Raw genomic sequence first — 57,671 nt, 5'->3', positions numbered from 1 at the left:
GCGGTGGTAGATGCGCTCCCAATTGTGCTGCCCATCCTCATTGATGTTGAGCAGGAATACATCACCGAAGTAGATATCATTGGAATAGACGGCACCGGTGACCGCAAAGTTGCCCTCAGGGTCTTCCGTTACAGCTATCGGAAAATAGTTATTGGCAAGGGTGTCACTCCAGACTGTACTGCCCTCTGCATCAACCCTGAGCAGTTGAGGCTGCCCTGTACCGGCAATGATAATGCCTTCGTTGCCATTAACAACGGTAATACTGCTTACGGTGTAAAAGGTGTTTTCATCATACGGAAAATCAGTGCGCCAAAGCGTCACCCCGTTGGCATCTATTTTTTGAATGACCCTATTGGAGTACGAGGATCCCAGTGGCTTACTTTGCAACCCCAGGTAAATATTACCATCTTCATCTTCGGCAATGGCTTGCACCTCTTCTTCATTAGGGGATGCGAGGGTAGTGGCCCAAATTTCCTGCCCGGACTTTGTAAGCTTCATCACCATCGCGTCACCCAGGTCATTTTTACCACCCAAAAGTAAATGCTCATCTGCAGTTTGCACCGCGTTTTGCTCGGCGGTGTATACTACGTTGAAGTTGTCCGTATCGGGTAGGGGTACAGAACTGAGTATTTCACCCTCCGTATCGATAAGGTTGATATATCCGGTGGTGACAAAGGAAAAGGTGTTGTCGCTATTCGAGGCGATGAGCAAGCCCTCTTGTCCGGGGTAAGACTTTAACCAGATAGAGTCTCCTTCGGGATTGGTTCTTAGCAGCACGGCATCAAATTCACTGCTCAGGGAGGCCGTCGAGGCAATCAGAAAGCCACCATCCGGATGTTGTGCCAGGTCGTATACGCGGTGAATTTGGCTGGGGAAACGATAAGTTTGCCGCCAGCCCTGAGCGGATAGCTGTAGCGTAAAGAGGCAGAACAGGAAAAAATATAAATGGCGACTTTTCATGAGTTTGGTATTGATTGCACTACAAAAGTGCGGGCTTTCCTTCCGGGCTGCAAAGGGAGAATTTTATTATTGTAGAAATATGAGCTACATTTAGGTATGAATAACTATCAGCTCTACGATCTGCTGGATACTTTATTGACCGGAGAAGTTCGTAAATTCAGGTCATTCATTACCTCAGGGTATGCAACGCAGCGGGCGGAACTACAGCAAATGTTGATATATATTGTAGAAAGGAAAGCTGCAAAAAGGCCCTGGCCGGATCTGAAATTACTGTACAGGCATGCTTTTCCGGATCAGCCTTACGACAATCAGCGCCTCCGGAATGCGATGAGCGATCTGCATGCTTTGCTGGAAGACTTCCTGCTGATGGAGCAGGCACGTGCCAGCGGTACGGCACGTTACCGGCAATTATCCAGGCTTTACCGGGAGCGCCGCCTTGATCGGCATTTTCAGCGGACAATGCGCCGGCAGAATCGTCAGTTGGAAAAACAACCCCTGCGCAATACCGATTATTATCAGGCGCTCCTGGCCTACCGGGTAAGCGAGCTGGAGCATCAGGCGGATAACCGTCGTACTGAGCCCTTGCAGCTGCAGGAAATCGCAGATACATTGGATGTGGATTATCTGGCCCGTAAGTTGCGGCACGCCTGCACCCAACGGTCGCATGAGGCGGTATTTAAAAAGTCCTATGATTATGGGTTGCTGGAGTCCCTCATTGAGCGGATTGAATCAGGGGGCTACCTGGAATACCCGGCTATATCGCTTTATTATCACTGTTTTATGTTTCTGGGCGATGCCGAACAGGAAAAGCACTTTTTGGCGTTTCGGGCGCTGCAGCAACAGCATCAGGAGCAATTTACAACGGAAGAGCAAAAAGACCTGTATATGCTGGCGCTCAATTTTTGTATCCGGCAGATCAATACTGGCAATATCTTTTACGCAGAAGAAAGCTGGCGGCTATACCAGGATGGCCTTTCCCAGCAAGTGCTCCTGGATGGGGGGCGGTTGTCGCGCTTTACGTTTAATAACATCGTAGCAGTGGGCATTCGCCTGGAGTACCTGGATGAGGTGTCCGGCTTTATAGCGCGTTACACGGCTTATTTACCAGCCGCCTATCGGGAATCGGCAAGTCAGTTTAATCAGGCGCGGCTGTATTTTGCCCGGCAGGACTATGATCGTGCCCGCCGAATTTTACTGACAACGGAAATCAGTGATCTGGTCAATGATTTGATTGCCCGTACGCTATTGTTAAAGATCTACTTTGAGCAGGGAGAGTATGACGTATTGGAGACGCACCTTGAACGGCTGAGAGGTTTTGTAAGCCGGCAGGAGTTCAGCCATTATCACCGGGAAAATTACGGGAATATTATCCGGGTTGTACGGCAGCTTATTGCGCTGGCTCCCTATGATGAGACTGGTCGGGTGAAGCTGAGGGAAAGGGTGGAAAAAATGGAGCCACTCACCGAGCGGGAGTGGCTGTTATCCAAAATAGCCGGAGGCTTTAGGCCGTAGCCCCCGGATTTAGAGCGTGTTGGGACTTTTGTAATCGGCCTGTCCCGGTGCACCGGTACACTTTTTTGCTTATACTTCGTCCCGAGAATCCTTCCCGCAAACTGCGGGACAGGCTATCTGGCTAAGGCTAAACTCCGGTTTTCGTGCCTCGTATAACCAAAAAGTTGTCAGTTTTTGACTAGAAGAGAAGGCAAAAGTCCCAACACGTCTTAGTTCTTAACCGATAAGCTCAGCTTTCATGGCAATCTCGGTATCAAGCAATTGGGAAATCGGGCAGTTTTCTTTTGCGCCCTTCGCTAGTTCCTGGAATTTGTCTGCTGAGATGCCAGGCACTTGGCCTTTCAGGGTCAGGTGAATGCTCGTGACGGCAAACCCTTCTCCTTTTTTCTCCAGTTTTACGGCAGCCTGTGTGTGGAGTTCTTTGGGCTCAAACCCAGCCTGCTCCAGCTGAACACCCAGAGCCATATTGAAGCAACCGGCATGAGCGGCGGCAATCAGTTCTTCAGGGTTGGTGCCTTTTTTGCCATCTTCATTTTCGAAGCGGGTTTTGAAAGAATAGGGCTGCTGGTCAAATACGCCGCTTTGCGTGGAAAGGTGGCCGCTGCCTTTGGTACCTGTGCCATTCCAAACTGAAGTTGCTGTCCTTTTCATAAGTGTTTTTTGTTTTTGGAACGGGGGGTAGGCAGCGATGTTCGTTATTTCACCAACAACTTCAGGCTCTTTTGGCCTCCTTCATACTGTAGCTGTAATACGCACAATCCGGAGGGCAGCACCGCTACGGTTAGGGTATGATTACTGACGGGCGGCAGGTGGTGGAAAAGCACCCGCCCGTCCGGCGCGATAGTGATTGTGGTGGGGTCAAGCCCGGCAGCCATTTGCTGCTTCAAAAATCCAGAGGGGAGTTGAGCGCTCTGCAAGACGAAAGGCAACAGGAGCAGGGAGAGGAAAAATATGGAGTGTTTCATAGTAGAGTTGATCCTGCTTGACTCAAGAAACGCATCACTCCTCCAAGACCCAAATCTGGCTATTCTCTTTGAGGGCAATCACGCCCTTTCCCGGCTGCAGGAAAAAGCCAAGGTTGTCCTGCTCAAAACTCCATACATCGGTAAAGACAGTGCCATTGATCTCTACAGACGCCCGTTTCTGTATCAGGTTAGTGATGCTGGTTTCTTCCGGGATCAGCGTACCGTCAAAGCGCTGCTCGATGACCTGTCCGGCCTGAATAGAAGGCGTGCCGGAAGAGTAGGAAGCCTGCAGGGCGTCAAAGAAGTGCTCTGTTTCCCATTCATACAGCCCGGTAAAGACGGCAAGGTCAAGGAGGCGCTCATTGTCTTCAGACACGAAAATGTAACGTAGGTTGTCTGTTAGGTAGTACTCGCAGCTGGAAGGGCTGTTGAAGCGTGCTTCAGTGCAGATAATGTTAACGCAGAGCTGATCTTGTCCGGCTTCCTCACCCCGGGGAGCTGAAAACGACAGGGCCTGACCGTTAGCGTTGACGAAGCGCAGTGTTTCTGTGCCATCATAAGGCAGGAAATTTTGCCCGGCCTGGCTAAGGCCGAGCTGCCCGATCTCTTCGTCAGGGGGGCAGTTGCAGGCCACGGAGGACAACAAAGTCAACAAACTAAATAAAAAAAGGAGCTGAGAAGCATTCATGGTTGAGCATTTACCTATCATAACGCTCCAAACCTGATTTGTGTGTACAGAAAAAGAAAAAAGAGCCATCGGTACAAGATGGCTCTTCTGGATAAGCTAAGAGAGCGTATCAGCCTGCAAAGCAGACAAAATCAAACTGAGAATTATTCTTTTTATTCCATTGAATACGATTCAAAGGAGGGGTGTGTTGTTCGGAAAGGCTTCAGGTTAGGGTTATTAGTGGGGCTCATCTATAGAACAAAACATGCTTTGAAGTACCAAATATAGGGCGCTTTACTGGAAGCTGTAGCTCGCATTGGACAAACGGGCAGAATCATGGAACGAGAGGGCAGAATTGCCTACAAGCGGGTAAGTCGTTGCAGGAAATCTCCTTTTCTGCGTTTGGAAACAGGGACCTGAGATTGGTCTTCCATCGTGACCTGCCCATCGCGGTTATAGCGAAGGATACGGTTGTGGTTGATGAGGTGAGAGCGGTGCACCTGAAAAAAGCCATAGGGTTCCAGCAAACGGACAAACTCACCGATATTGTAAGAACTCACGAGGGTTTGGCCTCCGGAAAGAAAGAGTATGGTCAGTCTGTTTTGCCCTTCGCACCGGATGATATCAGAAGTAGGGACAAACTCAAGCCCCTCTTCGGTAGGTATCCCAATGCGGTTAGAGGAACTGCCGGGCTGCTCGAGGTTGCGGATGAGGGCTTTGTTGCGGTCATTGTCCCGGCGTTCGCGAATGCGCTCAGTGGCATTATGTACGGCCTTGATCAGTAGGCTGTTTTGGATAGGCTTCAGGATATAGCCAATGGCACAAAAGTTGATCGCATCAATAGCAAAGTTATCAAAGCCAGTCACGAAAATGATTTCAAAGTTGAGGTTGTCGAGCCGGCGGAGCAGGTCAAATCCGCTTTCACCAGGCATAGCGATATCCAAAAATACCAGCTCCGGCTTGAGCTCCTGTATAAGCTTTTGGCCTTCCCCGGGGGTGTCCGCCATGCCCAGGAGTTGAATTTCCGGGCAAAACGCTTCGAGCTTGCTTTTAAGGGTCAGCCTTGCGTGGGCTTCATCTTCAACGATAACTGCTTTGATCATGGGTGAATTATTCAATTTCAGGAACGGTGACAACTATGCGGGTCCCTGCAGCAGAACCGTCTGAGTGCTTTAGGTCTGTCACTTCAACTTTGACGTCGTACCCCTCAATAACGCGAAGGACGTTAAGGCGCTCATTCGTGATCTGCATTGCGCGGGAGCGGTAGGCTTTACCTGTTCGCTGCTGAATACCTTTCGCGGCGGCTCTGCCTACTCCATTATCTTCCAACGTACAAATCAAAGTCTGGTTTTGATCCTGGGTAATTGTCAGGTTTAATTTTCCACTTTTCATCTTGTGGAATAAGCCATGGTTGATGGCATTTTCCACGAAAGGCTGTAGCAGCATCGTTGGGATTAGAGTGGTGTAAGGGTTGATATCGGGGGCTACTTCCACCGTTGCCTCAAACCGGTCGGGGAAGCGCATCTGCTCCAGCTCGATATACAGTTTGATGAGGTGGAGCTCTTGGTGTAGGTTGATGTAGCGGTTTTTGGAAGATTCCAGGAATTGCCGCATGAGCATGGCAAATTTAGACAGGTAGTTGTCTGCCTGTTGCTTTTCGTTGGCCGCTATGAAGTACTGAATGGCACTAAGGGAATTGAAAACAAAGTGAGGGTTCATTTGCGCCTGTAGCGCCTGTAGCTCCAGCTCTGCAAACTGCCGGTTGATGGCGTTTTCGCGTTCGGCCTGCTGCCGAAGGCGGTGGAGCCGCCACCGGGTGATGCCCCAGGCTATAATGCCAAGTCCAGCAAACAGTAGTAACCAGGGGAACGACTGCTGCCAAAAGTTGGAGCGTATGGTAACTTCCACGGTATGGGTTTTGCTGCGTTGCTGATTATTGTCTTCAGCCAATACGGTAAAGGTATATTTGCCAGGGGAGAGGTTGGTATACCGGACCTGCCGCCCTGCAGTCAGCATGACCTGCTTGTCAACCCCTTTGAGCTGATAGAAGTAACGGATGTTGCCCAGGCTCTTGAAAGAGATACCCGTAAAGGAGAAAGAAAGCTGGTAAGGCGGCCCCTGAATCACATAGGTGGTATCGGCAGGGTGCTGCGTTCCATCCACCTCAATACCGGAAAAATAGAGTTGTGGGTGACGGAAATTGTAATACTGCTCCTGCTTTTTGATTTTAGCCAGCCCCATAGAACTGCCCACGTAGATCGCGCTGCTGTCGGCCAAGGCAGCCTGGGTTTCCACAGAGGGCAGCCCTTCCCGGGTCCCATACACTTCTGCGAGGTAGGAATCTTCCACGCTGGAAGCCATTCTGATGAGTTTGGCCCCCTTGCTGGTTGCCGCGATGAGGGTGTTGCCATTCAGGTGCAGGCTATTGATGCTCAACCCTTCTGTTCCTTTTACTGTAAACGTTGCGCCATCACGGAGTGCGATCACGCCCCTGCCATCTGTGCCGATCCAAAGGGTGCGGGTGTCCTCATCGTAAACAAGCTCTTGAATATACAGCTCCTGTAGCAGCTCAGGGGTTTCAATGGGCTGGTAGCCGTTTTTTTCGGTATACTGAGCAAGCCCGTCAATGTGGCCGAGCCAGAGGGTCCCTTCGGGCGTGAAAGTACAGGCATAAGTGCGTTTTTCGGTGAGTAGCTCCAGCCGCTTTGGGGTGTCTTCTCCTTCAAAGTGGAGCACGTAAGGGTGGGTCCCACGGGCTACACAGAGCCGTTGAGTAGGGGCGTGCCATGCCAAATCTTTAATGCTCTGCCCCAATGCAAGTTTGGTGCCCGGCGAAGTAAAAAAGTGTTCAATACCGTGGTCTTCTATGGGGAGGTCCCCAAATTGAATGGACTGAACCTGCAACCGCTGCCCATTCAGCTTGATGTACTCCAAAGGCAAAAGAGGGCGGGCTGCCCAAAGGTATTCATCATCCCGAAAGCACAGTGCATTTACATTACGGCTGTCATTGAGTTGTCCATCGAGTTCGGGTAGGAGTAGTTCGAGTTGTTCATTTTGGTGGAGTTGTAGCACGGCCCCTTTTCGGGTGCCGGCCACGATCGTGCCATTTCCTGACCTGGCAAGGTGGGTGATTCCTATATTGTATTGGTCTTCAAAGGTGAATAACTTGGTATTGCGCTGCCGGGCAGTAAGAAAAAACACCCCCTGATCCTTTGAGCATATCCAGTAGTTGCCCTCGCGGTCCCGAAAGGAACGGTGGATATCTCCCTGAGTAGGTAAGTTGAACTTAGGAACGTCAAATAAATAAGTGTCCGATTTGTTATCTTTCGGAAACTTAAACTAATACCATGCCCAAGCTAGTCCAACCCTATGATAAAGATACGGAAGAATATATGATTCTATTCAGTGAAAATCTTTCGGAAAAGGATCGTCGTCACTATGCGGCAGTGGAGGCTAAGAAGCTGGGCCACGGAGGCATTGAATATATTGCTCGTTTATTTGACTTATCCGTTAAAACGGTAGCTCGTGGTTTGGAAGAGTTGTCAAAAAAAAGCTCTTGAAGAACCGTACTCGCCGTATTGGCGGTGGGCGCAAAAAACGTATTGATACAGAGCCGGGCTTGATTAATAAAGTAGAAGGCGTGGTGAAGGACTACATTGGTGGTAGCCCATCAGCGGAAGTAAAATGGACCTATCTGACGATTAGCGAAGTACAGACCGTACTCAAACAAGAACACGATACGCTCGTATCCTGGCCTGTACTTAAGGATATTTTTAAGCAGCTCAAATATGGGCGTCGTAGCTTGTTTAAGCAGGAGGCAATGAAGGATAATCCTAACCGAGATGCTCAATTCAGAAACATTGCTAAGTTTCGTGACTACTATTTGGCTCGTAACTATCCTGTATTAAGCGTAGACACTAAGAAAAAAGAGCTGTTAGGACGTTTTTATCGCCCGGGAGCTTGTTTAGTTCAAGGAGTCAGAACCTGCTATGATCATGATTTCGCCAGTTTTAGCCAGGGAAAAATAGTTCCTCATGGCATCTATGACTTAGGGCGTAATACAGGGCACATCACACTTGGATCATCTAAAGACACTGCCGAGTTTAACGTAGACTGTCTACGCCAATATTGGCGGCAAATTGGCAGTAAACACTATCCAAATAATGCGCCTTTACTTTTGCTCTTAGATGGCGGCGGTTCCAATGGTTGCCGTAATCGATTATTTAAGCAAGAGTTACAAGACTGGGCAGATGAAGAAGGGATAAATATCCGTGTAGCTCACTATCCAGCCTATTGCTCAAAGTACAACCCCATTGAACATCGACTTTTTCCTGGCATCACTAAAGCATGGGCAGGAGTAATGCTTGATACGGTTGAAACAATGAAAGAATTAATTGAAAAAAGAGCGGCCTTGCTCAAATCAAATTTGAAAATAACTGTCGACATCTTGGACCAGACCTACGAAAGTGGTATACAGGTTTTTGACAACTTCCTGGATTTCTGTAATATTAAATTTGACGAGTTTTTACCTGCTCGTAATTATCGCATTATGGCTATGCCCAAATCGGACAGTTATTAAATCGACGTTCCTTAAGGGTATCAACGCCATTCATGTTCTCATCAATGATGAATAAGCCCAGGTTGGTTTGAATTTGGAGCTGACCATGCAGGCGCTGGTATCTAAGGAATTCCGGTTGGCTGCCGAAAATTTGGCTGAGGTTAAAGCTGCCTATGCTATCCGACTGAAGAGAAAGGTAGCCCAGCAGGCTGTCCTGAAAAGGCCAGACTAAAAGGCGGCCGTTCCAGTAGGTACAGCTCTGTCGATACTTGTGGTTTAGCCAGGTCCTGATTTTAGTATCCTCTTTTCCAATCAGGTAATTCTCTTGGAACCCCTCATTTGCGACTCTCGACACCTTAGTATCTTCTTCATGAAAACGGATGAAGGTGTCCCGGGAGCAAGGGTAGTATAAGTAGTCCGGGATGCTTTTTATCTCCTCAGGGACCGGGAGTTGTTGGACACTGCAGCAGCTGTCCGGGATCAGCAAATGTGCTGTCCCTTTTTCGTAAATGGCGATATCTTCCCCATTGGTGATGAACTCGAAGCGCTGAAAGTCGGGTGAGGTACTTTCGTAGTAGGTCTTGACGCTGTCCCCCTCAATAGCCACCAGCTTATTACTAAAAGTGTTGACCCAGATGCGCCCCTGCTGGTCTTCAGCAAGGAACCAGACATCGTTGACGGGCAGCCCGTCTTCCACCGTGAAATTACGAAACTGATACCCGTCAAACCGGCTGACACCATGCTCGGTGTAAAACCAAACAAACCCCCTTTGGTCCTGAAGGCCTCCATATACTGCGTTGGTGGGCAAGCCGTCATTAGCCGTGTATTGCCTGAAGTGATAGGTTTGGCCCTTGCACACCACGGAGAGTAAGAACAAGCTACATAGCAAGCTCAGGGAAACCAATGGCCTGATGCTTTTAGACGTGCTTGTTTTCATGATGATCTGTCATAGCGTTTATGGAGTAACCTCTACGTTACAAGCCACCTCTAATACTTTTACGCACTATGTGGGAGTCGCACAAGTACAGGCAATAGGTCGTCAGGCAGGGCGGTTAAATTAGATAGGCAGGTTCAGTTTATTGGCGAGGTATTTGTGGTAAATGAAAAGGATGAGCACGGCTCCACCCGTAGCGATTAGTAGGTTTTTTAGGAAATTCCCCCCGTCAATGCCGATGAGCCCGCCAATGAAATGCCCGACAAAGGAGCCTACAATGCCAATAATGATGGAAGATATCCAACCGCCCTTCTCATCCTGTGGCGTGATCATTTTGGCCAATGCGCCTGCAATCAGGCCAATAATTAAAGTGTAGATCATAATTGGTAGTTTTTCGTTCTCGTTTATGGTTGCAGACAACGGGTCTGTGATATAAAAATAGGCAAATTACCGCAGCTCTTCTAAAAAATCAGCTTTTGTGTGAATAAGAACGGTGCCGAGCGCTGCTGCTTTCCTGAGCGACGAGCGATTGACTAAGAGGTGCTATGTTTAGATCTCTTAGAGCGTGTTGGGACTTTTGTCTTCTAGTCGAAAACTAACATTTTTTGCTTAGAGCAAACCGATTACTAAGAGCATGTTTGGAGCTCGTTGCTATTGCAAATCAACGAGCTCCAAACATGCTCTAAAGTCCCAACACGCTCTTAAAGAGGGCGGTACTCTAACAAGGCAATGACGGGAAAATGATCGGACAGGAAGTTAGTATTGTATAGGAGGTTATTGGTTTCATGCAACTCCACCGAAAACCCTTGGATAAAGATGTAATCAATGCGGCGGTTGTGGCTGCCACTTGGATTGAACCCATTGAATGTGCCTGACGGCCCAAGCCGGACTTTACCCTGTTCATAGCTATCCTGCAGATCCGTTTGCACGATTCTTTCGTAAGCTATAGAGGAGGGCTCAACATTAAAGTCGCCGCTTAGGATGACCCAATGGCCAGCACTTTTAGCAGCTATAGAGTCCATAATCAGGGCAGCGCTGTTTACACGCGCCTCTTTCCCGACATGGTCGAAGTGGGTATTATAGAAATGTACCTCCCGGCCGTTACGCTTGTCTTTCAAAACAGCGTAGGTACATATCCTTTCCATGGCGGCATCCCAGCCCACAGAAGGCTGATCCGGCGTTTCGGATAACCAGAAGGTGCCACTGTCTAAAACGGTAAACATGTCATCGCGGTAGAAAATAGGAGCGTACTCTCCTTTACTAATGCCATCCTCCCTGCCTACGCCGATGGCTTTGTACTGGCCTAATTGATTTTTCAGGTACTGGAACTGATTATCAAGCACCTCTTGCATACCGACGATGTGCAGGTTTTCCGACTCAATATAGGTCGCCACTGCTGCTTTGCGTTTGTGCCAGTTGTTGGCTCCATCGCCAGCGTGGTCCAATCGGATATTGAAGGAGCAAGCCTTAATCTGATCGTCTGTTATCGCATTATGGGGCGTTGCTGCTTTCTTCAGTTCAAAACCGGACAGCAGCAGAACAAGCAGGAATACAGCTGATGTCTGTAGGAAAAGTCCAGCATTGAGCCTCCTGAATTGAGATCCATTTCTTTTTGGCATGATTAAAAGGTTAATCCATTAAGTATGGCGGGACACCATATTGTTTTGGCATGATCGGTTAGTCTCGGAATAAAAACGGCTGCGTACCCTGGCAAGACCAAAGCGCGCAGCCGTAATTTGGACAAGAAATATGCTTAGTTATCTGTAACAGAAACGTTGCCGATTCTCAGAATAGTCGCATCAAAAGTACCAGGGCCTCCTGCTCTGTATACAAAAGCAATGGCGATTACTTCACCATTAAAAGGAGAAAGGTCAAGGTCCCCTGAATTAGTGAGATCGTCTGCGCCAGGGTCATTGTCATCGATAGCAGTGAATCCAGGCTCAAATCGCTGCCAGGTAGCATTTTCCACACTTACGGAATAGTCCGTAGAGATCAGTACATCATAAGGGCCATCCGGGTATGGGAAGTTATCCGTAGGCGCAAAGCGACGGTCAAGATCAAAATTCAGGATTGGGTTAGTTGCTCCGGTCAGGTTCAGGCGGGGCGTTACCAGCCATACTTCTGAACTCATGTTGTCGCTTGACCCGGCAACAAAGGAATTTACGCTTACTGCATTGAACCCGAAGAAATTCTCATCTACACAGGTCCATACAGAGGAACCCTCACCATTCTGCTGAATCACGGCTTCCGTCCATCCGTCGGGTACAGGTTGCTGTGGGTCTTCCTGGCAGCCGGTAAAGGTTTCCATAAGCGGCAGGTCCGCACCTACATCTACAATTGTAATGATAGATTCAATGGTGATGCCGGTCGTAAGGCCAGGACCAGTGCTGGTCAGCATAAGGTTTGCAGTAAGCTGCCCTTCAATACCCGCCTCAATGGGCGTAAAGGTGAAAGAGGCAGTGCTGGCACCGGACTGTACAGGGATCACCACTGTAGTGCCTGAAATAGCAGGATCAGTGCTGAAAGCTACGCCTGCGTCTGCGCCAGTGATCTCAATCTCAATCTCTGAGTCTTGAGTAGCTGCTGGAGAAATAACCAGCTCCACCTCAATCGGACTGAGGTCACTGGTAGTCAGATTATAAATGTCCTCCGTAAAGTTTACCGTTGAGATGGTGTCATCACCATCGTCATCGCAGCCCATGAAAGTGAGGGCGGAAATAGCAAAAAGACCAAGAATTAAATAATGCCAATTTTTCATAGATGTCTTGATTTTTAAAGATTTTGGTTTTACAAGATCAATATTCGTTTGGAAGCCACTGGCCAGATGCCTTAGCTTCTTTATTATAACGATACTGACTGGCATTTCGTCTACCAGGAGACGAAAATGACTATTTTGAGATTAGTAAAATTTCATGGAATAGCGCCAGCGGTCAGGAGAAATTGAGTTACATTGGCACTTTGCGAAAAGTATTGATATAAAATGAGTCAACTGGTTTTCGTCCGCCTGCTAAGATAGAAAAAAAGCTAAACATAAGTTTATCTTCCTTTCTGGTCTGGATGTGTTTGTGCGAGAAAAAATGTATATTTATTGTTATGCTTCTTTCAATAGAAGTGGAAAATGGAAGATCCCATGAATTTGACCTTGCACGGAGGGCTGGTGCCGGGCATCATTACAAATCAGATACCAATGACAATTTTTAAGATATTTTACCAAAACATAAAAGAAAACACCCTTATGAGGTTGACATCGCTTTTACTCATACTTTTCTCCTGGGGGTATTCTGCGGCGCAATCCATCGCCTGGCAAGCAGATTTAAATGGTCTGACTGGTGGCGAGTTGTTAGCCAATCAGACAGGCGCCGCTACAACTAACCGGGGTGCTTTCGGCTTGGATAATGTCAACCGCAATGCCCGTGAGGTGGAAACAGGCGATGATATGCTGGTTTTTCCAGGTATGATGACCGAGCTGTCGGTGAGCCCGGCCAGCCACTCCTTTCCAGATCAGCAGATTTTGCAGAGCTCAGCCCCACAGGTTTTCGAAATCCAAAATACAGGTGCAGCTCCACTGGCGCTTAGCCCCGACCAGATCTATCTGGAGGCTCAAGGGGCACAGTCGGTCCCCTTTTCTATCATGACGTACAACATCTGGTTTGACTCGCAGAACTGGCCGGCACGCTTCAACTATATGCTGGGTGAAATCCGGGAGGTCGATCCGGATGTGATTTGCCTGCAGGAAGTTATCCAACGGCCCAACCTGCCCAATCAGGCGGCCTCAATGGCGGACTCGCTGGGCTATTTCTACGTATTTACCTCGCGCGACCCGGAAGGCGCGCCGACCCGCTTCGGCAATGCCATCCTCTCACGCTACCCCATTGAGGAAAGTAACGCGGTGGAGCTTTCGCCGCTCAGTGATTTTCGCACCGCCATCCACGCGCAGATCGAGATCGGGGGCAATGTGATCGACATTTACAATACCCACCTGCACAACTCGGCAGTAGGACAGCAGATCCGGGTCGAGCAAATTGAGGCCCTGAAGAGCTTTATCGACCAAACACAGACAGGTGATCTAACCTTTCTTTGCGGTGACTTCAACGCCGATCCCGACTGGGAAGAGATGGAGCTGGTGTATGAGGACTTCATCGACGTTTATCCGCTCTTTCACGAGAACGATCTGGCACCCGAGCATGGTACGCTTAATTTCAATCTGGATCATCAACAGCGGCGTATCGACTACATCTTCTTCAGCAGGGAGAGCGCTGAGCAGCTCCGGCCTTCACAAGCCGGTATTTTGCTGGATCAGCCATCGCCTACCGGCATCTACGGCTCAGACCACTTCGCTGTTGGGGCATCTTTTGATGTGCTTTCTCATGCTGACGAGTTCCTGTTGGAAAACCTGGATGCGGAGGTGGTGCTTCAGCCTGACGAGAGCGTGACAGTGCAAGTGCACTTCGCGCCTGAGACGGTAGGACTAAAAGAGATTTACCTGGTCGTTGATACCCTGAAAACACCGGTCAGTGGCACGGCTTTCGATGCGCGTGTGCTTTCATTCCCCTGGTTCGAGGGTTTTGACGACCTGACTGATGGCAATCTGCCTCAGGGCTGGGCGCGGACCCATCCGAACTGGAGGACTGTCAATACGAGCTCGGCTGGCGGCAGCGCGCCGGAAATGAACTTTTCGAATGAACCCATCACTACGGGCGAGCTGAGGCTGACCACGCCCGGTATTTTTACCAGTGGTCTGGACAGTATGGCTTTCTCCTTCAAACACCGGGTGCTGGACCCTGGTGAGCCTGGTCCCTTTTCTTTGAAGGTAATTGCTATCGCTGACGAAGAGGAGTACCTGATCCAGGAATGGACGGACCCCGCTGATATTGCCGCCAATGAATACGAGACTATCTTATACAAGGCACAGCACGGTATCGGGACAGCGCCCCTGCAATTGGCGTGGGTCTTCGAGGGCAACACCGCAGGCATTACACAGTGGGATATCGACGATATAGGTTTGCGGGCGCTACCGGCGCTGAGCGTGAGCCCTGATTCTGCTGATTTCGGTGCGGTGGTACTGGAAGAGGTTTCCGAGTCCATTTCCTTCACCATTCGCAATATCGGAGGCGATACCCTGCGGGTAAGCCCTCAGGATATTGCCATATCCGGGGCGGCAGCACAGGCGTATGTATTGGAAAACCTGACGGAAGAAGTAGCGCTGGGCGCGGGTGAGCAGGTCTCCATCGCTGTATCTTTATTACCAGTGGGGGAAGGACTGCAAGAGGCCGTATTACAGGTGCAGCACCTGAGCATTACTCTCAGCGGAACGGGTGTGGACCCTACCATAGCTGAGCTGCCATGGATCGAGCCTTTCGACGGGCTGGCTGGCGGTGGGCTGCCCATTGGCTGGAATGCTGATGTAGAGAACTGGGGCGCGTTTAACGCAAGTAATGCCGGTGGTGAATCCCCGGAGATGACTTTCTGGTGGCAGCCGGAAACTCAGGGTACTTTTCCGCTGCATTCGCCCAAAGTACTGACGGGGGAGGCAGACAGCCTTTTGTTCTCCTTTAAGTACCGCATTCGGGATTTTGGCTCCCCGGGTATCTATACCCTGAAGGTAGTAGCCGTTACCGGGGGCGAGCAGCACCTCATCGCAGAATGGGTGGATCCGCCCCTCATTGATGCCGCTGAGTTTTCCGCCATCCTCACTCAGGAGGAGCATGGGTTGGGCGCGGATGACCTGCGCTTCGCCTGGATCTTTGAGGGACAGACCGATAATATTACCCAATGGGATATTGATGACATCACGCTGGGTTTCATACCCGAAAATCCGGAACTGATGGTGAGCACAGCTGCTATTGATTTTGGTGAGCAGGAGACCGGCGATGTTTCTGCGCCAACTGCACTGACCTTCAGCAACGCAGGCGGCGGGCAACTGACCTTTCAACCGGAAGATATCTTCATCGACGGAGCGGATGCCGACGATTTCATCTTGGAAAATATCTCCCAGCAGGTTACCCTGACAACGCTCGAAGAGGCCATTATTTCCATTGCCTTCGCACCGGAGACAGTCGGTGCAAAGCAGGCCACCTTGCACATTCAGGGTGTGGAGATCAACCTGTCTGGGCAAGCAGTGGAGCCTGCCGACTACTTTGTTTATTCCGATTTCAGCATTATTGAGGAAGGGAGGGAGTATACCAATGTGGGCGGCTTCCGCGAGGTTGCTGGCTTCTCAGCAGGTAATATGACGGCTGTAGATCAGTCAGGTGTAGGCGAGTATGGCAACGTAGCGGTCGAGCTGGATTTCGATACTGAGCTGAGCACATCGCGCACCGTCTATTTCATGTGGGCTTTCCCACCGGTGGACTTGAGCGACTTCAACCGCATCGTCATCGTAGCCCGGGCAGAAAACCCGGCTACAGATGTGAAAATCAACTTGCAGGATACACAGGGCGTCAATGCTCAGGATGGTGGGAGTGAGACCTTCATCGATATCGGAACGGATTGGACGCTGATTGACCTTCCCGTTGAGGAATTCGACCTTGCAAGCTGGGCAACTAACCCACCCAATATGTCGGAGATCCAAAAAATCGATATGGAATTCGTGCAAGATGTTACCCAACCCAGCGCTAATAAGGTTTGGGTCGACCTGGTCGGTTTGTACTTAGATCCGGCTTTATCGAGCGCGGAGGCAACCGATGAAGCGGCTTTCACACTGTTTCCCAATCCAGCGCAGACAAACTGCTGGGTACAGACAGAGGCTGCGGGTCGGATACAGCTCTGGAGCACCACTGGTCAACTGCTCAAAGAGGTGCCGCTGCAAACGGCGGGCAGGCAGCAGTTTTCTATCGGAGCACTGCCGGCGGGGGTATATTGGGTGCGCTTCCTGCAAAAGGACGGTGGCACAGCGGTGCGCATGTTACTGAAGCATTAGAGATAGGGGTGACTCCCGTTTGAAGAGTATACCTTCACGGAATGCGCCTTTGCCTGAGAGCGTGTTTGGAGGAGCACTTCTGCTGATAACCAAAGCGTTGCGAATCCCGCAAGGATACGGGACGTCATGGAAAAATACTTATTTGACCCCGCAATTCTGCGGGGCAGGCTCCGCCAAACGCGCATTTTTCCATTTAGCCATAACCACAACGCTTTGATTATCAACTGTCTTTTGCTCCAAACATGCTCTAAGACAACAAAATCCGCAAAGCAGTCAGGATCAGCATCCCCAAAACGAAATAAGGAATGTAAGCCTTGAGCTTTTCATTCAGACTGAATAACCGGGCTGCCCCGTAGGCACCAATGATTTGACCCAGGGCCAAAAAGATACCGGCCTGCCATTCGATCATACCAACCACAGCAAAGTAAATGGTTGTTGGGACCGTGTATATCAGTACAATCAGCAGTTTAAAATAATTGGATGCATTCCAGGAAAGCTGGAAGAAGACTCTGATGCCGAGCAGCAATAAAATCCCGACGCCGATTTGCAGGAACCCCCCATAGAGCCCAATCAGGAAAAATACTGCAATTTCGGTCACGGTAGATTTACGGGTGAAACGAAGCGAAAAGGTCAGTGCAGTACCTCGCATATCGAGTACAGACTGCACGATTAGCGCCAGGATAACCACCAAGGCCAGCAGTTCGAAGGTGCCGCTGGACACATTTGCCGCGAAATAGGCGCCTACCAAGGCTCCCGCAAAGGTGGCTGCTGCCGCCACATAGGGCAGGCGTAGATGTGATAGCGATTCGTATCTACGGTAAGAAAGGGCCCCGGCAATGTTCTGAAATAACACGCCCAACCGATTGGTGGTATTGGCAATTTCGATTGGTATGCCCAGAAATACCATGGCACCCAACGAAAATATAGTCCCGCTGCCGGCAATAGTGTTGACCATTCCGGTAATGATGCCGGCCTCCAAACATGCTCTTGCTAACATTAGACATATCGGAATATGTGAAAGGTGTAACTCTTCCCAGGAATCGTATAATGCTTATTTGATTGGAAGTGAAGACCTTTACTTCTATCAAAGGGGAATAAAAAAGCAAAAACCACAAAAATGAAAAAGGTAACACTGTACGTAATGGCCGCACTCGTGTTGTTGTCATTTATGCCAACGCCATTGAGAGCAGTGACGGAAAACACTTCCACTTCCACGCCTCTGAACAGGCCCGTTGAATCTCCGGAAGCAGAAGCATTATTGAATAGGTTAGCGGAGATCGATGCGATTGATAAGTCGGAGCTGAGCCCAACTGAAAAGAAAGAATTGCGAAAAGAAGTACGTTCAATCAAAAAGGAATTGAGAGAAATTGGCAATGGCGTTTATCTCTCTGTGGGAGCTATAATCATCATTGTACTGTTGTTGATCCTTTTGCTTTAAGATCATGAGGCCATACCCAACAACGGGTGCAATATTTACACAGATTTCTGGCTTCGAAGTGCCTGTAATAAAACACACATCAAAATACCAAATGAGTAATTTTAAGGGGGCAACGATAACCATACACTGAGATTAAGTCAGTCACAAAGCCTGTCCTAAAGTGGATTTTGGCCCTCGCGACTTCTCGAATAAGTGTTGCCCTTCTTTTTGCAGCACCTGCTTCCAATTCACGATCTGGTTGGGGTGGAGTTCATGTTTTTGCGCCAGCTCAGAGAGCGTATGCCGCTCTGTGAGGGCTTCTACCGCTACTTTGTGCTTGAACGCTGCGCTGAATGTTCTACGTTTTCTTCCCATTTCTGGTCTTGACTTAAACTCTTGTCCAGTTTTTGGGGGTAGGCTTAGTGTATGTTTGGAGGTGCACTTCGGCTGATAACCAAAGCCTTGTGAATCCCGGTCAAACCGGGAACGTCATGAAAAAATACTTATTTGACCCCGCAATTCTGCGGGGCAGGCTCCGCCAAACGCGCATTTTTTCATTTAGGCATAACCACAACTCTTTGATTATCAACTCTCGTTTGCTCCAAACATACACTTAATCAGAATAATATTCACATAACGTTTGTATAGCCGGGGGCTTTTTTTTGAGGCGAAGACGGTGCTTCCATTCCCGGGTGATGCGCCGGTTCGGCTACCCGTCCAGGAATGGCAAGAGCAGCCCGAAGTGTAAAATCCCAACACGCTCTTAAACTCTTGTCCAGTTTTTGGGGGTAGACTCAGGGTTTAAATGGCCTTGTCCGATTTTATCTGGTGGGCAGATGGTTTATAAGCACCATTTTTATCCTTATTTGGGTGGTGCTTGGGCAGTGCAGATAAAATGTGTTCAAATTTTGCGTTCTTGTAGTTATTAAGGCCATGAAAAACCATTTATGAAATCAGGCAAAGATAAATTGGCGGCGACCTCAAAAGGAAAAACGGCTGATCCGGATACCGGGCAGTTCCCGATAGTTGGTATCGGCGCATCGGCCGGCGGACTGGAAGCCCTGGAGCAATTTCTGGCCAATGTGCCTGAAAATAGCGGAATGGCGTATGTTGTTATCCAGCATTTGGATCCTACTCAAAAGGGTATATTGCCGGAATTGCTTCAGCGAATTTCCACCATGGAAGTTTTTCAGGCACACGATGGCATGGCGGTAAAGCCCAACTGCGTATATGTCATTCCTCCCAACAAAAGCATGTCGATACTAAAAGGCGCGCTTTACCTTTTTGAGCCAACTGAAACAAGAGGGTTGCGCCTTCCGGTGGATTTTTTCCTGCGCTCACTTGCCGACGACCAAAAGGAGTGGGCAGCCGGGATTATCCTTTCAGGAATGGGGGCCGACGGCAGTTTGGGAATCCGGGCGATCAAGGACAAAAACGGGATCGTGATGGTACAGAAACCAGCAACGGCAAAATTTGACAGTATGCCCCGGAATGCCATCGATTCTGTGCAGGCCGATATGGTAGCCCCCGCCAATGAGTTGCCCGAAAAGCTTATTTCGATCATTAAACAAATCCCTGTCGTCAAATCACCACTTGCGCCAGAGGTCATTGACAAAAGCGCGCTTGAAAAGATCATTCTCCTGCTGAGGACCTATACCGGGAACGACTTTTCCCTCTATAAGAAAAATACAATGCGCCGCCGCATCGAGAGGCGAATGGACGTTCATCAAATTGATAAAATAGCTTCTTACGTCCACTTTTTACAAGAAAATCAAAAGGAAGGAGAGATCCTTTTTAAAGAGTTGTTGATTGGCGTCACTAATTTTTTTCGCGATGCTTTAGTATGGGATAGGTTGAAAGAGGAGGTTATTCCGGATTTGCTCGCCAACCGGCCGGCCGATACCATTTTTCGGGCATGGGCGCCAGGCTGCTCTACGGGGGAAGAAGCCTATTCATTGGCCATCGTGTTCAAAGAAGCACTCGAAAAGGCCAACCTGGAGAAAGGCTTCTCCTTGCAGATATTTGCAACCGACCTGGACCTTGATGCTATTGAGAAAGCCCGAAAAGGCCTGTTTCCTGAAAGTATTGCCTCTGATGTGTCGCCGGAGCGCCTCAAGCGCTTTTTTATGCCGGTTGAGGATGGCTACCGTATCAGTCCTGAAATAAGAGAAATGATCGTGTTTGCACAACACAACATCCTCATGCATCCGCCTTTCACCAAGATCGATATCCTTTCATGCCGCAACCTGCTTATTTATTTGGATGGCGAATTGCAAAAAAAATTGCTGGAGCTGTTTTACTTTTGCCTTAATCCGGAAGGGGTTGTGGTGCTGGGAAGTTCTGAAACTCCGGGAACCCAGAGTGCTCTTTTTACACCGCTGGATGCCAAATTGAAAATTTACAAACGCTCCGAAAGCATCACGGCACCCGAGTCAAGTGATTTCCCTGCATTATTTTCCCGGGGCAGTCCTGATAATATTGAAAAGCAAATTTCTGCCAAATCAAACCTGAACATCCAGACACTTGCCGACCAGATGCTGCTACAACATTTTTCTCCCATCGGTGTGTTGGTGAATAAAAATGGCGATATCATTTACACCAGCGGGCGTACGGGGAAATACCTGGAACCAGCGGTTGGCAAAGCCAATCTGAATATCTTTGCCATGCTGCGCGAAGGTTTGCGAAACGAATTTCCTATTGCTTTCCGGAAAGCCATCAAAACAAAGAAAAGGGTTCTTTTACACCATCTCCAAGTTGTTAATAATGTTAATAAAGGCTCTATAGATGTCAGCATACAATGGATTGACAAACCGTCGCTCTTAAGCGGTAAGGTAATGATCGTTTTTACGGATGTGCCGGATAATGACAACGTCAAACCATCCCAAAATGCAGGGAAGAAAGCCTTAAACAATAAAGAGGAGCTAGAGCTGCAACGCCTGAGGGAAGAAATGCAGAATACCCTCGAAGAAATGCAGACTTCGGAGGAAGAACTGAAAACGACCAACGAGGAATTACAATCAGCAAACGAGGAATTACAATCAACCAACGAAGAACTTACGACCTCAAAAGAAGAGATGCAAAGCATGAATGAGGAACTTCAAACGTTGAACGCTGAATTGCAGTCGAAAATAGATGGTTTTTCGCGGGTAGAAAATGATATGAAAAACCTGCTCAACAGCACCGATATTGCTACTTTATTTCTCGATAAAGAACTGAATATCCGTCGATATACCGATCGGGCAACCAAAATTTTCAAACTCATTAAAAGTGATATCGGAAGGCCTTTTACCGATCAGGTTTCTGACCTTATATACCCCGAATTGGCTGCCGATGCCCTTGAAGTTTTAAGGACACTGGTGTTTATCCAAAAACAGATCCCTACTAAAGACGGGCGCTGGTTTGCTATTCGCATTATGCCTTACCGGACCTTCGATGACAGAATAGACGGCCTCGTTATCACTTTTATCAACCTCTCCGGGCTCAAGCAGGTGGAATCGAAATTACATGAAACAGAACAGATGAACCGGTTACTCTTAAATTCATCATCTGATGTAATTCTGAAAGTATCAAACGACTGGAAAATACTGGAATCTAACTTTGAAGCTGAAAAGTTTTTTGGCAATAGACAAAACGATATGATAGGCCAGGATTTTATTCAGACTTATATTCCTGAACCGGCCAGGAAAAAAACTGAAAAAAGCCTGAAAAAGCTACTGGATGAAACAAAGGATGGAAAATTAGCATTGCAGGTAATGGTCGCCGGAGATAATTTGCTGCTTGTTGAATGGTCAGTAAATGTTTTACTGAACAACCTGAAAATACCGGTAGCGATGATTTTGTCACTAAAAAAACAATAAAACCATGATTGACGAAGACCTGGATTATACCGATAGCCGATTATTGCGCGCAAAAGCCGAAGAAAAGCTAAAAGAGAAAGAGGAAGAAATGGGTAAGCAGGTGAAGGAAACTGACCTGCAAAAACTCCTGCACGAACTACAGGTGCACCAGATAGAATTGGAAATGCAGAACGAAGCGCTGCAGCAGGCCAATGAAACAGTAGAAGCAGCGCTTAAAAAATACACCATCTTGTACGACCTGGCCCCGATGGGTTATTTTACACTTGATGCTGAGGGCAGTATCCTTGAGCTTAACTTCACGGCCGCCGGAATGCTGGGTGAAAAACGCTTTAGCCTGATAAACAGCAATTTAAAGCTATTTATCACCAAAGATTCATTGCCCGTATTTAACGATTTCTTCCGTAAGGTATATACCAGCAATTCGAAAGAATCGTGCGAGGTAGTGCTCGGTTATAATGAAAAAGTATTATGCCCTGTTTATATGGAAGGCGTAGTCACCGACGAAGAGCAGGAATGCCTATTGTCAGTAGTTGATGTTTCAGGTTTCAAAAAGTGATTTCTTAGAAGCTATTAGCCTGAGTGCATGTTTGGAGCTCGTTACTATTGCAAATCAACGCTTTATGAACCCCGCAGAAATGCGGGGCAAGCTCTGACTTCCTCACTAAGAGCTTGTTGGGATTTTACACTTCGGGCTGCTCTTGCCAAATTTTGTCCTGCTCTTCGTTGTTCTCCCGCCTGCCATAGTCTTGTACGGTCTCCGGTGCCCAAAGCCCACAGGCGACGGGACACGGACAGGTCGGTCACGTAGCTAAGGCTATGTGATTCAAGAATGGGGCCCCTTTAATCCCATTTTTGAATGTATCACGCCTTAATCAGAACAAAATTTGGCTGCGTTCGCTCCAAAAGCAAAACCCCAACAAACTCTAAATTTTCATTTAGCCCGCTAAACTCAAATTTAGTGACTTCGCTAGAACCATAAATCCTTGATTTTCATGACGGAACCGCTCCAAACAAGCTCTCAAGCAATTTGAGCGCACTCCTTTAATAAACAAATCGCTCTGTGATCAAATAAGCCTGAAAAACTGCGGTGAAGAAAATGAACTGGCGCACGGCGAGGTGGCAAGAAAGGTCCGGGAAGAGTTCATGGTATTGCGAAACCGGGAAAAGAAGGATGCGCCTATCGTTTCCGGTCACTCAGACACAAAAGCCTCGTAAAGGGTGACAATGGGTATTACACATCATATGTCTTCCAGATTTTTATTTCGTTTCAGTTTCAGCTTTCTGTAGAAGGAAGGAGTCATGCCAGTGACTTTCTTGAACTGATTTGATAAGTGTGCAGGGCTACTGTAATTTAGCTTGTAGGAAATTTCGGTAAGATTGAGCTCGTCATACAGGATTAATTCCTTGATTCTTTCAATCTTGTGAAGTATAATAAATTGCTGTATAGTGACCCCTCTGACTTCGGAAAAGGTACTCGCCAGATAGGTATAATCATATCCCAGTTTTTCACTTATGTAATCTGAATAGTTCACTTTAGGAAGTTCATCTGAATAATGGATCATTTCCATAATTCCATTCTTGATCTTTTCGATCAAGATGCTCTTGTTGTCGTCCAAAAGCTCAAGACCTGACTTCAATAAGTTCTTCTTGAGCTGATCGCGTTGCTCTTGATTGATATCTTCCAGAATTTCTACCACCCCCAGTTCAATTGTACCATAATGCATACCCAGCTTTTTCAATTCCTCCACAACCATCATTTTGCATCTCAGGCTGACCATGTATTTGATATATAGCTTCATACTGTTATGTCTTGGATGGACTTTCTATAAAAGTAAGCTTATAATTGAACGGACAGTGAAGATGGAGAGTCTTTATTTGTTTAGACATACTCTTGGCTCAACTTTAGCATTACAAGCAGATCTGATGGTTAAAGAAATCAAGGGGGCTAAGATATTTGCGGATATAAAAGCAGATGGTATCCAGGGGCTTTAGCTCTAAATTGCTTCGTAGGGTAAAATAGATCGTCCCAAGATATTTGGCCGGTAATTCATGAGATTCCGGTAATTGTGTATCTTCATAATTTGCTAGCCTACAGTTGTAACTGCTTTTATAGCTGCAACACAGCAGTATTAGCTCGCTCCAAAGGGTTACGCTTCGTTGTGTAAGCCCTGATTTGTACTACAATCCATCAATCATCGAAATATTCACTTCGTAATATGCCACTAACCAACCGCTTGTTTCCTCTTTTTGCCTTGCTATTGTCTGCTTCCATTTTCTTCAGCGCCTGCGAGGAAGAGGACCCTTCAGGCATGGGGCTTCAGTACCTTACAATCAATTTTATCCGCCTGGGGAGCCAGAATATTTCCGATATGAGTACCGTGGATGGCGATGGAGATCTTGCCATGCGGTTCTCCAGCCCGGTGGAGGTGGCCTCAGACGACCTGTTCCAGGTATACGCAGGTGGGGTACTGTTGGAGGATACAGAGTCCTGGAATTCACTAAATGAAAGACTAACGATTCAACTAAAGGAAGATTGGGTGGAAGGCCAAACCTATACCTTACAGACAAGTACACCACTCACGAGCCCGGGACTGGAGCCTCTTGACCCTTTCTCCATTAGTTTTACCATCGGCCTTGGAGCCCTCTCTGTCGAAGCGCTGACGTCTGATACAGTCGCCTTTGCACTCGATGGTGAGTCCCTTAATGACGAAATCCCGGTGGCGGGGCCATTTACCATTACTTTTTCGCACGCATTGTCCATTTCGCCGGAGGCACTGGGCGATCAGATTGCTATAGAAGGCCCTGAGGCGGTAGACTTTACCGTTGTGCCCCAGAACGATTCTGTTTTCCAGTTGCAATTTGCGCAGCCACTGGCGGATTTTACGACCTACCAACTGTCGGTGGCACCAAGCCTTGGAGCAGTCGCCGGGCGTGATTTCAATGGCTTGAACCTGACCTTTTACACCGGGGCATCGGCAGAGCTGGATTTCCCGTTGTTGTCAGATGAAGACCTAATGACCAAAGTGCAGGAGCAAACCTTCCGCTACTTTTGGGACTTTGGCCATCCGGTTTCGGGTATGGCCCGCGAGCGCAACACCAGCCTGAATACGGTGACGAGCGGCGGCAGCGGCTTTGGCCTCATGGCGATGATCGCAGGGGTAGAGCGAGACTTTATCACTCTGAGCGAAGCCATCAGCCGCTGGGAGCAGGTCGTCGGATTCCTGGAAAATGCAGACCGTTTCCATGGGGCATGGGCACACTGGATGAACGGGGAAACCGGAGCAGCCCTCCCGTTCAGTACGCTGGACAATGGTGGTGACCTGGTAGAAACGGCTTTTCTGGTACAGGGCCTGCTGACCGTAAGGGAGTATCTGAAACAGGAAGTGCCCGGACAAACTGATTTGATCGACCGCATCACAGTGCTCTGGGAAGGTGTGGAGTGGGACTGGTACACCAAAGGGCAGGATCAGGCACTGTACTGGCACTGGTCGCCGGATCACGAATTCGAAATCAATTTGCCAATACGCGGGCATAACGAAACCCAGATGACCTATATCCTGGCAGCTGCTTCGCCAACCTATCCGATAGAACCATCCGTATACCATTCGGGCTACGCAAGGGGAGGGGCAATGGTCAATGGCGACTCCTTCTACGGCGTCACGCTGCCGTTGGGCAATAGTGACTTTGGCGGGCCTCTGTTTTTTACCCACTATTCCTACCTCGGGCTCGACCCCCGAAATCTGGAAGACGACTACGCCAATTACTGGACACAAAATATCAACCATTCCCTTATCAACCATCTGTACTGTGCTAATAACCCACGGAGATTCTTTGGCTACTCCGAACAGTGTTGGGGCTTGACCGCAAGCGATAGCTTTAACGGCTACACGGCACACAGCCCCACCAACGATCGCGGTGTCATTACCCCAACAGCCGCCTTGTCATCTATTGTATTCACCCCGGAAGAAAGCCTGGCTGCTCTGCACCATTTTTATTACGATTTGGGTGATCGGCTTTGGGGCGAGTACGGTTTCTACGACGCCTTCCACCCAGGCGAAAACTGGGTAGCTGACTCCTACCTGGCCATCGATCAGGGGCCTATCATCTGTATGATGGAAAACTACCGGACCGGGCTGCTGTGGGAGTTGTTCATGTCCGCTCCGGAAGTACAGCAGGGGCTGGATGCTTTAGATTTCACCTACTAAAACAGAAAATATGATTCGATATATTGCACTGGTCTTTCTGTGCGCCTTATTGGGCAGCCCGGCTGTTGCGCAGTCCGACGAAGCGCTGCTCGACCGGGTACAGCAGCAAACCTTCAACTACTTTTGGGAGGGCGGAGAGCCCATTTCAGGCGCTGCACCGGAGCGTATACACGAAGACGTTTATCCGCAGGACGATGCTGATGTAGTCACAAGCGGCGGCACGGGCTTTGGCATCATGGCTACGATCGCCGCAATCGAACGGGGCTACATTAGCCGTAAGACCGGCAGGAAGCGCCTGCAAAAGCTGGCGGAATGGCTACGCGATGCCGACCGCTTTCACGGTGCCTGGGCGCATTGGATGTACCCTTCCGGCAAGGTCAAGCCTTTTAGCCGGTACGATGATGGAGGCGATTTGGTAGAAACCGCTTTTCTGGTGCAGGGGCTGATTGTGGCGCGGCAGTATTTCCGAAACGGTAATAAAAAAGAGCGCGAGCTAGCTGAGCTGATGGATAAACTGTGGCGGGAGGTAGAATGGTCGTGGTATACTCAGGATGAAAATGTGCTGTACTGGCATTGGTCCCCCACCCATGGATGGCGCATGAACTTCGCAGTAACGGGTTACAATGAGTGCACCATCATGTACATCCTGGCTGCCGCCTCGCCTACCTACCCGATTGACCCCGCCGTTTGGCACGAAGGTTACATGCGTAATGGCGAGATTGTCTCCAATGAAAGCGCTTACGGCTATGACGTCGTACTCGATCACAACGGCGAGCAGGCCATTCCGGTAGGGCCGCTGTTTTGGGCCCACTATTCCTTCCTGGGGCTGAATCCAAAGGGATTGCACGATTCTTACGCCGACTATTGGGAGCTGAACCGCAGCCATGCCCTGATTCACCACGCTTATGCTGTCGAGAACCCAAGGGAGTACGAAGGCTATTCGGAAGCCTGCTGGGGAATGACAGCCAGTTATTCTCCAGGCGGGTACACCGCCCATCATCCTTCGAATGACTTGGGGGTGATTACGCCTACTGCGGCGCTTTCCTCCTTTCCCTACACACCGGAAGAGAGCATGGCATTTTTGCGGTATTTGTACGAAAAGCACCCCGGCTATATTGGGAAATACGGCCCTTACGATGCCTTTAGCGAGCAATCCGGATGGTGCCCGCCCCGCTACCTGGCCATCGACCAATTACCCATCCCCGTGATGATAGAGAACCACCGCTCGGGCCTGATTTGGGAACTCTTTATGTCGGCCCCCGAAATACAGGAGGGGTTGAAAAAACTGGATATACAAAAGCATACAACCACAAAATAATGAACCGTACCACTATTCTTTCCATTGTCTCACTTTTATTCGCTAACCTGGCGTGGAGCCAGACAGAGACCGGAACTTATCTGTACCGGCAGCATCAACATGGCGATTATACGCTCAACTACCGGGTGCTTTATCCGGAAGGGTTTGATGAGCATCGACGCTACCCAATCGTCTTATTCCTGCACGGGCGGGGCGAAAGCGGTGATGATAACGAAAAGCAGCTCGTACACGGCAGTTCGTTGTTTTTAGAAACACAAGCGAAGTATCCGGCTATCGTGATTTTTCCGCAATGCCCAACCTCTGATTACTGGTCGAATATAGATCGTATCGAAAAGGATGGTGGCGGATTGCAATTCAAATTTCCCTACGACCGGCCGGCCAACCCCGCGCTGTCGGCAGTGATGGACTTGGTAGATCAGGAACTGGAAAAGCCGTATGTGGATGAAAACCGCCTATACGTCACGGGCCTTTCCATGGGCGGTATGGGCACTTGGGAGCTCCTGTGGCGGATGCCTGAGAAGATCGCCGCCGCTGCCCCAATTTGCGGGGGTGGCCCACCGGAAATGGCGCACAAGATGACTGAGGTGCCCATCTGGGCCTTTCACGGCCTAAAAGATGATGTCGTGCAGCCCCGCTTTTCAACCAATATGGTGCGGGCTATTCAGCGGGAAGGTGGCCTGGCCAAGATCACCTTGTATCCGGACGCCAATCACAATTCCTGGGACCCTACTTTTGCCGAGCCGGACTATTTACCCTGGCTCTTTTCGAAGTACAAAGGGGAACCTTACTCTTTGCTGGTCGATTCCCTGCTTTCCATTATGACATTGGAAGAAAAAATCGGTCAGCTCAACTTGGTTACACAAGGCGGAGCAGTCACAGGCGCAGTCATCAGCAGCGATGTAGAGCAAAAGATCAAAGACGGAAACGTGGGTGGCATCTTCGGCTCGCGCAGCGCCAAAAAGATGCGGGATATTCAGCAGATTGCCGTAGAGCAAAGCCGCCTGGGCATCCCCCTGCTGACGGCAATGGATGTCATTCATGGACATCAGACCATCTTCCCGATCCCGATTGGCATGTCCTGCACCTGGGATCCTGATCTGCTGCAGCAAGTAGCCCGTACAGCAGCCCGGGAAGCCACGGCAGACGGCGTAATGTGGAACTTCTCGCCTATGGTGGACATTGCCCGCGACCCACGTTGGGGGCGGGTGGCGGAGAGTGCCGGAGAAGACCCCTTCCTGGGAGCGCGGATCGCTGAAGCCATGGTGCGTGGCTACCAAATGAATGACCTCACTGACCCGACCACTGTCATGGCTTGCGTAAAGCACTTTGCGGCCTACGGCGCCTCAGAGGGTGGCCGGGACTATAATACTGTAGACATGAGCCGGGTGCGCCTGCACAATGAGTACCTGCCACCTTACAAAGCGGCCGTGGATGCTGGCGTGGGCTCCATTATGACCTCTTTTAACGTCATTGATTATGTGCCCGCTACGGCTAATGAATACCTGTTCCAGACTGTTCTGCGGGACCAATGGGGCTTCGATGGGTTCGTAGTGACCGACTACACGACCATCAACGAGTTGATCGAACATGGTATGGGGGACTTGCAGAAGGTCTCCGCTTTGTCGCTCAAGGCGGGCGTCGATATGGATATGGTAGGGGAAGGCTACGTAAGCACGCTGAAAAAATCCCTGGAAGAAGGACTGATTACGGAAGCACAGATTGATCTGGCTTGCCAGCGCATTTTGATTGCCAAAGAGCGGCTGGGCCTGTTTGATGACCCTTACCGTTACTTCGATGAATCCCGGGCACCTAAGGAAATCCTTTCGGAAAAGAACCGCCGTTTTTCACGCGAAGTGGCAGGTCAGTCAGCAGTACTGTTGAAAAATGAAGGCGGCGTGCTGCCGCTGGATAAATCGGCGAATATCGCGCTGATTGGGCCACTGGCGGACAACCAAGCCAACATGCTGGGTACCTGGAGTGTATCCGGAGATTATAAAAAGTCGATCACGGTGCGTCAGGGGCTGGAAGCACAGCTTGGTGAAAACGGCAGCATCCGCTATGCCAAGGGCGCAAACATCTCTAACGATGAGACTTTCGCCAAACGGGTGAACGCCTTCAACCCGCAGATTGTCATCGACGAGCGTTCACCAGAAACCATGATTAAGGAAGCGGTTGATATCGCCAACCAATCAGATGTGATCGTGGCGGTGATGGGAGAGGCTGCCGATATGAGCGGAGAGTCTTCAAGCATGGCTTTCATCGGTTTGCAACCAGCTCAGGAACGACTGCTGAAGGCACTCAAAGAGACTGGCAAGCCCATCGTGCTGGTACTCTTCAACGGCAGGCCAATGACCCTTAACTGGGAAGAGGAAAACATGGACGCCATACTCGACGTCTGGCACCCGGGTACCGAAGCGGGTAATGCGGTGGCGGACCTGCTGTTCGGCGAGGTGAACCCTTCCGGAAAATTAACCACTTCCTTCCCTGTTGCGGTAGGGCAAATCCCGGTTTACCACAGCATGCTGAACACCGGCCGGCCCTACGAGCAAGGCAAAGGCCCCAAGTTTCTTACCAACTACCTGGATATTCCGAACGAGCCGCTTTACCCTTTCGGCTACGGGCTGAGCTACACCCAATTTGAATACGGTAAGCCTACTATTTCCAGAACAGAAATGGAAAAAGGCGGGAAGGTAACGGTTAGCGTAAGCGTCAAAAACACAGGCGAGCGTACAGGACAGGAGGTCGTACAATTGTACATCCGCGATCTGGTAGGCAGCATCAGCCGACCGGTCAAAGAACTGAAGGGCTTTGAAAAGATAAGGCTGAAGCCCGGGGAGGAAAAAACGGTCCGCTTTGCCATCGATGAGTCTTTGCTGGAATTTTGGACCCCTGAGAGCGGATGGGCGGCAGAACCTGGCGAGTTTCAGGTGTTTGTGGGGCCCAATTCCCGTGATGTACAGATGTTATCTTTTGAATTCACCGGGGCAAAACGATGAGGGATAAGCCTGTTTTTCACTGGCTGGCTTGCATAGGGCTGTTGCTTGTCCTTTTCGGTAGCTGTGCAGATCCCTCTGGTGAAGCTACTGAAAGAGTTGTAAACCGTACAGAAGAACGCAATTACAAAACCTACTGCAACCCGATCGACATCGACTACTCCTACATGTCGCACTACCGGGCCCGGAACAATGTCTCCTATCGTTCCGGGGCGGACCCGGCCATAGTCAACTTTAAGGGCAAGTACTACCTCTTCGTCACCCGCTCCCATGGCTATTGGGTTTCTGACGATATGAGCAACTGGAAATTTATCCGCCCGCAGAGCTGGTACTTCAATGGCTGCAATGCCCCCGCTGCGGCGGTGAAGGACGACAAAATCATCCTGCTGGGAGACCCTTCCGGCCGGGGTGCGGTGATCGAGACGGACAATCCCGAGCTGGGTGACTGGACCACCAACTTCGCCGTCATCAACGTACCGAGGGGCGTGCAGGACCCCAACTTGTTCGTAGATGACGATGGACGGGTGTACCTATACGAAGAGTCCTCCAACAAGTGGCCTATCCACGGCATCGAGCTGGACCCCAACAACTGGTACGTACCCATTGGCGAGCAGGTGGACCTGTTCAATCTGGACCCGGAAAAGCACGGCTGGGAGCGCTTCGGGCAAGACCACAAATCGGATCTCAAACCCTTTATTGAAGGCCCCTGGATGATGAAGCACGGCGATACGTACTACCTTGAGTACGGTGCCCCCGGAACGCAGTGGAACGTCTACGCCGATGGGGTGTACACCAGCAAATCGCCCCTCGGCCCCTTCGAATATGCGCCTTACAACCCCATCTCGTACAAGCCGGGAGGTTTTTTGAAAGGCTCCGGCCACGGCAGTACGGTGCAGGACAACAACGGCAACTACTGGCACTTTGCCACTATGGCGATCTCGGTCAACTTCAAGTTTGAGCGCCGCATCGGCATGTACCCGGCAGGCTTTGAGGAGGACGGGCAGATGTACGTCAACACGGCTTACGGTGACTACCCGCACTATTTGCCGGATACGGAGGTGAATAATCACAAAGACCGCTTTACCGGCTGGATGCTGTTGTCTTTTGATAAACCGGTAACTACGAATTCCCCACTGGTGGAATCGGATGTAAATGTGGTGGACGAAAGCGAAGACGGCTACATGCTCGGGCAGATTACGGACTTCAGCATCGCGCAAGTCAATGACGAAGAAATCCGCTCCTACTGGGTGTCGGTGGCGAACCACGATTCTATCTATCTGCAATTGGACCTGGAGAAACCTATGGATGTCAAAGCCATTCAAATCAACTTCCAGGATTTCAAAAGCGAGATTTTCGGCCGGCCGGATACTTTGAAGCAGCAATTCATCATCAGTGCTTCCCTGGACGGCGAGCAATGGGAAGTGGTTGCCGATTACTCGGAGAACCAACGCGACATGCCGCATGGTTACATCGAATTGCCGGAGGCGGTGGAAGCCCGTTATATCAAATACGATCACGTGCATTGCAGCACCAGGAACCTGGCGATTTCAGAGTTCAGGGTATTTGGCAACGGAAAGGAAGCCGTACCTGCTGCGCCGGCTGACTTCACAGTAGAACGGCAGGAAGACCGCCGCAACGCCCTGCTTTCCTGGACGCCGGATCCAGAAGCGACAGGGTACGTCATCTACTGGGGCATCGCCGAGGATAAACTCAACTTGTCGGCACAGATGTACGATCAGGCGTCTTACGAACTGCGGGCGCTGAATACGGATCAAGGCTACTATTATCAGGTGGAAGCCTTTAATGAGAATGGCATTTCGGAGCGGAGTGAAATCATTTATACAGAATGAGCAAATCTGGCCACCTTTTCATCGTACTCCTATCGCTTTTTTGGGGGTGCACTACCTCAGAGCCGGAAAGCGCCTCGCATCAGCCGGACTATGCGCGGCTGGAGTTGCCGGAGCGCCCCAATGTGGTGTGGATCGTGGCGGAAGACCTGAGCGCGATACTGCCGCCCTGGGGCGACTCTACGGTGGCCACGCCCAATATCAGCCGGTTAGTGGAGGAAGTGGTGCTGTACACCCATATGTTTTCCCCTTCCGGGGTCTGCGCACCGAGCCGGGCGGCAATTGCCACAGGCATGTACCCCACGAGGATTGGCGCGCACCACATGCGTACCGGGCCCTGGTTTCGCTTTACCATCAAAGACCGGGCGATTGAAAATTTTCCGCGCAAAGCGTACGAAGCCATGCCGCCGCCTGAGGTGCACATGATGAGTTCCTACCTGCGCCGTGCGGGCTACTTTTGCACCAACAACCCCAAAGAGGACTACCAGTTCCGCTGCGAGCTGGGGGCATGGGACGAAAGCGGTTTTGAAGCCCACTGGCAGCACCGGCCCGACACCACACAGCCCTTTTTTGCAATTTTTAACCTCGATGATACGCACGAATCCATGATTTGGCGGCGTGCGAACGACTCCCTGCTGGTCGATTCTACTTTGGAAGTGCCCATTCCTCCCTACCTGCCCACAACGGAGGTAGCGAAGCGCGATGTGCGGCGCCTTTACTCCCATGTCGTAGCCATGGATCAGCGCGTTGGGGAAATACTCGATGAGCTGGAAGCCGCCGGGGAATTGGAAAACACCATTATTTTTTGGTACACCGACCACGGAGGGCCTTTGCCCCGCCAAAAGCGTACGATTTACGACTCGGGCATTCATGTACCAATGGCCGTTCGATTTCCCCATCAGCAGTTGGCCGGCAAGGTGGATAGTCAGCTCCTGAGCTTTATCGACCTGAAGCCAACCGTAATGTCTCTGTTAGGCATGGGCCCCCCGACCTATGTCGATGGCAAAGCCTGGATGGGGGAGTATATGAATACCAAAGAGCGGGACTACATTTTTGCCGCTGCAGACCGGTTTGACAACGAAACGGACAAAGTGCGAGCCGTACGCGGCCGTCGCTTCAAGCTCATTCGGTATTACAATTTGGATCAATCTTATTATTTGCCGGTAGGGTACCGTGAGACCATGCCCATCATGAAAGAACTGTTGCGCTTGCACGAAAAGGGTAGCTTGAATGAATACCAGGCGCAGTGGTTCCGACCCACCAAAGACAGCCTGGAGCTTTTCGATCTTTGGAATGATCCGTACGAGCTGCACAATCTAGCGGGTGACTCGCAGTACGCAGACAAAATAGAGGAACTGCGGCAAGCCCTGGACCACTGGATTGCGGATACGCAGGATAAGGGCCGTATGAGCGAGGAGGACTACGTAAAAAGCATCTGGCCGGACGGCAAGCAGCCCGTGACCGAGCCGCCTACGATAGAGCAGGGGGCAAAGATCAAGCTGAGTTGCCCTACGGAGGGCGCGCAACTGGCTTATCAGTGGGTAGAAGAAACGGGCGAAGCAACCCAAAATTGGACGATCTACCAAGCCCCAGTGAAGCCGCAAAAGGGGGATACGCTGTTGGTGCAGGCGCATCGTATTGGGTATCGGCCTAGTGGGGTGGTTAGGGTGGGGTTTTAGGGTTTGGTGGGTAATTTGTAAATTTGAACTAAGAGGATAAGAAATGTGGGTAAGTGTTCGTAGCCGTTTTTCATTTGAATTCAAATGGGAATAAGAAGTGTATAACCAAGTTGGGAGGCATAAACAGTTAAATGAAGAAAATACCTAATAAGAAATATGAGAAGTTGCTGGCTGAAGCTGTCAAACATTTTTGGTTGACAAGATCTAGCCAGGCTATCTCAAAGAAAAAACCTGATCAGGGAACCAGAAGTTCTGTAACTGGGGGAAAACAACTTGATGGATTCATTGACCTATTAGTCGAAGTTTCGAAAGATCTGGGGATTCCGGAAAACTGTATCTATACAAAGAGAAACCAATTACCAGGGTTCTTCAGGCCAACAAAAGATTGGGATTTTTTAATTATTAGTCCTAAAAATAAGCTATTGACCGTGATAGAACTAAAATCACAGGTTGGATCATTTGGAAATAACTTCAACAACCGAACTGAAGAAGCTCTTGGAAGTGCATTTGATCTGTGGACGGCTTTCAGAGAAAAAGGATTTTCACAATCTCAACCGCCTTGGTTAGGATATTTAATTCTTGTGGAAAAATCTACCAGGTCAACTTCGCCTGTTAGAATTCGAGAACCGTATTTTAGTGTAAGGGAAGAGTTTAGAGGAACCAGTTATCTAGACAGATACATTTTGTTCTGTAAAAAACTCATGGAAGAAAGACAGTATAGTGCGACTTCGTTCATTTCCTCCACACCTGACTATAGGTTTGAATGCCCCGATGAAGAAATCTCCTTTGAGACCTTTATCAATTCATTCATTGGCTTTTTACAAGGAAAATTAAAAGAGTTCAGATAATGCTATACGGAGCTAGATCAAATGGGAATGAACATGGGTTAGTGTTAACCAAACCTGAAGTTGTCAACTTCATGCTTGATAGGGTCAATTATAAAGAAGAAAATAATTTAAAAGATTTGGTTGTCATTGAACCCTCAGCTGGTGACGGAGCCTTTGTAATCCCAATAATTGAACGATTGCTCCAATCTTCAAAAAGATATGACTTTGATTTTCAAAATGCTCTCAAAAACATAATCGCTTTTGAAATAGATTCTGAGCTGGCAAATTCTTTGGAGACTCGAATTAACAATTTTCTGGTCGAACGAGGTTTCAATAAGGTCTTACATATTGTTAAAAATGAAGATTTTCTCTTGAGTGAGTGTTCAACTGCTGATTTGTATATAGGAAACCCTCCCTATGTACGGCACGAGAAAATTCCTTTGAATCAAAAGAGGGAATATAAAAAGCGCTTTAGAACATTTAACAAGAGGGCCGATCTTTTTATTCCCTTTTATGAGAAGTGCCTAAGAAATCTTTCGAGTAATGGTCTGGTATCTTTTATATGCTCAAACCGTTGGTTAAAAAGTCAGTATGGATACTCTCTAAGAGAATTGATTAAGCTCAATTTCAATCTTCATGAAATAATTGATTTAGAAAAGGCTTCACCATTTCAAGAGGAAGTAATCGCTTATCCAGCAATTACCACAATTGGCAAAAAAAGTCACAAATCACCAAATAACTACTACTCAATTTCAGATATTGATAACCTATCTTTAATAGATTCCACAGTTGTACCTGAAAGAAAACTTGAAGTTTCAAATACCGCAAACTGGTTTCAATCCGAAGTGATTGAGACGAAATATTTAAAGCATTTTGATACTATACAAAATCAAGGGTTTAAAATTGGTATTGGGGTTGCTAGCGGAGCAGATAAAATATTCATCAGTAAATCTTTCAAAGGCGAAATCGAGGAGGAACTTCTCTTGCCTATTCTAACATCAAAAGATATACGAAACAATACTTTTTCATGGTCAGGCTCTTACATATTAAATCCGTACAATGACCAAGGAGGTCTTATAGATTTGAAAAAATTTCCCAAGGCAAAACAATATCTCGAACAAAACAAGACTCAATTAAGTCAACGCCATGTTGCGAAAAAACAACCTCAAAACTGGTATAAAACGATTGACAGAATTCATCCAACATTAAGGCACAAAGAGAAAATAATATTACCCGACATTTCAGGGAATACTCATATTTTCATTGATACTGGAAATTATTACCCTCACCACAACCTGTATTACATCTCTGGAGGCAAAAGAAAGAATGATTTAAAGGTACTTGCTTCAATATTGATGTCAGACATGGTTAAAAATCAACTATATGAGTTAGGAAATAAAATGAACGGTGGCTATCCAAGATGGCAAAGTCAAAACCTAAAAAAATTATTAATCCCGATAATTGACTCCATTCCAATCAGAGATAGGGCTGCACTGATTAGTGCTTATGACAATAAGGATTTGATTGATATAAATCACATCATCACTCAGTTCGACTATGATGCGTTTAAGATTACCGCTGGTCAACTTAAACTCTTAGAACCAGAGACAAAATATAAAACGGCCTCCCAATAAGGTGTATAATACATAGTCTTAGGGGCAGACACCACTAACCAAGAACAGCGTGAAGAAGAAATTACCAAAAGACAAGCTCTAGGACTATTTCATCCTGACCGCAAGGTTCCTTTTAGCGTGGACGTTCCTTCGTTACGGATATGGTAAATTGACTGCCGGACAATTTGGAATCAGCGAAGCTGAATTGGGCACTCCACTAAAAGATCTATCGCTCTTCAGAGTGTCCTGGTATTTGTTCGACCATGAACCCTTCAAAACATTCATAGGGGTTTCCCAAATAGGTGTTGTGGCTTCTTGATCTTTGATTATGAACAGGCTAAGGATTCCCTGCAGACAAGTAGGTTAGGCGCAGAATGTGTGCTAAAATGTTAGGTTTTAGGGAAAAGATTAGAATTTATTCAGGCACTTTGGCAGGCAAAAAACTATTTAGTAACGGGCAGAGGAAGAAACCTGCGTGTTTACTCCTCCTTCTTGTTTAAAAACAATGTTTATGTTAAATATGTAGTGTGCTTTGCCAAATAAAATTTAGGCACAACTCTTCTTCGCCGACTTACAATTTATTGGTAGCTTAGTACTTTGGATTTCTATGGAGAACGATCAAGAACCAAATTATTTAAACTTACTCTTAGTTTATGAACAAGATTTTCAAAAACTCAGCTGTTGCGAGGGCGATGTTGCTAGGGATTGCCCTCAGCTTTACAGCCTTCACTTCCTTTGGGCAGCGGACGATTACCGGCACCGTTTTCTCGGCGGACGGTAACGAACCTCTAATAGGAGCAACTATTCAGATTAAAGGAAGTGCCACAGGCACCATATCGGACATTGACGGGGCCTTTAGCATTCGGGCAACCAATAGTGACACCCTGGTTTTTTCCTACATTGGCTTTCTTCCCCGGGAAGTATTGGTTGGGGCGCAAAGCACAATAGACGTGGCGTTGGAAACCGACGCAGTTAACATGGAGGAAGTAGTCGTTATTGGCTACGGAACCCAACGGGAGCGCGATTTGATTTCCGCAATCTCCACTGTGGAGTCTGAAGATATCATAAAGACGCCCACACCACAAGCGATGCAGTCGTTGCAAGGCAGGGTTGCCGGCGTACAAATCGTAAGTAACGGAGCCCCCGGTGGCGCACCAACAGTGAGGATCCGTGGAGTAGGCTCCTTTGAAGGAGCCGGAGCACCTCTGTACGTAGTTGATGGAATGTTTGTAGATAACATTGACTTCCTTAACCCGTCAGACATTGAGACGATGTCAGTCTTAAAGGATGCATCTTCCGCGGCGATCTATGGTGTAAGAGCAGGTAATGGGGTCGTGTTGATTACGACAAAGTCCGGCTCCTTCAACCAGGCACCCCAAATTACATATGATGGATATTACGGTATCCAAAACCCGCAGAACGTCATTCAGATGTCTAATGCTCAGCAGTTTGCGCAGTACATTCAGGAGACGGGTTCAGCAGCAGACCAAGGGTTTATTGACAACGCTATGCAGCGGTACGGAAGAAGTACGGTGGACCCCAACATCCCTGCGGTGAATACAGACTGGTATGACCTCATCATGAGCCCTGCCCCGATGCAGAGCCATAACGTGTCCTTTAGCGGGGGCACCAATCAGACCAAATACTCCATAGGGCTTGGGTTCATTGACCAGGAAGGCTTGTTGAATGAGACGCGCAATGAGTTCCAGCGGTTCAACATCAGAACGCGGGTTGATGCTATATTGACCGATTGGCTTACCGTAGGAGGTAACATCAACGGAAGTCATGCCACCCGTTACGATGGCAGTAATGCAGCCTGGTTCAATGCCTATCACTCTGTGCCGATTCTTCCGAAGACTGATACCCTCAACACGGCCGCCTCTGAACCTCAGCTGGCGAACGCACAGTCATTAGGGTACAGAGGCTTACAGAATCCATTCTATTCCCTGATCTACAATGACAACCAGAACAAAATTATCAATCTGGTTGGTAATTTTTATGCTCAGGCGCAAATTATTCCCGACAAGTTATCTTTCAAAACCCAATACAATTACAACTTTGGAAGTATCAACAACCGGTCGGTTAGCTTTGCCTTTAATGATGGGGTAACGGATCGTGTTTCCAGCCTCCGAAGAAGCCAACAGACACGCTTCGACCAGGTTTGGGATAATTTCCTGACCTACAACGATAATTTTGGAAAGCACAATTTGAAGGTTACAGCGGGGCAATCTTACCGAAGCGAATCTGTGGAAGGCCTGTTTGCTCGGGGTACAGAGCTCGACCCTAACCCTACCCGGGACAATGAGGAGCTTTGGTATCTGGACCGGGCCCTTAATTTTGAGCAGGATGGAATTGGTGATTTTGGCTCGAATTTGTTCTTCATGTCCTACTTTGGCCGGCTTTCCTACAATTTTGACGACAGGTACCTGCTTTACGGTACGTACAGAGCCGACGGCAATAACAAATTCCAAACCAAATGGAATAATTTCGCCACTATAGGGGGTGGATGGATTGTAACCGGAGAGCCCTTTTTCAACATCTCTGGGATCGACTTCCTGAAGCTACGTGCCAGCTGGGGACAACTGGGCAACGATGCCATCAGCCCTGCTGTCGGAACGCCAACCTTAAACCCGGGTAGATTGACCGTCTTCAACGGAGCTCCGGTAGAAGGCCGGGTTTTTGATCCGACGTTCGACCTCATTGACCGCCCGGAAACCACTGTTGAGACCAACTTTGGATTAGACGCACGCTTTTTCAAAGACAGATTGTCGATCTCAGCGGATTACTTCATACGTGATACCAGAAACCTGGCCATCTTTATTGAGCAGCCTTTGATTAGAGGTGCTGTGAGAAGGAGCCTCGGCGAGATTAGAAATGAGGGGCTTGAGGTTACAGCCAACTGGACAGGAGGCACCGGAGATTTCCGCTACAATATTGGAGGTAATTTTGCAACGCTCAACAACCAGGTGCTAAGCCTTGGCGGAGCAGATTTCCAACAGACAGGGGGTGAATTCCTCCAACGCTCGACCGTTGGTGGCTCCTACCTGGCCTTTTTTGGATACGAGATTAATGGCGTATTTCAAAGCCAGGCAGACATTGATAATAGCGGATACACTGAAGAATTCCTCACGAATACCAATCTGGCTCCCGGAGATTTCTTCTTCAGAGACCAAAATGGAGACGGTGAGATCAATGACGAGGACCGGGTGGCACTGGGCAGCTTCCTGCCTGATTTGACATTCGGAGCCAACTTAGGGTTTTCCTGGAAAAACATTGATTTCAGTATGCTGTTACAAGGGCAAATGGGGCATCAAATCCTCAACCGTAAGCGAGGGGAAATCATTTTCACCAACGATACGAATATCGACGCGGAGCTGTTTAACAATCTGTGGAGAGGCAATGGAACATCCGACCGGTATCCTTCTGCAGCGGGCCTGAGAAAAGGCTGGAACCAAAACAGTAGCGAATATTTTATCGAGGATGGAGATTTCTGGCGCATACAGAATGTACAAGTCGGCTATACCTTTGGAAATGAGGGCTCACCAAATGCCAATATGCCGACAGTTCGATTGTATGCAACGGCCGAACGGCCACTTACTGTGTTTGATTACAATGGATTTAATCCTGAAGTACCTAACGGAATCGATCGTCAGGTCTATCCTGTAGCAGCAGTCTACACACTGGGATTGAATGTGAAATTTTAAATTTTTGAAATGATGAAGACTATAAAAATAGTATTTAAAGTTACGATGGCATTGTTGCTTTCTGCAACGATCCTTCCTTCGTGCCAGGATATTGTTGACGAACCATTGCAAAATGTGCAACCTGCCGAGGGGGTAGACTATACAAGGTCTGAGGATATGGTTCTCCTCATTCAGGGCGCCTACGGCGAATTCAATTTTCTGCAGTGGGAAACTTTCCCCGTGATAAGCGTCAGAGGAGATGATGTGAACGCCGCTGGCGACCAATTCCCGCTTACGGAAACGGATGCGTTCCGCTACGATAGGAGCTTTTGGATGTACAATTCCGCCTGGCTCAATCTTTACGGAGATATTATCAACTCCAATGGTTTGATTGAGGGGGTCAACAGATTTAAGGAGAATGGAGCTGACGCTCAGCTGGCTGATCAGTACATCGCAGAAATTCGGGTCATGAGAGCCTTTGCCTACTTACAGGCCGCCCGTTTATGGGGCGATTTGTTCATCTTCGAGTCGAGCGATCCTACTACACTGGTTGATCTGGAAATATCTGAGTTTGAAGAGGTCATGCAACATATTTCAGATCAGATGGATTTGGCGATTCCTGACTTGCCAGATGCCCGTCCAAACCAACGTACGGATATTCAAAATGGCATAACCAGATATGCAGCATTGGCCCTGAAAGCCTATGCCAACCTGGAATTGAAGAACTGGCAGGAAGCGGTCAATGCGACCGATGAGATCATCAGTTCAGGGCTTTTTGAATTGTACCCGGATTTTTATGACGCCTTTAATATTCCGGGCAAAAACAGCAACGAAAGCATTCTGGAACTGCAGTACTCAGATTTTGGGCAAAGCTCAGGTACCAATACCCGCTATCTGTGGAACTTCTTCGGGCCTGCAAGCTACTCACCTGCCGTAGAAGGCATCGGTGGCGGCTGGGGCTTCTGGGAGCCTAATGAGAAGTTTATCAAGTTTATGCTTGACCGGGGTGAGGAAACGCGCCTTATTGGTAGTGTGAACTTTACGCCTGACGGGATTGCGAGCATAGAAAGTGACCCAAGCTACAGCCCTTTGCCTGATTTTGTCACGAATGTTTCACCCGATGGTGACATCTTCAACAACCACCCGAGGTATAATTTCCAAAGCGCGAAGCACTATATGCCTTCCAATCAGTACACGCCCGGAAGAACAACCTTTGGAGAGAACAATAACTTCCGGGTAATTCGGTATGCAGAGGTATTACTTATGCATGCAGAAGCGCTGGTTTCCGGAGCATCAAGTAGTGTGATGAGTGCTGATGAGGCGGTCAATATGGTCAGAGAAAGAGCAGAAATGCCTGCCTTAACTACCGTAGACCTGGATGCTGTTTTGGATGAAAAGTATGCGGAATTGGCAATGGAATGGGGGCACCGGTTCTATGACCTGGTGCGGCATGACCGCGTTGAGGAGCTTGGTCATGACATAAATGGGGAGCAGGTGAGCTACCAGCGAAATGAGCGGTACTTACCGTACCCACTGTTGCAGCTAGACCTGCTGCCACAATTGAAGGACCACAACAACAATGAATAATTACAACAATTTGATATGAAATTCTCAAAATATATTTGGCTTTTTGTCATCGCATTGGCTTTTGGTTGTGACGAAGGCTACATCGATGATATCACTCCCGTAGAGGCTGGTTCCGATACGGAAAACCCGGACGTGACCATCAACTTCCCTGCAAACGGGACCTTGATTCGGGTCGTAGAAGACCTGACCAACATTACAGTTAGTTTCGAAGTGACAGATGACATCTTCCTGGAACAGGTTACGCTGCAGTTGGATGGTACCACTTTTGCTACCTTGTCAAACTTTAAGGACTTTCGAAGGGTAGTCGAAGAGGTGGTCTATGAAGATTTAACCAATGGCCCGCACACCCTGACCATTACGGCAGTGGATGGAGATGGCAAAACGGGCTCCGCTTCAGTAGACTTCGAGAAAACCGAGCCTTACACCGCAAAGTATGACGGTGAGGTGTTCTACATGCCTTTTGACAATGAGTATCTGGAGTTACTCACTTTAACTTCTGCCGAAAGGGTAGGTAGTCCAGGGTTTACTTCAGATGCAAAAGTTGGAACCGGCGCCTATGCTGGTGCAGTAGGTGCGTATTTGACTTTTCCGGCAGCAGGGCTGGCCAATGAGGAGTTTTCGGCTGTGATGTGGTATAAGCTGAACGCAGAGCCTAACCGCGCCGGAGTCCTTGTTATGGGACCTGAGGGTGAGGATGCCCCACCTGCTACCTTGAACAATGGATTTAAATTCTTCAGAGAAGCTGGAGGAGATAATCAGGTGTTCAAGCTTAATGCCGGTACTGGCGAAGGGAACAGTTGGTTTGATGGTGGTCAGGATGCCAGCCTGAATCCGGCAGTGGACACCGACTGGCAACACCTTGCTTTCACCATCTCCCCGGAAGGCAACACCGTCTACATCAACGGAAACGTTGTGAGAACGGGCGACTTTGCTGGACCAAGCTGGGAAGGTGTTGAGATCATGTCAATTATGTCAGGTGCGCCAAACTTCACGCATTGGGACCATAACTCTGACGCAAGTCAGCTGGATGAGTTGCGGATTTTCAACAGGGCGCTGACCCAGGAAGAAATCCAGCAAATCATTGATGACGAATCGTAAGGCCTAAAGCTGTTTACGATACTTTAAATGTTGGATGCTCCAAAGCGGAGTATCCAACATTTTTTTTGCGTACTAGCAACTGACCGAAAGCATTAAATCCTGCATATACCCTCGCAGCCCTTCGATAAAGCAAAGCTTTTGAACGTTCACTACCAAAGTTAAGCTGGGAAATCAACTCAGCTGTGCCAGAAATTCCTCCTCCGTTAAGACCTGAACAGTGCCCAGCGCCTGTGCTTTTTTAAGCTTGGAGCCGGCTTTCTCGCCCACCACCAGCACATCCAGATTGCCGCTCACGGCGCTGATGTTTTTCGCCCCGGCGGCTTCTGCTTTGGCTTGTGCCTCCTTCCGGCTCATCGTTTGCAGAGAGCCGGTGAACAAAATGGTTTTGCCGACAAAGGGCCCGTCACCGGAAGCCGCTTTGGGGATATCGTCCTCTGTTTGCTGTAAGTTGACGCCAAGGGCTTCCATCTCTTCCAGCATTTTGATATGGTGCTCGTCCTGGAAGTAGGCGGCGATATTTTCGGCAACTACCGGCCCGACATCTTTGATATTGGTGAAGTCTTCTGTGGTCCATTCCCGCAGGTCCAGCACATGCTTGATCTCCGCTGCGATAATCTTGGAGACCTTCCGCCCCAGGTGGTGAATGGCCAGGCTGTGCAGCAGCCGGTGAATGGGGTTTTGCTTCGCTTTTTCAATGGAGGCCTTGAGATTATCGGCTGATTTTTGCCCGAAGCCTTCCAGTTGGGCAATTTGGTCGTAGTCCAGGCGGTAGACATCGGCAATGGTGCGCAGCCAGCCGAGCTCGTAGAACCGCTCGATGATGGACTTGCCCATGCCGTCAATATCCATCGCGTTTTTGGAGACATGGAAGATGACCTGCTGCAAATTTTGCGCTCCGCACACACAAGTAGGGCAGCGCCAGGCGGCTTCTCCCTCTGCCCGGACCAGCTCCACCGGCTCATCCGTATCATTCACCGGGCAGTGATGTGGGAATTTGATAGGCTGTTCGGACCCGTCCCGGAGTTCGTCCATCGCTTTGACGATGTAGGGGATGACGTCACCGGCACGCTCAACCAGCACCGTATCTCCAAGGTGCAGGTCCTTACCGGTGATGAAGTCCTCATTGTGGAGGGATACGGAGGCTACCGTTACGCCCGCCAGTTGCACGGGCTCTACCTTAGCCACCGGAGTGATGGATCCTATTTTGCCCACCTGATACTCCACATTCAATAATTTGGTAGTCGCCTGTTTGGCTTTGAATTTGAAGGCGATGGACCAGCGGGGGTGGTGGCTCGTATAGCCGGTGCGTTCCTGCAGCACCCGGTCGTTGACTTTTACGACCATGCCGTCGATTTCGTAGGGATAGTCCTCCCGTTTTTCCTGCCACTTCAGGCAAAAGTCAACGACCTCTTTGATGTTTTGGCAAACCTTACGCTCGTCGCCCTCAGCAGGTACCTTGAAGCCCAGCTGATGCAGCATATCCAGGCTCTCCTTATGGGAGTTGAAGTTGCTCAGTACGCTTTCACCATTCTCGCCGATAGCAAACCCCAGGGTGTAAATGAAAGCCTCCAAACCACGCCGGGCGACTTCCTTGGGATCCTTCATACGCAGGGCACCGGTGGCGGTATTCCGGGCATTGGCAAACAAAGTCAGCCCCTCCTTTTGGCGGGTGGCATTGATCTCCTCGAATACATCTTTCCGGATGAGCACTTCGCCCCGCAGCTCAGCTTTCTGAATGCCGTATTTAGAAAAGGCAGCTTTTAGCGGTACCGACCGGATTACGCGGGCGTTAGCGGTCATTTCCTCGCCCATTTGCCCATTGCCCCGGGTGGCGCCCCGCACCAATTGATCGTTCTCATAGACCACTGCTATGCTGCCCCCGTCGTACTTGGGCTCCACAGCGTACTCGATGTCTTGTTCTTCCGGGATATTAGCGTACCGCTTGATCTGCTTGTCAAATTCCACCAGGTCTTCCTCATTGTAGGAATTGGCCAGGGAGAGCATAGGCGTGAGGTGCTCCACCGAGGGGAAGTCTTCGATCAAGTCGCTGGAAACCCGCTGTGTAGGAGAATCGGGCGTAACCTGATCGGGATATTCGACCTCCAGCTTTTCGAGTAATTTGTAAAGCTGATCGTATTCGAAATCGCTTACGACCGGGTCGTTGAGGATGTAGTAGCGGTACTCGTGGTACACGATGATTTGGCGGAGTTCATTGATCTGTTCATCCCCGGATTGTTGATGTATAGCGCTGCCGGCATTCAGGAATTCCTTCGACAGGCTGTAAAGCGATTGCTGTTCTTCTTTGCTGTACATATCAAATAAAGTGCTTAAGCATAATGATTTCCCGTTCAGTCAGGTGGCGGGAGAAACCCTTAGGCAGGTCTTTTTTGGTCAGCCCGGCGTAGTAAGAGCGGTCGAGCCGTTTGACCTCATAGCCCAGGTGCTCAAAGATACGGCGTACGATTCGGTTGCGGCCAATATGAATCTCGATGCCGACCTCATTTTTCTTACCACCGCGCAGGTAGTCCACGCCGTCTACAGGAGTGGGGCCGTCTGCCAACTCCAGGCCCTGCCGGATGGCCTCGATGTGCTCGGTGGAGACGTTTTTATCCAGGGTCACCTGATAGAATTTTGTGATTTCGTGACTGGGGTGGGCGAGTTTCTTGGCCAGGTCGCCATCGTTGGTCAGCAGGAGCAGGCCGGTAGTTTCCCGGTCGAGGCGGCCTACAGGGAAGATGCGCTCCGGCACCTTGTCGCCTACGAGGTCGAGTACCGTTTTGCGGCCCCGGTCATCGCTTGTGGTGGTGATGTAGCCCCGGGGCTTGTTGAGCAGCAGGTACACCTTGCGTTCCTCCGGCTTGATGAGTTCGTCTTTAAAGCGGATTTCATCCCCTTCCTGTACCTGATAGCCTGGTGAGCGCTCCACCTGACCGTTGACGGTGATCAGCCCGTTCTTAACATGCTCAGCGGCCTGCCGGCGGGAGCAGATGCCCGAGTGGGCCACGTATTTATTGAGGCGCATGCCTTCCACCTCCGGCTGCTCGTGCACAGGGCCTGGTTTAGCAGGCTTGGCAGGGCGTGGCTTTTGGGAGAAAGAACGGTTGGGCTTTTTGCGGCTGTTATTCTTGCGGTTGCGGTCGTGCTTTTTGGGTGGCGGCATATACGGATGGCTTGACTTTGTTTGAGGGGCAAAGGTACGGAAATTGGGGGGATACTGCTTTATGTTGATGTTCTCAGGTTCCAGAACAGATAAAAAACTGAAGGTCTAATTTCCTATCTTTGGAGGTATGAAGTATCCAATTGGCATACAGGATTTTCGGGAGCTGAGGGAAGGCGACTATGTTTATGTAGATAAGACTAAATATCTTCATAGGATTATTGCAGGAGGAAAATACTTTTTCCTCTCTCGCCCCCGACGTTTTGGTAAAAGCCTGCTGCTTTCCACAATAAATGAGCTGTATAGAGGGAGCAAGGAGTTATTTCAGGGGCTTTGGATTGAAAACCACTGGGATTGGGAAGGTGAGCACCGGCCAGTCATTTGGTTGCGTTTTGCTTCCTTCAACTACAAGCATAACGAGCTCAAAGCAGCCATTCGGGAAGGCGTGGAGGAAGCAGCCGAAAGCATGGGGGTTGAATTGGATGATCGTGAACTTAAACATCCGCTTCAACAGCTTATTCAAAAAGCGCATCATCACTTTGACCAGAAAGTGGTATTGCTTATTGATGAGTACGACAAGCCGATTATCGACTACCTTGACGAACCTGAAAAAGCAGAAGCTAACCGGGATACGCTAAAGTGGTTCTATTCGGTTTTAAAGGATAGCGACCCCTATCTGGAGCTTGTGTTTATAACGGGCGTTTCGGCTTTCAGCAAAGTCAGCATCTTTTCTGACCTCAACAACCTGTATAACCTTTCCCTCGTAGCCCCGGCCCGTACCTTGCTTGGCATCACGCAGGAAGAGCTGGAGCACTATTTTGCGCAGCCTTTGGAAACCGTGGATAAAGAGGAGGTCCGGCGGTGGTACAATGGCTATTCCTGGGGCGGCACAGAGAAAGTGTACAACCCCTTTTCAATCTTAAGTTTCTTCCGGGGTGGGGGAGAGTACCGAAATTTCTGGTTCGAGACCGGTACGCCAACCTTTCTAGTAAAAGAAATGAAGAAGCGCAGCTATTTCAACCTGAGGGATACGCTTGCCACCCAGCATGACCTCAATAGTTTCGACCTGCGTAATTTACAGCCCATCCCCATCCTTTTTCAAACGGGTTATCTCACCATTAAGCACTATGAGCCGGCAGACTTGGTTTATACCCTTGACTACCCCAACCAGGAAGTCCGGCATTCCCTTCAGGAAGTGCTTTTGAAAGAGTATCTCGATTATCCGTCTGAGAATCCGGTACCAAAAGTATTGCGGCTGCGGGAGGCAATGCGCTCCGGTCATTTAGAGGAAGCTTTTCAGATTATCAATTCGGCTTTTTCAGAAATTCCTTACGATCATTGGAAGGGGCAAACGGAGCATTTTTACCACGCTGTAGTAGCTTTGATTTTTTCATTGTTAGGGACCTACATTCGCTCAGAAGTACATTCTTCCCGCGGCCGCTGCGATGCGCTGGTGGAAACGGCTGATCGTGTTTATGCGCTTGAGTTCAAATTGGATAAAAGTGCGGGAGAAGCGCTTCAGCAAATTCAGGATAAAGGATACCTTGAGCCCTACGCGGACTCGCCCCGGCAAAAAATCGCTGTAGGCATCAACTTCTCTTCAGCAGAACGGCGCATTGTGGAATGGGAAGCGGCGGAGCTATAATTTTAAAGTCCGCTTCTGAGCATTTACTGTTAGAGCTTGTTTGGAGCGGTTTCGTCATGAAAATCAAGGATTTATGGTTCTGGCGAAGTCACTAAATTTGAGTTTAGCGGGCTAAATGAAAATTTAGTGAGGAAGTCAGGTTCATAAAGCGTTGATTTGCAATAGGAACGAGCTCCAAACATGCTCTTAGTGAGATAGCACATACTCAAGAAACAAATACTGATACGTCATCTCCCGGATCCGCGTCCGGTAGGGGATACTGCCCGGATGATAATTTCTGCTCAAATGCAATAGCACTGGAGCATCGTTGGTCTGCAGGGCGCGGTACCGGGCGGCTGCTTTCATGATTTGCCAGTAGGGCGTTTGCAAATCGTAGAGACCACCGAGCATCAGAATGGGCGGATAAGCCTGCGCTTTGACGTTTTGGTAGGGCGAGTAAGCCTGCAGCGCCTGAAGCTCTGCCGGCCGGTCGGGGTAGCCCCATTCAGGGTATTCCAGGCTGGTGAGCGGGAGAAGGCTGTCCAGGGAAACGCCAAGGGCATCGAGAAAGGGATAGTCCAGAATCACTGCGTCAAACAGCTGAGGGTGCTCATTAAGGGCGGCGGCGATGATCAGCCCCCCGGCACTCTGCCCGTAGGCAAAGGTCTTGGGAAGTTGAAGTTCCTCTCGGACGTAAGCGGCGCAGGCCAGGTAGTCTGAAATACCCACAGCTTTATTAGCTCCCCGGCCCGCCCGGTACCACGGCCAGCCTTTAGCCCGGCTGCCCCTAACGCTGGCCTGAGCCACCACATAGCCCTCGTCCATCAGCAGGCGCTCGTACTCGTCAAAGTTGGCCTCGCTAAAGGCACCGTATACCGATAGCAGCACGCCTTTGGTGGCCTTCACGTTTTTGAAGTCGCTCCGGTAGCTGAGCCGATGATTCTCCCGTCCTCCATGGTGATGGTTCTTTGCGTATTGGCCGCAAAATCCAGATCGTGGGTCACGATCAATAAAGACTGCTGGTATTCTTCTGCGAGCTCCTTGAAAATATGGAACACTACATCACTATTTTTTTTGTCCAGATTGCCGGTAGGCTCATCTCCCATGATAATCAGGGGGTCATTAATGAGTGCTCTGGCGATGGCCACGCGCTGTTTTTGGCCACCACTCAATTGGTTAGGATACTTTAGGGCTTCTTTTTCTATGCCCAGGATTTTTAGTTTCTCATAGGCATGATGTTCTACTGCTTTGGGCGTGAGCTTTCCGTACTTGAGCCCTGGCAGCATGACGTTTTGGAGGTTGTTGAATTCGTTGAGCAGGTAGTGAAATTGAAATACGAAACCGATTTTTTCATTTCGCACCTTGGCTAGTTCCGCGTCCTTTTTGTTTTTCATGCTGACACCGTCCAGCAGCAACTCCCCTTCGTAGCTCGTATCCATGGTCGATAAGATGTAGAGTAAGGTGGATTTGCCGCAGCCCGACTTGCCGACAACAGAAACAAACTCGCCTGCGTGGATTGCAAAACTCACATCGGTTAGCACCTTCACGGTAATCGGGTCATGAAATGATTTACAGATACCGATGGCTTCTATGACTTTTTTTTCCATAATCAGGACTACTTTAACAACAACGTCCACCTTTCTCTCCAATCCGAAATGTGGTGTTTGTAGATGCTACCAGCTATTATTTTCCCCGGATGATATCTACAGGATCTATCCTGCTGGCTTTTTTAGAAGGGAAGTACCCTGCCAGGTAGGTCGTAATGATCGAAAAAACAGCTCCAATTATATAGAATTTGGGGTTGTAGCTAATGGGGTACGTTTTTACGGTCGGCAATGAAGGCGTGTCGAAGGGGATTTCTCCAATCAAAGCGGAGAGCCCTAATCCAAAGATCAGTCCAAGTGCTCCGCCAACCAGGCCAATGGTCAGGGCAATGGTAATGAATATAGCATTGACATCCTTGCCGGAAAACCCTGTTGCTTTCAGAATTGCAATGGAATCCATTTTTTCGTAGATCATCATGTTCAGGATGTTATAGATTCCAAACCCGGCAACAATAAGTAAGGTGATCCCCACAGCGTAAGAAATCAGTGTCCGTACCGAGCTGCCGGTTTCAAATTGAGCATTAGCGGTTTGAATATCGATGGCTTCTGTGCTGAATCGGGTATGGTACCTTTGGGCAAGGGCTGGCGCCAGGGTGATGTCATACAATTTGATCTGAATATCCGTTACGTAACTCACCGGTTTTCCGAGTATCTTCTGGGTAGTGGCGAGGGTCGCATAGCTTTGCACTTTGTCGAGCTCTTCAATTCCGGATTGAAAAAAGCCAACGACCTTTAAAGGGAAGCGGGTGCCATCGCTGGTCGTGATTTGAATGTTGTCACCAATCTGGACAAGCATCTTTTTTGCAACCCCGATGCCCAGAATGATACTGTTGGGGGTGTTTTTTAAATCCAGGGTTTTGCCTTGTACCACATAATCCTGGAAGATAAAAAGCCTGTTTTCCGCATCTACATCAATACCGTTGATGACCCCGGTTAAATTAATGGCGCCCACGTTGTAAAAAACGGCAACGGTGTTTTTGGGAGCGACCCCCCGAACATTCGGGTCGTTTTCCAGGGCTCTGATGATGGCTTTACTATTCCGAATCTCCGGCAGCTCATTTTTTGGTTTTATATGCTTTACAAAATGGTAAGCTCCCGGGTAGGCCGTTGACCTGTCAATAGGTTGAACGGGGGAAGGTAAGATTTCGTTGTAGAGCCTTATGTGGGGCGTACGGTTTAAAATCAGGTTGTCGAGCAGATCATTCAACCCCGCCATGAAACTCAGCAAAGTGATGAACATCGTAATGCTGAAGGTGACCCCAAAGGCTGCAATTATCGTTTGCTTTAGCCTGGCAGTGAGCAACGCCACTGAAATCCGTGCAATGAGGTTGATTTTCATTGCCCGGGGAGTATGAGGGCTTCATTAGCATCGATTCCGGAGCGGATTTCCACCATTTGGTAGTCTTTCAAACCTGTCTTTACGATTAGCCGCTCCCCGGCCTCGTTCACTACGATAGAATCGTTCAATACGTAATTTCTCGGTACCAGTAGGGCGTCTTTTTTAGTGCTAATCACCACATTGGCTTCAAAGGAAATATTGGGGTACAGTACGCTCGGTGGGCGGACAAATTCCGCTTCTACGGTAAAGGTTTTGCTTTGTATATTCATGATGGGATTGATTTTGGATACCACGGCATCGAAGACAGAATCCCGATAACTGTTGAGCACTACCAATACAGGCATACCCAATTGGATGGCCACAATATCATATTCATCGATCTGCATTTCGAGCAGGTATTTCTCATCATCACCGATGATGCCAAGTGGAATTTGAGGGGTAACCATTTCTCCCTCGGTGAGATTCATCTGATAAACCCTGCCTTTGATTTTACTTTTCACCAGGTAGTCACCTGTGTTTTCATTGCTGATTAGCAGGTTGTTCCGGGCTTGCCTGGAGAGGTAACTCAATTGCCTTTCCAGTTCCTTTCGTTGCTCCTGTGCAGACGCATAGTTGTTTTTGGAGCGCTCGAAGGTAAGTGCTCGTTGCTCCAGTTCTACTTTGGACCCAATGTTTTGGGCCCACAGCCTTTTTTGTCTTTCCAGCAGGGAGGAATCATTTTCGAGTTGGCTTTTCATCAAATCGGCCAACGATTTGGCTTCGTCTAATTTCCCACGATTTAGGCTCAATGCATTGAATACCGCTGATAATTCGGCATTGTCTGCCATTAATTGCTGCGCATCATTCGCTATAGAAAGCAAGGGAGAGCCTATGTCTACGGCTGCCCCTTCGTCTGCAAAAACCTCGTCAACAATACCGCTGACCGTGGCAAAAACCTCGTATTGGTTCTCACTCACGATAACTCCGGAAGCGTACACCGATTCCGTGATCGATTGCCGGACAGGCTTAATGCTGTCCGGCTGAGATTGGCAGGCACCTAGCAAAATCAGTGAGCCCAGCAACGCATTTACGATCTTCTTCTGTAGCGGTTTACGGTCTTTCATGAAAGCTTCACTTTAACCTCCTGACAGTTTTCTATTATGGTTTGACAGATTTGATCAATTGGTACTGAAGTCGTATTCTCCTCCAGCGGGTCACCATATAAATTAGCCAATTTATTGATCGTTAGAAAAAGCGTACTGACAATAGAAAGCAGGGGGATGGCAAGTAATTCCAGATGACTATCTTCCCCTCCAATATCAATATCACCAATAATAAAGGGAATCATTAAAACATAAAACAGCACCGTTACCCGAGTAAAAGCGCTGTATATTTTTAAGAAGGGGGTATTGTTGATCCGTTCGGCTTTGCCTTGAATATTGTAAAACTGATTAATGTGTTCCATTAAGTCGCGTTTTTCAATATTTGCTTTGTCCGCAAATACCATTTCAATCTTGGTGGATAATGAAATCAAAACCTCATTACTCACTTTATGGGTCTGTTCAACCGCATATTTCTTAAAAAGCGACTGCGTTTTTTGATCGTAAGGAGGATGTGGAACTTCGTGTATTTCATTTTTTAACTGGCTGATGTAGCAGCACGTTAAATCAATGAGCTCTTTAGCTATAACGGTCCTGTTTATATCCTCATCCGGGACTATGTTAGAAGGGGATTGGAAGTAGGTGTAGATTTTAGCAGTAAAACTTCTCGAATTATTGACTAAGTTCCCAAATATTTTACGTGCTTCCCACCATCTGTCGTAAGCCGAGTTCATTCTAAAACCTAAGAAAAAGGCAACAGCAATACCAAAAACGGAACCGATTTGCGCTGAGACTTTGAAAATATGATCGCCAATGTTTTCTTCCAGAAGAAATACGAATGCGGCGTAGGCTGCGGTCAACGCAAAGTAAGGAAGTGTGATTTTGATAAGCGCTCCCAATCCCTGTTTCTCGGTTCTAATCATCTTCAAACATACTCTAAAAGACCCACAAGCATGATTTAGAGATGCTAACATAGCATCCCTATTAATAACCCCACCATCGGTATGATAATGGGTAAATACTAATATGCTCTGTTCATGATTTTTGTTTTACAAACTCGTCACCGGAATAAACAGCTTAGAATCCGTCATTGAAATTTCACAGCGGCTGGGGGCCGTGGTTGCGTAGGTGTTTCCGCAAGTGGGGCACAAATAGTAGATGGTTGGGAGCGTCCCGTCGGTATTGGCTTCGAGTTGAGCCAAAGCGTCTATGTAAAAATCACGGTGCTTTTGCTCTACTTTGTACGCATAGGTGAAGCTAATCTGGGCCATGTAATTTCCGGAAGCGTTGGCATTTTTGATGAATTCCGGATACATCGTACTGAACTCGTAACTTTCTCCCTCGATAGATTCTTTTAGGTTTTCAGTCGTCGATTTTACCGTGAATTCCGGGGTGATTTCCGGTATTTTTTCCCCCATTCTGGTTAAAACGACCTTATGGTTATTGGCGTGAATCAATTCCGCCCCGGAAGCGGCTTTGAAAAGCAATGCTATTTCGGGATGCCCCTCTTCTGCTGCTTTTTTACTGTAAGCCGCGTATTTAAAGTGAGCGGTCGTCTCTCCTTTATAGGCCTCATGCATGTTCTCAAGGGTCAGCGTTTGCGGATCTTTCTTTCCGTCTTCTTCTAACGTTTTGACCGCGCTTTGGTCGGTAGCTTGCTCTTCACAAGACGAAAGTAGCGCACCTAAAGAAGCCAGTCCTAAAATGAATATTAATGTTGACTTTTTCATTATTGTTGTTTTAAGAGATGCTATTCTGTGGATTGGTCACTGAAATCAGGGAGTACCAACTCTATTCCTGCACCGTGTTTAAAAACCAATTCTCCACCCAGGTAGCCCGTTCGCGCAACAGCGCCAATCAAGATGGCATAAAACAGGAAGCTCGCCCATTTAGCCCAGGCTTTCTGGTAGTTGAAAAAATACATGGCTCCTCTTGTGAGTGCGGTGATAATAGCCAGCCAAAGGGTCACAAGTGCCGCTTCCTCATGCATGCCCAGTGGTTTTTGAAGCAGGCCATCTGTCATGCCGTCACCGGCATAACTGCCACTCACATAAGCCGCTATAGCACCTAAGGTGCCTAGTATCAGCAGATAAAAGGAAGCATTCCTGAAAAATTGCTTTTTGCTAATCAGTGCAACGAGCTCTGATAAGAAGCCTGCCGTCAATAAGGCTATCGGGAAATGAATAACCATGGCATGCAAATGTGGTGCTGTAATCATGATTAAATGGTGTATTATAGTCCAATAAGTCAGAAACTATAAATTCTGACTTGGCTGACTATGATGATTTTGCATACGCCCAATTGTGGTCTCTAAAGCCGTCTTGAGCATGTCAATAGCTCCTGATACCGCTAGTTCAATAGTGTCTGCCTGACTTGAAACAGCCAGGGGCTGCCTGTCTTTAAGTCGGGCTTCCAGTAAACACCGGAGGTCATTCTCTCCTTCTTTTTTGCCGTTTTCGTCTGAGAGGTGGACTTCTATTCTCGTAATATACGATTGGTACAAATTGAGTTCTTCAACAATTCGAGAAATAAAGAAACTTTGACTTTTTTTATCTCCATTAACAGTCTTGGCTGTATTAGATTGAATCTTCATTGTTCTTTTGTGTTTAACTATTATCTTCTTCCAGGTCATTGTGGTTGTCTCCCCCCAAGCTGTAGTAGTTGTTTTCTTCATCTTCACTTCCCACACTTTCTTGCTGATCATCCAACTCTGATCCCGGAACATCCAAATCATCACCAGACATATCCTCTCTAAAGCTCTTTTCATTCCAGGAACCTACGGCTTCGTTTGGGGCTTTCTCTTTTGAAAGATCACGTGGGTTTATGCCCCTTGCTCTCGTTTCCTGATTGTAGATGTCTTCCGAAGGAGGGTATAATGGATAAGTTGAAGACCTGGGCTTATCTATTGCTGTATTTATACCCTCATGGGTTTTCGAATACCCTTCTAGCAGCGCTGCCAGAGAGTTGTAATACTCTTCCAGGTTGTTACCGTTTATGCCTCCATTATCTACGCTGCTTATGGGGCTTTCAGCAATGTATTTATGTAGCTCGGGAAATTCCTGATGAATCCTGGTGATGATGTTTGTGACACGCTTATTCCATTTGGTGGTTGTTTTCATGTTTGTTTTGATTTTTATCGATGATCACCTGACTACGAGCTTTTGGTCACGAATACCTTGATTTGCAGAATTTTAGGTAGGAATAGCTCCAATGTGCTTTACGTAAAGTGAAAACCATTGTGTTTTCACTTTGGAGTGAAAAACACTGGTAAAGGTCGGCATATTAATAGCCGGAAGCATTACATCATTATTCAGCAGATTTATATAACTCACACATTCATAAACTCTAATCATCCTGCGTTTGGCCCTGATTGTGGGAATAATACAAATCCCTTCAAGAGGTATGTAATGCTTTATCTCTTGAAATACCTGAATTTCATAGTCTGAGATAAACTGCGTTCGTGCAGGGCAATCTATACGGTCGTGTTTCCAGAAGTAATCGATCGGCGCAGGGCGATGTAATATTCACTAACGGAGTAAAACGAACAATCATGATGACTTTCAAAGTATTTGATTTGAGCATTAGCAGCCTGGTATTGAGGTTTTACTTCATGATGGCCGTTATTGTCACTTTAGGGTTTCTGAATCAATGGATACTTGCCACTGTATTGGGATTCCTTGTTGGTATCAGTTTTACAGTAGGTATTAGTGTGCATCTTGCAAAACCAGAGCAGTTAGTCCTCAGTGAACAAAGAGCGAAGCTACGGCTGGTAGACAAAGAAGCCAAAACGCTGCATGCGGCTTAGAGATGCTATGTTAGCCTCTCTTAACGAGTCGGATAAAATGTAGAACTGGTTTTCTCAACTGAATCACCTCCAAACACAATCAAAGAGTAGGAATCGTGTAACTCTTCCCAGGAATTGTGTAAACCTGTTTAGGATAAAAAGGGTAATTTTCAATTGTAATCTACTTAAACAGGTCATGAAGACTTACCATTGGTGCTGGATATTAGTCCTGCTGTCCCTTTTTCCAAATAGCTTATATAACCAAATCAGCGAGTTAATCCCCGATGTCAACGGGGGCACTCACCTCCTTTCGGGTAACCGGATCACCTATCATTGGATCTATATTGATGAAAATGGGCAAACCATTCCTTATTCCCTCTTCATCGATTTTGATACTCCAATGGACAGTATGCAAAAAGCCTACCTGACTAAATTCCATCGAGAGATCAATTTCGCCTACTTCATTAGCGATGATCCATTCAAAGAGATGATTCTGGTTTTGGCCGGAAAACTTCGAGACCTGGCATCGGTCTATTCCATCCCAGAGGCCGAACTGGCGCTTTCTTTTGTTCAGGCTTTACCCTATCAAACCAATATGGGCATCTATCAGCGGCATACTGTCTGCCTGGCGTTACGATTGCGTTTTCCTGAAGTATCCAGGGCACATTGCTGTAGGGGTTTGGGCAGCCCCTGATATCGAAAAGGGCACTTTTTATGCCCACCGTGACCGCCGTTTTTACTACGCAGAAACGACAGGGCCTGGTTCCAAAATTGGTGGGCAGCTACCCTACGGCTGTTATCAAGCTGATATCGAGGAGGTCTTTTTCGATTGAGGACGGGGCAAAAATAGCGACGCCCTTTTTCCGGGCAAACTACCTGTGATATGTGTAACCTTTTACCGGGAAAGTGTAATAGTTTGAACCTAAAAAGTACAAACTTTAAGCTACTTCCTGTTATCCAGTTACGCCGTTGAGGAATGGCTCATTGAGCAAGACCATAAACAAAAACCCTTCTGCAATGGATCGTGAATCGAATGCCGGCAAAGTAACGAGCGTACGCGGAAGTGTAGTAGACATCCGGTTTGAGGGTCATTTGCCGGTGATCAACACCCTGTTACTTACCGGTCAGGAGCAGCAAATAAACGTAGAGGTCTTCACTCAGTTAGATGCGCACCATGTACGCGGCATTGCACTGAACCCTACTCAGGGGTTGGCGCGCGGTATGACCGTAACGTCAACGGGGAAACAACTTTCCGTTCCGGTGGGGAAAAGTATTATGGGACGAATGTTTGATGTGTTCGGAAATACCATTGATCATCAGGAACCGCTATCCGATGTGAAATGGAACTCCATCCACCAATCTCCCCCACCCCTCTCGAGGCGGTCCACCAAGTCAGAAGTTTTTATCACGGGGATCAAAGCCATAGATGTCCTCATCCCCCTGGAACGTGGCGGCAAAGCCGGCTTATTTGGTGGCGCAGGAGTCGGTAAAACGGTTTTACTCACCGAGATGATCCACAATATGGTGGGCCACGACAAAGGAGTGAGCATGTTTTGCGGGATCGGAGAACGGTGCCGGGAAGGCCACGAACTCTACCACGATATGAAAGATGCAGGTGTACTGGAAAACATGGTTTTGTTGTTCGGACAGATGAATGAGCCTCCCGGTGCCCGCTTTCGGGTAGGGCATGCAGCGTTGACGATGGCGGAGTATTTTCGGGACGAAGAGCATCGGGATGTCCTTTTGCTCATCGATAATATTTTCCGTTTTATACAGGCGGGCATGGAAGTTTCGGGATTGATGGGGCAAATGCCCTCACGACTGGGCTATCAACCGACCTTGGAGACCGAATTATCCAAACTCGAAGAACGCATTGCCAATACTAATGCCGGGGCCATCACCTCCATTCAGGCGGTGTACGTACCGGCTGATGATTTGACAGACCCGGCTGCCGTTCACACATTTTCGCACTTATCGGCATCCATTGTACTCTCCAGAAAGAAAGCCAGCGAAGGCCTTTACCCCGCTATTGATTTGTTGGCGTCCAATTCAAAAATGGCCACCCCGGGCATTATCGGTGAAAGGCATTATGAATTGGCTCAGGAAATCCGCAAAACCTTGGCCCACTATGAAGAACTCAAGGACATCATTGCCATGCTGGGGCTGGAGCAATTGTCGGCCGATGACCATCATATTGTCAATCGGGCCAGACGCCTTGAGCGTTTTCTCACGCAGCCTTTTTATGCGACCGAGCAGTTTAGTGGCACCAAGGGAAAAGAGGTGCGTTTAGAAGATGCCCTTGAGGGTTGTGAACGCATCCTTTCTGATGAATTCAAAGAGGTGCCCGAAAGTGCCTTTTACATGATTGGGAACATCAAGGAAGCGCTGGAAAAAGCCCCTGCCAAAGCAGGAAAAGAGGCCGGAGACTTACCAAAGAATGCCGTT

45 protein-coding genes (2 of these 45 cut by a window edge) are annotated in these 57,671 nt (G+C 48.5%); 21 read left to right on the top strand and 24 right to left on the bottom strand.

Going from position 1 to position 57,671, the window contains the following annotated elements:
- Positions 1-960: the 5' portion of a DUF7619 domain-containing protein gene (locus tag RIC19_RS07940; protein ID WP_350177769.1), read on the bottom strand. It extends 1,848 nt beyond the left edge of the window; 960 of the gene's 2,808 nt are visible here — the first part of the coding sequence; the start codon lies at positions 958-960; the stop codon falls past the left edge of the window.
- A 96-nt stretch (positions 961-1,056) separates the two neighbouring features.
- Here RIC19_RS07940 and RIC19_RS07935 point away from each other — a divergent pair, with 96 nt between their 5' ends.
- Complete coding sequence (locus RIC19_RS07935) at positions 1,057-2,472, top strand: hypothetical protein (protein ID WP_350177768.1); 1,416 nt, start codon at positions 1,057-1,059, stop codon at positions 2,470-2,472.
- A gap of 216 nt (positions 2,473-2,688) precedes the next feature.
- Here the strand turns inward: RIC19_RS07935 and RIC19_RS07930 are convergent, their stop codons facing one another.
- From RIC19_RS07930 to RIC19_RS07910, 5 genes are all read right to left on the bottom strand, one after another.
- Positions 2,689-3,123, bottom strand: a complete 435-nt coding sequence (locus tag RIC19_RS07930; protein WP_350177767.1) for an OsmC family protein — start codon at positions 3,121-3,123, stop codon at positions 2,689-2,691.
- A gap of 44 nt (positions 3,124-3,167) precedes the next feature.
- The gene (locus RIC19_RS07925; RefSeq protein ID WP_350177766.1) at positions 3,168-3,437 is read right to left on the bottom strand and encodes a hypothetical protein; all 270 of its coding nucleotides are present in this window, start codon (positions 3,435-3,437) and stop codon (positions 3,168-3,170) included.
- A gap of 34 nt (positions 3,438-3,471) precedes the next feature.
- Positions 3,472-4,125 carry a hypothetical protein gene (locus tag RIC19_RS07920; RefSeq protein ID WP_350177765.1) on the bottom strand — a complete coding sequence of 218 codons (654 nt, stop codon included), beginning with the start codon at positions 4,123-4,125 and terminating at the stop codon, positions 3,472-3,474.
- A gap of 338 nt (positions 4,126-4,463) precedes the next feature.
- Complete coding sequence (locus RIC19_RS07915) at positions 4,464-5,207, bottom strand: LytR/AlgR family response regulator transcription factor (protein ID WP_350177764.1); 744 nt, start codon at positions 5,205-5,207, stop codon at positions 4,464-4,466.
- Positions 5,208-5,214: 7 nt separating this feature from the next.
- A complete protein-coding gene (locus tag RIC19_RS07910; protein ID WP_350177763.1) occupies positions 5,215-7,305 on the bottom strand; it encodes a sensor histidine kinase in 2,091 nt (696 codons plus the stop codon).
- 146 nt (positions 7,306-7,451) lie between these two features.
- On the opposite strand from RIC19_RS07910, the gene RIC19_RS07905 reads away from it, so the two are divergent.
- Positions 7,452-7,664 carry a hypothetical protein gene (locus RIC19_RS07905; RefSeq protein ID WP_350177762.1) on the top strand — a complete coding sequence of 71 codons (213 nt, stop codon included), beginning with the start codon at positions 7,452-7,454 and terminating at the stop codon, positions 7,662-7,664.
- Entirely contained in the window at positions 7,661-8,683 is a 1,023-nt protein-coding gene (locus RIC19_RS07900; protein WP_350177761.1) for an ISAzo13 family transposase, read from the top strand. Before RIC19_RS07905 ends, RIC19_RS07900 begins: the two co-directional genes overlap by 4 nt.
- Here the strand turns inward: RIC19_RS07900 and RIC19_RS07895 are convergent.
- From RIC19_RS07895 to RIC19_RS07880, 4 genes are all read right to left on the bottom strand, one after another.
- Positions 8,658-9,599 carry a two-component regulator propeller domain-containing protein gene (locus tag RIC19_RS07895; RefSeq protein WP_350177760.1) on the bottom strand — a complete coding sequence of 314 codons (942 nt, stop codon included), beginning with the start codon at positions 9,597-9,599 and terminating at the stop codon, positions 8,658-8,660. The genes RIC19_RS07900 and RIC19_RS07895 overlap by 26 nt on opposite strands.
- A 120-nt stretch (positions 9,600-9,719) precedes the next feature.
- Entirely contained in the window at positions 9,720-9,977 is a 258-nt protein-coding gene (locus RIC19_RS07890; protein ID WP_350177759.1) for a GlsB/YeaQ/YmgE family stress response membrane protein, read from the bottom strand.
- Between the two features lie 320 nt (positions 9,978-10,297).
- On the bottom strand, positions 10,298-11,215 hold the full coding sequence (locus tag RIC19_RS07885; RefSeq protein ID WP_350177758.1) for an endonuclease/exonuclease/phosphatase family protein: 918 nt from the start codon (positions 11,213-11,215) through the stop codon (positions 10,298-10,300).
- Between the two features lie 134 nt (positions 11,216-11,349).
- Positions 11,350-12,354, bottom strand: a complete 1,005-nt coding sequence (locus tag RIC19_RS07880) for a choice-of-anchor J domain-containing protein (protein WP_350177757.1) — start codon at positions 12,352-12,354, stop codon at positions 11,350-11,352.
- A gap of 477 nt (positions 12,355-12,831) precedes the next feature.
- Here RIC19_RS07880 and RIC19_RS07875 point away from each other — a divergent pair, with 477 nt between their 5' ends.
- A complete protein-coding gene (locus RIC19_RS07875) occupies positions 12,832-16,515 on the top strand; it encodes a choice-of-anchor D domain-containing protein (RefSeq protein WP_350177756.1) in 3,684 nt (1,227 codons plus the stop codon).
- Between the two features lie 247 nt (positions 16,516-16,762).
- On the opposite strand, the gene RIC19_RS07870 is transcribed toward RIC19_RS07875, so the two are convergent.
- Complete coding sequence (locus tag RIC19_RS07870) at positions 16,763-17,512, bottom strand: sulfite exporter TauE/SafE family protein (protein WP_350177755.1); 750 nt, start codon at positions 17,510-17,512, stop codon at positions 16,763-16,765.
- Between the two features lie 120 nt (positions 17,513-17,632).
- On the opposite strand from RIC19_RS07870, the gene RIC19_RS07865 reads away from it, so the two are divergent.
- A complete protein-coding gene (locus RIC19_RS07865; protein ID WP_350177754.1) occupies positions 17,633-17,953 on the top strand; it encodes a hypothetical protein in 321 nt (106 codons plus the stop codon).
- Positions 17,954-18,094: 141 nt separating this feature from the next.
- On the opposite strand, the gene RIC19_RS07860 is transcribed toward RIC19_RS07865, so the two are convergent.
- Entirely contained in the window at positions 18,095-18,307 is a 213-nt protein-coding gene (locus RIC19_RS07860) for a transposase (protein WP_350177753.1), read from the bottom strand.
- Positions 18,308-18,879: 572 nt separating this feature from the next.
- On the opposite strand from RIC19_RS07860, the gene RIC19_RS07855 reads away from it, so the two are divergent.
- Together RIC19_RS07855 and RIC19_RS07850 are read left to right on the top strand one after the other, a co-directional pair.
- The gene (locus tag RIC19_RS07855; protein WP_350177752.1) at positions 18,880-21,789 is read left to right on the top strand and encodes a chemotaxis protein CheB; all 2,910 of its coding nucleotides are present in this window, start codon (positions 18,880-18,882) and stop codon (positions 21,787-21,789) included.
- Between the two features lie 4 nt (positions 21,790-21,793).
- Entirely contained in the window at positions 21,794-22,345 is a 552-nt protein-coding gene (locus RIC19_RS07850; protein ID WP_350177751.1) for a PAS domain-containing protein, read from the top strand.
- A 682-nt stretch (positions 22,346-23,027) separates the two neighbouring features.
- Here the strand turns inward: RIC19_RS07850 and RIC19_RS07845 are convergent.
- On the bottom strand, positions 23,028-23,588 hold the full coding sequence (locus RIC19_RS07845; RefSeq protein ID WP_350177750.1) for a helix-turn-helix domain-containing protein: 561 nt from the start codon (positions 23,586-23,588) through the stop codon (positions 23,028-23,030).
- 417 nt (positions 23,589-24,005) lie between these two features.
- Here RIC19_RS07845 and RIC19_RS07840 point away from each other — a divergent pair, with 417 nt between their 5' ends.
- The 10 genes from RIC19_RS07840 to RIC19_RS07795 all read left to right on the top strand — a co-directional run bounded on the left by RIC19_RS07840 (position 24,006) and on the right by RIC19_RS07795 (position 42,639).
- Positions 24,006-25,994 carry a glucoamylase family protein gene (locus RIC19_RS07840; RefSeq protein WP_350177749.1) on the top strand — a complete coding sequence of 663 codons (1,989 nt, stop codon included), beginning with the start codon at positions 24,006-24,008 and terminating at the stop codon, positions 25,992-25,994.
- A 10-nt stretch (positions 25,995-26,004) separates the two neighbouring features.
- Positions 26,005-27,312 carry a glucoamylase family protein gene (locus RIC19_RS07835; protein ID WP_350177748.1) on the top strand — a complete coding sequence of 436 codons (1,308 nt, stop codon included), beginning with the start codon at positions 26,005-26,007 and terminating at the stop codon, positions 27,310-27,312.
- On the top strand, positions 27,312-30,308 hold the full coding sequence (gene bglX / locus RIC19_RS07830; RefSeq protein ID WP_350177747.1) for a beta-glucosidase BglX: 2,997 nt from the start codon (positions 27,312-27,314) through the stop codon (positions 30,306-30,308). The genes RIC19_RS07835 and bglX overlap by 1 nt, the downstream gene beginning before the upstream one ends.
- Positions 30,305-32,155, top strand: a complete 1,851-nt coding sequence (locus RIC19_RS07825) for a family 43 glycosylhydrolase (protein WP_350177746.1) — start codon at positions 30,305-30,307, stop codon at positions 32,153-32,155. Before bglX ends, RIC19_RS07825 begins: the two co-directional genes overlap by 4 nt.
- Complete coding sequence (locus RIC19_RS07820; RefSeq protein ID WP_350177745.1) at positions 32,152-33,831, top strand: sulfatase family protein; 1,680 nt, start codon at positions 32,152-32,154, stop codon at positions 33,829-33,831. The genes RIC19_RS07825 and RIC19_RS07820 overlap by 4 nt, the downstream gene beginning before the upstream one ends.
- Before the next feature lie 131 nt (positions 33,832-33,962).
- The gene (locus RIC19_RS07815; protein ID WP_350177744.1) at positions 33,963-34,679 is read left to right on the top strand and encodes a PaeR7I family type II restriction endonuclease; all 717 of its coding nucleotides are present in this window, start codon (positions 33,963-33,965) and stop codon (positions 34,677-34,679) included.
- On the top strand, positions 34,679-36,292 hold the full coding sequence (locus tag RIC19_RS07810) for an Eco57I restriction-modification methylase domain-containing protein (RefSeq protein ID WP_350177743.1): 1,614 nt from the start codon (positions 34,679-34,681) through the stop codon (positions 36,290-36,292). Before RIC19_RS07815 ends, RIC19_RS07810 begins: the two co-directional genes overlap by 1 nt.
- A gap of 632 nt (positions 36,293-36,924) precedes the next feature.
- Positions 36,925-39,975: a SusC/RagA family TonB-linked outer membrane protein gene (locus RIC19_RS07805; RefSeq protein WP_350177742.1), complete on the top strand. Its 3,051-nt coding sequence runs from the start codon at positions 36,925-36,927 to the stop codon at positions 39,973-39,975.
- Positions 39,976-39,984: 9 nt separating this feature from the next.
- Complete coding sequence (locus RIC19_RS07800) at positions 39,985-41,541, top strand: RagB/SusD family nutrient uptake outer membrane protein (protein ID WP_350177741.1); 1,557 nt, start codon at positions 39,985-39,987, stop codon at positions 41,539-41,541.
- Between the two features lie 15 nt (positions 41,542-41,556).
- A complete protein-coding gene (locus RIC19_RS07795) occupies positions 41,557-42,639 on the top strand; it encodes a LamG-like jellyroll fold domain-containing protein (RefSeq protein WP_350177740.1) in 1,083 nt (360 codons plus the stop codon).
- A gap of 171 nt (positions 42,640-42,810) precedes the next feature.
- Here the strand turns inward: RIC19_RS07795 and ligA are convergent, their stop codons facing one another.
- Entirely contained in the window at positions 42,811-44,952 is a 2,142-nt protein-coding gene (ligA, locus tag RIC19_RS07790; RefSeq protein WP_350177739.1) for an NAD-dependent DNA ligase LigA, read from the bottom strand.
- A 1-nt stretch (position 44,953) separates the two neighbouring features.
- Positions 44,954-45,799, bottom strand: a complete 846-nt coding sequence (locus RIC19_RS07785; RefSeq protein ID WP_350177738.1) for a pseudouridine synthase — start codon at positions 45,797-45,799, stop codon at positions 44,954-44,956.
- Positions 45,800-45,926: 127 nt separating this feature from the next.
- Here RIC19_RS07785 and RIC19_RS07780 point away from each other — a divergent pair, with 127 nt between their 5' ends.
- The gene (locus tag RIC19_RS07780) at positions 45,927-47,441 is read left to right on the top strand and encodes a PD-(D/E)XK nuclease domain-containing ATP-binding protein (RefSeq protein ID WP_350177737.1); all 1,515 of its coding nucleotides are present in this window, start codon (positions 45,927-45,929) and stop codon (positions 47,439-47,441) included.
- 186 nt (positions 47,442-47,627) lie between these two features.
- Here RIC19_RS07780 and RIC19_RS07775 read toward each other — a convergent pair whose 3' ends face one another.
- The 9 genes from RIC19_RS07775 to RIC19_RS25750 form a co-directional block, all read right to left on the bottom strand.
- Positions 47,628-48,326 (bottom strand): alpha/beta fold hydrolase, encoded by a 699-nt coding sequence (locus RIC19_RS07775; RefSeq protein ID WP_350177736.1) that lies wholly within the window; start codon positions 48,324-48,326, stop codon positions 47,628-47,630.
- Entirely contained in the window at positions 48,323-49,027 is a 705-nt protein-coding gene (locus tag RIC19_RS07770; RefSeq protein ID WP_282777653.1) for an ABC transporter ATP-binding protein, read from the bottom strand. Before RIC19_RS07770 ends, RIC19_RS07775 begins: the two co-directional genes overlap by 4 nt.
- Positions 49,028-49,103: 76 nt before the next feature.
- A complete protein-coding gene (locus tag RIC19_RS07765) occupies positions 49,104-50,363 on the bottom strand; it encodes an ABC transporter permease (RefSeq protein ID WP_350177735.1) in 1,260 nt (419 codons plus the stop codon).
- The gene (locus RIC19_RS07760) at positions 50,360-51,466 is read right to left on the bottom strand and encodes an efflux RND transporter periplasmic adaptor subunit (RefSeq protein ID WP_350177734.1); all 1,107 of its coding nucleotides are present in this window, start codon (positions 51,464-51,466) and stop codon (positions 50,360-50,362) included. Before RIC19_RS07760 ends, RIC19_RS07765 begins: the two co-directional genes overlap by 4 nt.
- Positions 51,463-52,416, bottom strand: coding sequence for a bestrophin family protein (locus tag RIC19_RS07755; RefSeq protein ID WP_350177733.1), 954 nt, complete (start codon positions 52,414-52,416; stop codon positions 51,463-51,465). Before RIC19_RS07755 ends, RIC19_RS07760 begins: the two co-directional genes overlap by 4 nt.
- Positions 52,417-52,491: 75 nt before the next feature.
- Positions 52,492-53,172 (bottom strand): rubrerythrin family protein, encoded by a 681-nt coding sequence (locus RIC19_RS07750; RefSeq protein WP_350177732.1) that lies wholly within the window; start codon positions 53,170-53,172, stop codon positions 52,492-52,494.
- A 20-nt stretch (positions 53,173-53,192) separates the two neighbouring features.
- Positions 53,193-53,660, bottom strand: a complete 468-nt coding sequence (locus RIC19_RS07745; protein WP_350177731.1) for a DUF2231 domain-containing protein — start codon at positions 53,658-53,660, stop codon at positions 53,193-53,195.
- Positions 53,661-53,696: 36 nt separating this feature from the next.
- Complete coding sequence (locus RIC19_RS07740; protein WP_350177730.1) at positions 53,697-54,035, bottom strand: HPF/RaiA family ribosome-associated protein; 339 nt, start codon at positions 54,033-54,035, stop codon at positions 53,697-53,699.
- A 13-nt stretch (positions 54,036-54,048) separates the two neighbouring features.
- Positions 54,049-54,561 carry a hypothetical protein gene (locus RIC19_RS25750; protein ID WP_502930827.1) on the bottom strand — a complete coding sequence of 171 codons (513 nt, stop codon included), beginning with the start codon at positions 54,559-54,561 and terminating at the stop codon, positions 54,049-54,051.
- 431 nt (positions 54,562-54,992) lie between these two features.
- On the opposite strand from RIC19_RS25750, the gene RIC19_RS07730 reads away from it, so the two are divergent.
- The 3 genes from RIC19_RS07730 to atpD form a co-directional block, all read left to right on the top strand.
- The gene (locus RIC19_RS07730; protein WP_350177729.1) at positions 54,993-55,247 is read left to right on the top strand and encodes a hypothetical protein; all 255 of its coding nucleotides are present in this window, start codon (positions 54,993-54,995) and stop codon (positions 55,245-55,247) included.
- Between the two features lie 175 nt (positions 55,248-55,422).
- Positions 55,423-55,920 carry a hypothetical protein gene (locus RIC19_RS07725; RefSeq protein ID WP_350177728.1) on the top strand — a complete coding sequence of 166 codons (498 nt, stop codon included), beginning with the start codon at positions 55,423-55,425 and terminating at the stop codon, positions 55,918-55,920.
- Between the two features lie 323 nt (positions 55,921-56,243).
- Positions 56,244-57,671 carry the 5' portion of a F0F1 ATP synthase subunit beta gene (gene atpD / locus RIC19_RS07720; RefSeq protein ID WP_350177727.1) on the top strand. Its footprint extends 30 nt past the window's final position, so the window shows 1,428 of its 1,458 coding nt (coding positions 1-1,428); it begins with the start codon at positions 56,244-56,246; its stop codon lies beyond the right edge, outside the window.

The sequence above is a fragment of the Phaeodactylibacter sp. genome, from assembly GCF_040219495.1.
Classification (GTDB): domain Bacteria; phylum Bacteroidota; class Bacteroidia; order Chitinophagales; family Saprospiraceae; genus Phaeodactylibacter.
The sequence above is the reverse complement of the archived record's forward strand: the minus strand, read 5'-3'. Positions and strand labels throughout refer to the sequence as shown.

Bases quoted from the DNA above. Each gene is read 5' to 3' on its own strand.
- RIC19_RS07865 (WP_350177754.1), top strand. From the start codon at position 17,633: ATGAAAAAGGTAACACTGTACGTAATGGCCGCACTCGTGTTGTTGTCA.
- RIC19_RS07800 (WP_350177741.1), top strand. From the start codon at position 39,985: ATGATGAAGACTATAAAAATAGTATTTAAAGTTACGATGGCATTGTTG.
- RIC19_RS07725 (WP_350177728.1), top strand. From the start codon at position 55,423: ATGAAGACTTACCATTGGTGCTGGATATTAGTCCTGCTGTCCCTTTTT.
- RIC19_RS07785 (WP_350177738.1), bottom strand. From the start codon at position 45,799: ATGCCGCCACCCAAAAAGCACGACCGCAACCGCAAGAATAACAGCCGC.
- RIC19_RS07860 (WP_350177753.1), bottom strand. From the start codon at position 18,307: ATGGGAAGAAAACGTAGAACATTCAGCGCAGCGTTCAAGCACAAAGTA.
- RIC19_RS07890 (WP_350177759.1), bottom strand. From the start codon at position 9,977: ATGATCTACACTTTAATTATTGGCCTGATTGCAGGCGCATTGGCCAAA.
- RIC19_RS07760 (WP_350177734.1), bottom strand. From the start codon at position 51,466: ATGAAAGACCGTAAACCGCTACAGAAGAAGATCGTAAATGCGTTGCTG.
- RIC19_RS07920 (WP_350177765.1), bottom strand. From the start codon at position 4,125: ATGAATGCTTCTCAGCTCCTTTTTTTATTTAGTTTGTTGACTTTGTTG.
- RIC19_RS07935 (WP_350177768.1), top strand. From the start codon at position 1,057: ATGAATAACTATCAGCTCTACGATCTGCTGGATACTTTATTGACCGGA.
- RIC19_RS07755 (WP_350177733.1), bottom strand. From the start codon at position 52,416: ATGTTAGCATCTCTAAATCATGCTTGTGGGTCTTTTAGAGTATGTTTG.
- RIC19_RS07855 (WP_350177752.1), top strand. From the start codon at position 18,880: ATGAAATCAGGCAAAGATAAATTGGCGGCGACCTCAAAAGGAAAAACG.
- RIC19_RS07915 (WP_350177764.1), bottom strand. From the start codon at position 5,207: ATGATCAAAGCAGTTATCGTTGAAGATGAAGCCCACGCAAGGCTGACC.
- RIC19_RS07745 (WP_350177731.1), bottom strand. From the start codon at position 53,660: ATGATTACAGCACCACATTTGCATGCCATGGTTATTCATTTCCCGATA.
- RIC19_RS07925 (WP_350177766.1), bottom strand. From the start codon at position 3,437: ATGAAACACTCCATATTTTTCCTCTCCCTGCTCCTGTTGCCTTTCGTC.
- RIC19_RS07840 (WP_350177749.1), top strand. From the start codon at position 24,006: ATGCCACTAACCAACCGCTTGTTTCCTCTTTTTGCCTTGCTATTGTCT.
- bglX (WP_350177747.1), top strand. From the start codon at position 27,312: ATGAACCGTACCACTATTCTTTCCATTGTCTCACTTTTATTCGCTAAC.
- ligA (WP_350177739.1), bottom strand. From the start codon at position 44,952: ATGTACAGCAAAGAAGAACAGCAATCGCTTTACAGCCTGTCGAAGGAA.
- RIC19_RS07875 (WP_350177756.1), top strand. From the start codon at position 12,832: ATGAGGTTGACATCGCTTTTACTCATACTTTTCTCCTGGGGGTATTCT.
- RIC19_RS07930 (WP_350177767.1), bottom strand. From the start codon at position 3,123: ATGAAAAGGACAGCAACTTCAGTTTGGAATGGCACAGGTACCAAAGGC.
- RIC19_RS07905 (WP_350177762.1), top strand. From the start codon at position 7,452: ATGCCCAAGCTAGTCCAACCCTATGATAAAGATACGGAAGAATATATG.
- RIC19_RS07850 (WP_350177751.1), top strand. From the start codon at position 21,794: ATGATTGACGAAGACCTGGATTATACCGATAGCCGATTATTGCGCGCA.
- RIC19_RS07845 (WP_350177750.1), bottom strand. From the start codon at position 23,588: ATGAAGCTATATATCAAATACATGGTCAGCCTGAGATGCAAAATGATG.
- RIC19_RS07765 (WP_350177735.1), bottom strand. From the start codon at position 50,363: ATGAAAATCAACCTCATTGCACGGATTTCAGTGGCGTTGCTCACTGCC.
- RIC19_RS07815 (WP_350177744.1), top strand. From the start codon at position 33,963: ATGAAGAAAATACCTAATAAGAAATATGAGAAGTTGCTGGCTGAAGCT.
- RIC19_RS07750 (WP_350177732.1), bottom strand. From the start codon at position 53,172: ATGAAAAAGTCAACATTAATATTCATTTTAGGACTGGCTTCTTTAGGT.
- RIC19_RS07780 (WP_350177737.1), top strand. From the start codon at position 45,927: ATGAAGTATCCAATTGGCATACAGGATTTTCGGGAGCTGAGGGAAGGC.
- RIC19_RS07835 (WP_350177748.1), top strand. From the start codon at position 26,005: ATGATTCGATATATTGCACTGGTCTTTCTGTGCGCCTTATTGGGCAGC.
- RIC19_RS07885 (WP_350177758.1), bottom strand. From the start codon at position 11,215: ATGCCAAAAAGAAATGGATCTCAATTCAGGAGGCTCAATGCTGGACTT.
- RIC19_RS07870 (WP_350177755.1), bottom strand. From the start codon at position 17,512: ATGTTAGCAAGAGCATGTTTGGAGGCCGGCATCATTACCGGAATGGTC.
- RIC19_RS07825 (WP_350177746.1), top strand. From the start codon at position 30,305: ATGAGGGATAAGCCTGTTTTTCACTGGCTGGCTTGCATAGGGCTGTTG.
- RIC19_RS07810 (WP_350177743.1), top strand. From the start codon at position 34,679: ATGCTATACGGAGCTAGATCAAATGGGAATGAACATGGGTTAGTGTTA.
- RIC19_RS07730 (WP_350177729.1), top strand. From the start codon at position 54,993: ATGATGACTTTCAAAGTATTTGATTTGAGCATTAGCAGCCTGGTATTG.
- RIC19_RS07770 (WP_282777653.1), bottom strand. From the start codon at position 49,027: ATGGAAAAAAAAGTCATAGAAGCCATCGGTATCTGTAAATCATTTCAT.
- RIC19_RS07740 (WP_350177730.1), bottom strand. From the start codon at position 54,035: ATGAAGATTCAATCTAATACAGCCAAGACTGTTAATGGAGATAAAAAA.
- RIC19_RS07795 (WP_350177740.1), top strand. From the start codon at position 41,557: ATGAAATTCTCAAAATATATTTGGCTTTTTGTCATCGCATTGGCTTTT.
- RIC19_RS07820 (WP_350177745.1), top strand. From the start codon at position 32,152: ATGAGCAAATCTGGCCACCTTTTCATCGTACTCCTATCGCTTTTTTGG.
- RIC19_RS07880 (WP_350177757.1), bottom strand. From the start codon at position 12,354: ATGAAAAATTGGCATTATTTAATTCTTGGTCTTTTTGCTATTTCCGCC.
- RIC19_RS07895 (WP_350177760.1), bottom strand. From the start codon at position 9,599: ATGAAAACAAGCACGTCTAAAAGCATCAGGCCATTGGTTTCCCTGAGC.
- RIC19_RS07805 (WP_350177742.1), top strand. From the start codon at position 36,925: ATGAACAAGATTTTCAAAAACTCAGCTGTTGCGAGGGCGATGTTGCTA.
- RIC19_RS25750 (WP_502930827.1), bottom strand. From the start codon at position 54,561: ATGAAAACAACCACCAAATGGAATAAGCGTGTCACAAACATCATCACC.